Raw genomic sequence first — 57,671 nt, 5'->3', positions numbered from 1 at the left:
CGTGCGGCGCGGCCGGATCGGCTGGGTCCGGCCGGGCCGGGTGGTCAGCGACGACGAGCGCGGGCTGCTGCTCTGGATCGCCCGGGACTCCCCGGTGGCGCACGAGGTCACCGAGGCCGGCCTGGGCATGCGGGCGATGCCCTTCGCCGAGTGGATCTCCTCGTCGTACCGATTGGCGCACGGCCGGTGGAACGGCCCGCCGCTGCTGAAGTTCCTGCCCACCGGGGCGGCCCACTCGGTCTGGTGGTTCTCCGACGCACACGGCCGGTTCGCCAACTGGTACGTCAACCTGGAGGAGCCGGGCGTCCGCTGGGACGACGGCGCCGTCGCCGGGGTGGACGTGGTCGACCAGGACCTCGACGTGGTGGTCTATCCGGACCACAGCTGGCAGTGGAAGGACGAGGACGAGTTCGCCGAGCGGCTCGCCTTCGGAGACGACTACTGGGTGGCCGACGAGGCGGCGGTACGGGCCGAGGGGGAGCGGGTGATCGCCCTGGCCGAGGCGGGCGAGTTCCCGTTCGACGGCACCTGGTGCGACTTCGTCCCGCCAGCGGACTGGGACGTACCGGACGAACTGCCGCCCGGCTGGGACCGGCCACCGGTCCGCTGACCGTGTCGGACGTCACGACCGCGCCTCGTCGGGCGAGGAGTCCGGGTCCGGTGTGAGAGATCGGCGTCGGATCTGGCAGAATGGGTCGCTGGTATCCGGCGCGCGTCCGGCGCCCTCTAACCCGGGCGTGTCGCCAGTCCACCGAGCAGTCTCCGGCCCAACCCCACTGTGCCGGGTGGCGCTCACCCGTGCACCGCCCGTACCGGGTCGGTGAGATCGCAACAGGAGCGAAACAACTGTGGCCGTAAAGATCCGGCTCCTGCGGATGGGCAAGATCCGCAACCCGCAGTACCGCATCGTCATCGCCGACTCGCGCACCAAGCGTGACGGTCGTGCGATCGAGTTCGTCGGCGTGTACCAGCCGAAGGAAGACCCTTCGGTGATCGAGGTCAAGTCGGACCGGGTCCAGTACTGGCTCTCCGTCGGCGCGCAGCCGAGCGAGGCGGTGCAGCGTCTGCTGGAGCTGACCGGTGACTGGCAGAAGTTCAAGGGCCTGCCGGCCCCGCCGCCGCTGAAGGTCGCCGCCGAGCGCGCCGACCGCAAGGCGACGTACGAGGCCGAGGCGAAGGCCGCCGCCGGCCTGGCTCCGGAGACCCCGGCCAAGCCGGCCAAGAAGGCCGCCAAGGCCGAGGCTCCGGCCGCGACCGAGGCGCCGAAGACCGAGGCCCCGGCCGCTGCTGCCGACGCCGGTGAGCAGGCCTGACATGCCGCTGCGTCCCGCGCTGGAGCACCTGGTCAAGGGCATCGTGGACCACCCGGACGACGTGCGCGTCCGGATGGTCGATTCCCGTCGGGGCAAGCGGCTGGAAGTCCGCGTGCACCCCGAGGACCTCGGCACGGTGATCGGGCGGTCCGGTCGGACCGCCAAGGCACTGCGCCAGGTGATCGGCTCCATCGGTGGACGCGGAGTACGCGTCGACATCGTCGATTCGTACTGATGCTGCTCATCGTCGGCAGGATCGGTAAACCGCACGGCATCCGCGGTGAGGTCACCGTGGAGGTGCGGACCGACGAGCCCGAAGCGCGTTTCGCCCCTGGTTCGGTGCTGCGCACCGAGCCGGGGGCGACCCCGCCCGCCAACGCCGCGCCCGGCCCGGGCGTGCCGTTCCGGGTCCCGGCGGAGCTGACCATCGAGGCGGCCCGCTGGCACCAGGGCCGGATGCTGGTCGCCTTCGAGGGCATCCTCGACCGCGAGGTCGCCGAGGCGCTGCGCGGCACCCTGCTCGGCGTGGACAGCGCCGACGTCGCCCCGCCGGAGGACCCGGAGGAGTTCCACGACCACCAGCTCGTCGGCCTCGCCGTGGTCACCCCGAGCGGCGAGCGGCTGGGCGAGGTGGACCGGATCGACCACGCCCCGGCCTCGGACCTGCTCGTCCTGCGCCGTCCCGAGGGGCGTACCGCGCTGATCCCCTTCGTCAAGGCGATCGTCCCCGAGGTCGACCTCGCCGGTGGTCGCGTCGTGGTCGACCCGCCGGCCGGTCTGCTCGACCTCTAGACCGGAAGCCACCCCCATGCGCGTCGACATCGTGTCGATCTTCCCGGAGTACTTCGCCCCGCTGGACCTGTCGCTGATCGGCCGCGCCCGGGAGAACGGGACGCTGCGGCTGGCCGTACACGATCTGCGGAGCTGGACCCACGACGTGCACCGCACGGTCGACGACACGCCCTACGGCGGCGGCCCGGGCATGGTCATGCGTCCGGAGCCGTGGGGCGAGGCGCTCGACGCCCTCGCCCCCGACGAGCTCAGCCCCGACGGGCACACCCTGCCCCGGCTGCTGGTGCCCTCGCCGGCCGGCGTCCCCTTCACCCAGGCCATGGCCCACGAGCTGGCCGCCGAGTCGCACCTGCTCTTCGCCTGCGGCCGGTACGAGGGCATCGACCAGCGGGTGCTGGACCACGCCGCGACCCGGATGCGGGTCACCGAGGTCTCCCTCGGCGACTACGTGCTCTTCGGCGGCGAGGTGGCCGTGCTGGTGATCCTGGAGGCGGTCACCCGGCTGCTGCCCGGGGTGCTCGGCAACGCGGGCTCGCTCGACGAGGAGTCGCACGCGCACGGGCTGCTGGAGGCCCCGATGTACACCAAGCCGGCGGCCTGGCGCGGGCACGAGGTGCCGGAGGTGCTCCGCTCCGGCGACCACGGGCGGATCGCCCGCTGGCGGCGCGATGAGGCGCTGGCCCGCACCGCCGCCCGGCGGCCGGACATGATGGCCGCGCTGCCCCGGGAGAGCCTGGACAAACGGGACGTCGCCGCGTTGGACCGGGCCGGATTTCAGCTGCCGCCGGGGGATGTGGCAAAGTAGGGGGGTTGCCGCATCCACCCGCGCCCGCGGGCGGTTGCGAGGATCCTCGACCGGGGTCGGCCAGCCGACCACCACCCGGGGATCAGAATCACCCATCCGCGCACCGAGTGACGGTGCGCCGTGAGCCTCACGAGGACGCAGCGATGAACATCCTGGACGCCCTTGACGCCCAGTCGAAGCGGACCGACCTCCCCGACTTCCGTGCCGGTGACACCGTCAAGGTGCACGCGCGGGTCGTCGAGGGCAACCGGTCCCGTGTCCAGATCTTCCAGGGCGTCGTCATCCGCCGCCAGGGTGACGGTCTGCGCGAGACCTTCTCGGTCCGCAAGGTCAGCTTCGGTGTCGGCGTGGAGCGGACCTACCCGCTCAACGGCCCGGGCATCGACCGGATCGAGGTCGTGACCCGCGGTGACGTGCGTCGCGCCAAGCTCTACTACCTGCGTGAGCTGCGCGGCAAGAAGGCCAAGATCAAGGAGAAGCGGGAGAAGCAGCCCAGCTGACTTCCCGCTCGCCACGCTGCCTGAGCTGCGCGGATGTCGTATCGACCAGATCGCATTACCCTGGTCGTACGGGCGCAGCGGGGCGGCGCCGCCGCGACACTGGTCACGGCGTGCGAATGTCCACTACCGCCCGTGGGGTCTCGACGAGGCCCCCGGGCGGTAGTGTCGTTTCCGCGGACCGGGGAGTGACGTGGTGCAGGTGCTTGACGAGGACGGCACAGTCGATCCGTGGCGCCGGCGAACCCGGCGCACCCGCCGGCAGATGCCGCTCTGGCAGGAGCTCCCGCTGCTGCTGATCGTCGCCTTCTGCCTCGCCGTGCTGATCCGCACCTTCCTGCTCCAGGCCTTCTTCATCCCCTCCGGCTCGATGGAGGACACCCTCCTCATCGGCGACCGGGTGCTGGTCAACAAGGTCGTCTACGACGTCCGCGATCCGGTGCGCGGCGAGGTGGTGGTCTTCCGTGGCACCGACCGGTGGGTCGCGCAGGAGGTCCAGGGGCCCGAGCCCGGCTTCGCCGGCAAGGTCGGGCGTACGTTCGGCGACCTCGTCGGCGTCAGCCGCCCGGGCGAGAAGGACTTCATCAAGCGGGTCATCGGCGTTCCCGGCGACCGGGTGAAGTGCTGTGACGACCAGGGGCGCGTGCTGGTCAACGGCATCCCGCTCGACGAGCCGTACGTGATCCGCAACTCGCCGCTGGACGTACCGCCCAACCCCCGCGAGTGCCGGTCCCGGCGCTTCGAGGAGGTGGTCGTCCCACCCGGGCAGATCTTCGTGATGGGGGACCACCGGCTGGTCTCCCAGGACGCCCGTTGCCAGGGCCCGGTGCCGATCGACAACGTGGTGGGCCGGGCGTTCATGGTGGTCTGGCCGTCCCAGCGGTGGACGTCGTTGCCGGTGCCGGCGACCTTCGACCGGCTCTCCCGGCCGGCCGCCGCCCCGGCCGCCCCGCCCGCGCCGGTCGAACCGACCCCGGTGGGTGGCGTCGCGCTCGTCCTCCCGATGGCGACCATGATGTCCGTTCTCGCGCGTTCCGGACGATCAGCCCGTGCCCGGGGACGTAGGCTCCACCCGTGATTGACGAGCAGACCGAGCAGCCCCGCAGTTCCTTCTGGAAGGAACTGCCGATTCTCCTGGGCGTGGCGATCCTGGTGGCGGTCCTGGTCCGGTACTTCGTGCTGCAGACCTTCTTCATCCCGTCCCCGTCCATGGAGAACACCCTCCAGATCGACGATCGGGTGCTGGTCAACAAGCTGGTCTACGACTTCCGCTCGCCGCACCGCGGCGAGGTGGTCGTGTTCAAGGCGCCGACCGAGTGGAGCGGCAACCCGGACGGCGAGGACTTCATCAAGCGGGTGATCGGCGTCGGTGGTGACCACGTGGTCTGCTGCGACGCCGACCGGCTGGTGATCAACGGCAAGCCGCTCGAAGAGCCGTACCTCTTCTCCGCCAACGGCGAGCGGGACAAGCCGGCCGACCAGGAGTTCGACATCACCGTCCCGCCGGGGCGGCTCTGGGTGATGGGCGACCACCGCTCCGCCTCCGGCGACTCGCTGGAGCACTGGCAGCAGTCCGGTCGGAACATCGACAGCGCCACCATCCCCGAGGAGCAGGTCGTCGGGCGGGCGTTCACCGTCTTCTGGCCGGTGGACCGGGCCACCTGGCTCACCGTCCCGGAGCAGTTCGACGCCATCCCCAACCCGTAGCGGCCGCCCGGCCCGCCCCGGGCGTGGCCGATGGTCGGTGGCGTCTGGCAGGCTGGGGCGGTGACCGTCTACACCCCTCGCCGCGCGGCCCGGGTGCTGCTCGTCGACGCGGGCGGCCGGGTGCTGCTCTTCAGCGGCTGGGACCCGTCCCGCCCCGACCACCGGTACTGGTTCACCCCCGGCGGCGGGCTCGACCCGGGAGAGACGGCGGCCCAGGCCGCCGCCCGCGAGCTGGCCGAGGAGACCGGGCTGCGGTTGGACCCCGCCGCGCTGGGCGCGCCGGTCTGGTCCGAGACGGTCGAGTTTCCGTTCGACGGCGTCTGGTACCGGCAGGAGCAGGAGTTCTTCCTGGTCCGGGTGCCGGCCTGGGAGGTGGACACCACGGGCTTCACCGACGTGGAGCGGGCCAGCGTCTCCGGGCACCGCTGGTGGTCGGTCGACGAGTTGGCGGCCAGCGGCCACCGGTACTACCCGGAGGACCTGCCCGCCGTGCTGACCCGAGCCCTGACCGGCGTGGGCGGGAGCGCGCCGTGCTGACGCCCCCGCGCACGGTGGTGCGCCGCGAGGGCGGGCTCTACGCGCTGGAACGGGCCCTGCAACGGCGGGGCTTCCGGCACGTGGCCGGCGCCGACGAGGCCGGCCGGGGCGCCTGCGCCGGGCCGCTGGTCGCCGCCGCCGCCGTGCTGCCCGAGGGGCGGCGCGGGGAGATCGAGGGGCTGGCCGACTCCAAGCTGCTCACCCCGGCCAGTCGGGAGCGGGTGTACGAGGAGGTCGTCGCCCGGGCCCTGGCGTACGCGGTGGTGATCATCCCGGCCGAGGAGGTCGACGCCCGGGGCCTGCACGTGTGCAACCTGGCCGCGATGCGCCGGGCCCTGGCGTCGCTGACCACCCGCCCGGAGTACGTGCTGACCGACGGCTTCGGCGTGGACGGGCTGGACGTGCCGGGGCTGGCGGTCTGGAAGGGCGACCGGGTGGCCGCCTGCGTAGCGGCGGCGAGCGTGCTGGCCAAGGTCACCCGGGACCGGATCATGGTGGAGCTGGACGGGCAGTACCCGGCCTACGGCTTCGCCGAGCACAAGGGGTACATCACGGCCGAGCACACCGAGGCGCTGCGCGAGCACGGCCCCTGCGTGGAGCATCGGTTCTCGTACGTCAACGTGGCCACCGTGTCCGGCCGGGCGGGTCGCCCGCCCCGGTCCCGGCGCCCCGTCGGCGGGCCCGCGTCCGAGCCGATGGAGCGCTTCGACGCGTCAGGGGGTACCGTCGGCGTGGCGTTGGGCGAGCAGCCTCGGCCCCCGGCGCCGGTGGGGGAAGATGTGGTCATGGAAGGCGGAGTGCGATGAGCGCGGAAGATCTCGAGAAGTACGAGACCGAGATGGAGCTGCAGCTCTACCGGGAGTACCGCGACATTGTCCGCCAGTTCTCCTACGTGGTGGAGACGGAACGCCGCTTCTACCTCGCCAACCAGGTCGACTTGCACGTCCGCAACTCCGACGGCGAGGTCTACTTCGAGGTCGAGATGCACGACGCCTGGGTGTGGGACATGTACCGCCCTGCCCGGTTCGTGAAGAACGTCCGGGTGATGACCTTCAAGGACGTCAACGTCGAGGAGCTGGAGAAGCCCGACATCTCCCTCCCCGCCGACTCCGGCTTCGGCGGCTGACCACCGGGCCTCCCGCTGTCACCGGCGTCCCCCACCCGCCGGCCCCGTGACCCCCTTTTTTTAGCGCCTCCGACGTGGCCTGCGGATCGCCGCTGTGCCGGTCGCGGGGTCAGTCGGCGAGGACCACGACCTCGACCCGCTGCACCAGGTTGTTGGCGAATCCGCCCCGGTTCCACGGCTGCTCCAGCGGCTGGGTCCGCCCCGACGCGTCGGTGGCCCGGGCACCCAGGGTGTACCGGCCCGGCCGCGGCGACCACTCGTACCGCCAGCGCCGCCAGGACCAGTCCCCGCCGCGCGGCGGGTCCATGGTGGCCGGTGCCCAGGTCGCACCGCCGTCGGTGGTCACCTCCACCGAGGTGACCGGCGCGTGCCCGGACCAGGCCCGACCGTCCACGGTGCACGGCCCGGGGCGCAGCACCCGGGTGCGGGTCATGAAGTCCGGGAACCCCGGCGGACGGACCAGGGCGCGCGGCTCGATCCGGGTCACCGGTTCGCCCGGGTCGTCCGCGTCCCGGCGCAGCCGGTAGGCCACCGCGTTCTGGTAGCCGTCGAACTGCTCGGTCAGCACGGTGATGCTCCGCAGCCACTTCACGTGCGCCATGCCGTACCAGCCGGGCACGATCAGCCGCAGCGGCGCGCCGTGCTGCGGCAGCAGGGGAGCGCCGTTCATCTCGTACGCCAGCAGCACCTCCTCGCGCAGCGCGTCGGCGACCGGCAGGGCGCGCTGGTAGTCCTGCTCGACACCGCGCTCGACGCCGTGGTCGGCCCCGGTGAAGACGACGTCCACCGCCTCGGGGGCGATGCCCGCCTCGCGCAGCAGCGGCGCCAGCGGGGTGCCGGTCCACTCGGCGTTGCCGACGGCCTCCACCAGCCAGGGCTGGCTCACCGGGCGTGGGTGCAGCAGCGCCCGGCCGTTGCCGGCGCACTCCAGCGTCACCTGGCGGGTCACCCGGGGGCGCGAGCGCAGCTCGTCCAGCCCGAGGATCAGCGGCAGCCGGACCGCGCCGTCGACGGTCAGCGCGTGGGTGGCCGGATCGACGTCCGGGATGTCGTAGTGGATCAGCAGATAGTGCAGGCCGGCCGGGGTGACGTCGTAGCGCAACGCCTCCAGCGGGATGCCGTGGTTACGGGCGGCCAGCTGCAGCTCCTCGGCGCTGATCGCCTCGTCCGGCCCGGCCACCCGCGAGGGCCGGCTCACATCGTCCACCCTGGCCACGGCGCCCTCCCCGAGCTCTGCCCCCGACACCTGCCCCCACCCTAGTCGCCTCCCCGCTCCCCGCCCCTTCCCTCCAGGTGCCCACACCTTCCGAGAACCAGGCCCCATTCCCGGCGGAACAGGCCCGCCTTCCCAGAAAGTGCGTGGGGGCGGGCGGGGGTGCGTAGCACGTCGGGGTGGGGTTTTGGGGGTTGTCCACAGGGCGGATGGTTGTCCACAGCGGACGGGATGTGCGGGTCGGTGGCCGACTGGTCCGGGCATGCTGCGAGGTATGTGGAGAGCGCTGCGGGCGGTGACGGCGTGGTGGGCGGTCCTGCTGCTCCTGGGACCGCCCGGCGGTGCCGTCGCGGGAGCGGAAGCCGTCCCGGGAGCGGGAGCGGGGCCGGTGGAGCGACCTCGGCTCGGCGTGCCCGGCGCGCTGGTCGGCGGGCCGGTGGCGGGTGCGGACGCCCACGGTGCCGGGGGGTCGCTCCGCGCGGTGTCCGGGGAGGCGATCGGGCGCCGATGGCCGGCGGTCGACGCCTCCGCCCGTCGCGGCGCGCCGGTCGGTGGCCGGGCCTTCCGGTGGCCGCTGGACGGCACCCCGCGCCCGGTGCGGCGCTTCGACCCGCCGCCACAACCGTGGCTGCCCGGGCACCGTGGGGTCGACCTCGCCGCCGCTCCGGGCGCCGCCGTCCGGGCGGCCGGAGCCGGGACGGTGCTCTTCGCGGGGATGGTCGCCGGCCGGCCGGTGGTCACCGTGGGGCACTCGGCGGGCCTGCGGACCACCTACGAGCCGGTCCGACCCGACGTACGTCCCGGCGACCCGGTCCGGCCCGGCGCGCCGCTCGGCGTCCTGCTGGCCGGGCACCCCGGCTGCCCCGACCCGGCCTGCCTGCACTGGGGGCTGCGACGGGGGGCCGACTATCTCGACCCGCTGGCCCTGCTCGGGCTCGGGCCGGTCCGGCTGCTTCCGGTGCGCGAACCGGGCGGCCCGCTCGCGGAGCAGACGGCGAGCGACGGGCTCGCGGAGCAGACGGCGAGCGGCCCGCTCGCCGAGCGGACGGCGAGGGCCGCCTGCCGGTGTGGTCGGCGCGGACCGGGGTCAGGGCCGGGCGAGCAGCGGGGGCAGCCGGACCGCCAACCGCTCGTACTCGTCGGCCGTGTTGTAGACCTGCGCGCAGAGCCGTAGCCAGCCCCGACCGTCCCAGGCCATCACCGCCACCTCGGTGGCGAGCCGCTCGGCGATCCGGCCGGCCAGAGCCCGGGCGGTGTCGATGGTGGTGGCCACGCCCGGCGGCAGCGGCACGATCCGCATGGCGACCGCCGGTCCGCCCGGGTCCGGCAGGTCGGCCGGCGCCACCCCGAGGGCGTCCCCGACCACCCGTTGCCCGTACGCGGCCAGCGCCGCGTTGTGCGCCCGCACCCGGTCCAGGCCGAGGCTGCGCAGCGCGTACAGGCCCGCCGGGGCGCTCAGCCAGCCCGTGTAGTCCAGCGTCGCCTGCCACTCGACGTTGCCGGGGAAGCCGGTGCCCTGCTCCCAGGAGACCACCAGCGGCTCGATCCGCTCCCGCCACGGCGGGGCGACCACCAGCACGGCGGTGCCCCTCGGGGCGAACGCCCACTTGTGCAGGTTGCCCACCCAGAAGTCCGCGCCGACGGCGCCGACGTCGACCGGCAGCATGCCGGGCACGTGCGCCGCGTCCACCAGCACCGGTACGCCCCGCTCCCGGGCCACCTGCGCCACGGCGGCGACCGGGAAGAGCCGGGCGGTGGGGGAGGTGAGCTGATCGACCACGAGCAGCCGGGTCCGCCCGGGCCGCAGACCGGCGCGAACGATCTCGACGACCTCCTCGTCGGTGGCGCTCAACGGCACCCGCAGCGCACGGGTCTCCGCCCCGGTACGGCGGCACTCCCGCTCGATGCTGAAGCCGACCGCGCCGTACCCGTGGTCGGTGGTGAGCACCTCGTCGCCGGCGCGCAGGCCGAGGGACTGGAGGACCACCGCGACGCCGGTGGTGGCGTTGCCGACCAGCGCCGTACCGTCCGGATCGGCGCCGAGGAAGGTGGCCAGGTGCCGCCGGGTGTGACCGATCCGGTCGGCCAGCCCTTGGACGAAGAAGCGCAGCGGGTTGGACTCCATCTCGTCGCGCAGCCGCTGCTGCGCCCGCTGCACGCTGACCGGCACCGCACCGAACGCGCCGTGGTTGAGGTAGCTGACCGCCGGGTCCAGCGAGAAGAGCAGTCGGGCCCCGGGGATCGGCTCGGGCGGCCGGGCGACGGTCACGCTGTGATCATATCCGTCGACGGATCAACCGTCGTCGGTTCGCTCTCCTCCGGCGACGACGCGGGTCACGGGCGGCCCGCAATGCTCCCGGCCGTCCGACCGGCGAGGCGTGCGTCACGCCAAGGAGCAGAAGGGGCGGGTGCCGGTCACGAGGAGACCGAGCAAGGCTCGGCGTGCGGGTGCCGGCCGGGCGCCGATCGGGTCGGGGTCAGGCGCGGGGGTGTGCCTGCCGGTACGCGGCCCGCAGCCGCTCCACCGAGACGTGGGTGTAGATCTGCGTGCTGCCGAGCGAGGAGTGGCCCAGCAGCTCCTGCACGGCGCGCAGGTCCGCGCCGCCCTCCAGCAGGTGGGTCGCCGCCGAGTGCCGCAGCCCGTGCGGGCTGACCCGGGGCAGCCCGAGCGACTCGGCGTACCCGGCGACGATCCGGCGCGCCGTCGTCGGGTTCAGCCGCCCGCCGCGTGCGCCGAGCAGCAGCGCGTCCCCGGAGCCCGGCACCGCCACCGCCGGCCGACCCGACCGCAGCCAGTCGTCGATCGCCCGCTGCGCCGGCACCCCGTACGGCACCGAGCGCTCGCGGCCGCCCTTGCCGAGGACGCGGACCACCCGACGGCCGTGGTCGACGTCGGCGACGTCCAACCCGCACGCCTCGCTGACCCGGACCCCGGTGCCGTAGAGCAGTTCCAGCAGCACCCGGTCGCGCAGCCGTACCGGATCGGGGTCTTCCGGGGCGACGGTCGTGGGGACCGCGTCTTCCCGGGCCCCGGCGGTGGACCCGGTCGGATCGGCCGGCCGGACGGGGGCTGGGGGATGGCCGGCGGCCTCGACCAGGGCGGCGGCCTGGTCGGCCCGGAGCACGGTGGGCAGGTCGCGGTGCGCCCGAGGGCTGGACAACGGAGCGGCCACGTCGGTGGGGAGCACGCCGGTGCGGTGCGCCCAGGCGCTGAAGGTCCGTGCCGCCGCCGCCCGCCGGGCCAGCGACGTGCGGGCGGCGCCGACGGTGCGCTGCCGGGCCAACCAGCTGCGCAGCACCGTCAGGTCCAGCTCGGACGGCTCGGAGCAGCCCATCCGGACCGCATGGTCGAGCAGCGACACCAGGTCGCCGACGTACGCCCGGACGGTGTGCGCGGAGCGGTTGCGCACCCGGGCCAGGTGGTCGGCGAAGTCGTCCACGGCTTCCCGCATGGCCGGCGGCAGGGCCTCGTGCGTGGCCCGGGTGGTTCGTGCACCGCCCGTCATCGCCCCGCCCGCCTCATGGTGGGGCGGCCCGGTGCGGGCAGGTCCGGCACCGCATGACGTTCGCCTGGCACGGGCTCAGCGTAGGCGCGCGCCGGGCGGTCGGCACCCCGTCACCGCCGATCGGTGTGGCGCGGACGGGTGGAACCCCGACGTCGCGCGACGGCACGCCACCGTCGCTGTCCAGCCACGGTGGACGGATGCCGTGGTCGCGGCACAGGTGCTCACTGCTGGGCGGACCGGCTCGGGCGGACCGCGCCGATGTCGTGTGGCGGCGCGCTGTCGGTGCTGGCCGGTGGTGGCGTGGACGGGGAGACTGGAGGCAGGGACGGCGCGTGCGCCGTCACCCGGTTGCCTCGGCGGGGGACGCCGACGGGAGGAGGGGACCGCTCATGGGCCTGGACGTCGTCCTCTACCGCCTGGTCCGTGGCGGCCCGGGCCGGCGGCCGTCCCCGGTCGCCGCGCAGATGGTGCTCGACCCCGACGACCTGCTGCTCGACCTGTTGAGGCGGGGTCGGGGTGGCGGACGCACGCCGACGCTGGACCGGGTCGACCCGCTCGGTGAGCTGGTGATCGGGGCGGAGCGGGCCCCGCAGCTCCTGGCCGAACTGGACTGCCTGGTCGAGGCGGCCCGCACCCCGGCCGAGACCGCGCAGGTGCACCGGGTCGCGTTGCTGGTCCGCCGATGCGTACGCGAGCGCGACCTGGAGATCCGTTTCGAGGGGGACTGACCCGGTCACCGCGCGACGCCCCGGGCCGGGCCGGCGGGGGCGCGCGCCGACGTGGCGGGCCGGACCAGGGCGTACCCGCCGTCCCGGCGGAGCACCATGGACAGCTCCTCCAGCAGGGAGAGCTTCCGCATCGCCGTACGCACGTCGACGCCGGCCCGCGCGGCGAGCGCGTCGAGCCCGAGCACACCGCGCCGGGGCAGCGACTCCAGCACCAGGGTCGCCTCGTCGTCGAGCAGGTCGGCGGGGCGCTCCGGCCCGCGGGCGGGCGGGGCCAGGTCGGCGCCGATCCGGCCAACCTCCTCCAGCACGTGCGCCACCCCGGTCACCAGCCGAGCGCTCGGCTCGTCCCGCAGCACCTCGTGCGCCCCCACCGACATCGCGGAGGTGACCGGGCCCGGCACCACCATCGCCCGCCGGCCCATCGCGATCGCCCGGTTCACCGTCTGCGTCGCGCCGCTGCGGGCCGCCGCCTCCACCAGCACCGTCCCCCGGGTGGCGGCGGCGATCACCCGGTTGCGGATCAGGAACCTCGGCCGCAGCGGGTCCGCGCCCGGCATCCACTCGCTCACCAGCAGCCCGGTCTCGGCGATCCGGTCGAACAGCGCGGCGTTGCCCATCGGATAGGGCCGATCCACGCCGCAGGCGAGCACGGCCACCGTCAGCCCGCCCGCGGTCAACGCGCCCCGGTGCGCCGCCGCGTCGATGCCGAACGCCCCGCCGGAGACCACCGTCCAGTCCCGTTCGGCCAGCCCGTACCCGATCTCGGTGGCGACGTGCAGGCCGTACCCGGTGGCGGCCCGCGCGCCGACCACCGCGACCGAGCGGTCCAGCGCCTCGCCGAGCGGCCAGCCGCCGCGTACCCAGAAGCAGAGCGGCGGGGCCGTCTCCAGGTCGACCCGCCGGCGCGTGCCGGAGAGCACCAGCCCATGCAGGTCGTCGAGGCGGCCGGGCCACTCCTCGTCCTCGGGGGTGAGGATGCGGGCGCCGACCCGCTCGGTGCGGGCCAGCGCGTCGGCGGCCGCCGCGCGGGCGTCCCCGGCCGCCGCGCGCGCCGCCACGGCCGTGCGCAGGCTCGTCTCCGGCGCGCCCCCGTCGAGCAGCAGGTCCAGTGCCGCCACCGGACCGAGCTGCTGGACCAACCGGTGCACCGACCAGGTGCCCGGCTCGGCGAGCCAGGTCAGCGCCACCCGGGCCAGCAGCCGCTCCTCGCTGGTGCTCATGCTCCCTCTCCCGTCCTCAGTTGGATGGCCTCCAGCACGTCCTCGCGCTGCGGCCGGGTTCGGCCGTCCAGGTCGGCGATGGTCCAGGCCAGGCGGATGATCCGGTCGAACCCACGGGCGGAGACGGCGCCGGAGTCCAGCCGGCCGCGCAGCTCGGCGGTGTCCCGGGCGGGCAGCCGCCAGGGCGGCTGCCGCAGGTGGGGGCCGGGGATCTCGGCGTTGAGCCGGCGGCCGACCGGAGCCCAGCGGGCGGCTGCCGCCCGCCGCGCCGTGGCGACCCGGGCCGCCACGGTCGCCGACGACTCGCTGGCGACGGCCGCCTCCATCAGCTCCGCCGCCCGCACCGGCAGCAGCTTCACCTGCACGTCGATCCGGTCCAGCAACGGCCCGGAGAGCCGGCCCAGGTAGCGCCGCCGGGCCAGCGGGCTGCACTCGCAGTACGCGTCGCCGGCCGGCTTCGCGCACGGGCACGGGTTGGCGGCCAGCACCAGCTGGCTGCGGGCCGGGTACTCGGTGCCGCCCCCGCTGCGGGCCAGCTGGATCCGGCCGTGCTCCAGCGGCTGCCGCAGCGCCTCCAGCGCGCCCTTGCTGAACTCGGGCGCCTCGTCGAGGAAGAGCACGCCCCGGTGGGCCAGCGAGACGGCTCCCGGCCGGGCCAGCCCGGACCCGCCCCCGACCAGGGAGGGCACGGTCGCCGTGTGGTGCGGCGCCTGGAACGGCGGACGGCGCAGCAGCCGGCCGCCCGGCGGGAGCAACCCGGCGATCGAGTGCAGCGCGGTGACCTCCAGCGCGGCGGCGTCGTCCAGCTCCGGCAGGATCGAGGGGAGCCGCTCGGCGAGCATGGTCTTGCCCGCGCCGGGCGGCCCCAGCAGGGCGAGGTGGTGCCCGCCCGCGGCGGCCACCTCCAGCGCCCGCCGGCCCAGCGCCTGCCCGGCCACCTCCGACAGGTCCGGGCCGTCGACAGGAGGGGGCGGCGGCGTGACGGGCGGCTCGATCAACGGGGTGCCGTCGCGGACGAAGCAGGCCAGCCGGTGCAGCGTGTCGACCGCCCGGACCCGGACCCCGGGGATGACCGCCGCCTCGGCGGCGTTCTCCACCGGCACGATCACCCGGTCCCGCCCGGCGCGCGCCGCCGCCGCCACCATCGGCAACACCCCGCGTACCGGCCGGACCGTCCCGTCCAGGCCCAGTTCGCCGAGGATCACCACGCCGTCCAGCGGCACCAGGGGCAGCTCTCCCGACCCGCCCAGCACCGCCGCCGCGATGGCCAGGTCGAAGGCGGAGCCGTACTTGGGCATGGTCGCGGGCAGCAGGTTGAGCGTGATACGCCGGTTGGGCCAGCGCTGGCCCGAGTTGACGATGGCGGCCCGCACCCGGTCGCGCGCCTCGTGCAGGGCGCTGTCGGGCAGCCCGGAGATGACCACCGCCGGCAACCCGGGGGCCAGATCGGCCTCCACCTCCACCAGATGGCCGGTGACCCCGACCAGCCCCACGCTGAACACCTTGGCGTAGCTCACGCGGCCACCTCGGGCGGCCGGGACGGCGTACCCATCAGAACGCCCCCTTGAGGTGTTCGACGCGGGCCGCGCCGGCGGTGGGCAGCCGGACCGCCAGCACGTCGAAGCGCACCTCGTCGGCGGTGACCCCGGTCTCGGCCAGCCACCGCGCGGCGAGCCCGCGCAACCGGCGAGCCTTGGCCGGCACCACCGCCTCGGCCGGGGTGCCGTAGTCCTCGGTGCGTCTGGTCTTCACCTCGCAGAAGGCGAGCACCGGGCCGTCCCAGGCGATGATGTCGATCTCCCCGTCCGGGCAGCGCCAGTTGCGGGCGACCGGGCGCAGCCCGGCCCCGATCAGGTGCCGGACGGCGCACCGCTCGCCGTACGCGCCGACCGCCTGGTTCCGCTTCGTCATGCCCGTCAGGGTGGGCGTGCCGGTGACCGCGGCGGGGCCTCCGGGGGCGTGCCTGTGGACGACGAGCCGACCTGTGGACGAGCGGACGATCATGGGTGCCGCGTGCTAAGGGACCGGCGTTCGCGGCGGGCCGCCGCCGAGCGGTCGCGGCGGGTGGCGGAGCCGGAGAGCCGGGGCCGGGGGTGATGGGACCTGCCCGGCGCCGTCCGGGGGAGGACGGAATGGCGTCGCGGGGGTGGGTCGCATACGGTGCCGGACGTGGACGCACGACGGAGCTATCCCGAAGATCAGGAGTCACGCTGGTACCCCGCCGGGCAGGAGCGCGGCTACGGCGAGCCGGACTGGCGCAGCGCGGGCGAGTCCCGCTTCCGGGACGACGAGTTCCCCACCCCGGAGCAGCGCGGCGCGGACGATCCCCGGTTCACCGACCCGGACGGCTCGGGACGGTACGGCCAGGCCGGGCGGTACGGCGGAGCCGACCCGCTCGGCGACTCCCGGGGCGAGTCCGAGGGATACCGGCCGACCCGCTCCCGTCGGGCGGACGACCCGGAGGTCTCCGGCGAGCTGCCGAGCGACCGCCCCGGTCGGCGAGCGGCGCGGGAGAGCGCCGACCGGCTCTCGACCACCGGCGCAGGGCCGTTGACGGGTCTCGACCGGCTCTCCACCACCGGCGCGGGGCCGTTGACGGGCAGCGGTGCCGACCGGCTCTCCACCACCGGTGCCGGCGCGTTGAGCGGCGCCGACCGGCCGAGCGTCGGTGGTGCCGGGTCGGAGGCGGGGGACCGGCCGGACCCGGTGCGCTCCGCTCCGCTGGGCGGGTACCCGATCGTCGAGCCCAGCCGCCCCGCCGAGCCGGCCCACCCGCTGGAGATGCCGACCGGTCCGATGCCCCCGATCGCGCCCCGCCTGGACGGCCCGCTGGGCCCCGAGGCGGCGTACCGTCCGGGTGGCGTGCCCTCCGACGGCGTCTACCGGACCCGCCGGCCGGCGCTGGCGGTGCTGCTCGTCGCGCTGGTGCTGGTCTTCGAGCTTCCCGCGCTGCGGGTGCTGCTGCACGGCCTGACCGGCGACCCAGTCTCCGCCTCCCACGTCGTCGTCGGCACCTTCCTGGTCACCGGGCTGCCGATCTTCGCCGCCGGCCTGTACGGGCTGCGCACCGGCGGCCTGGCGATGGCCGACGGGGCGCGGGGCTGGCTGCGCCCGCCGACCGCCTACCTGACCGTCGGCCTGGTGCTCTTCCTCGCCGCCGCAGTCGCCGTCGGCTGACCCGGGCGCTCACGGCCGGCCGGTCCGGGCGCTCACCGGCAGGCGGGCGGCGCGACCGGCGGCACCCGTCGGCCGACAAGGGCGCTCCGGCTCATCCGACGCGCTGACCGTCGGCGCACCCGCCGGGGCGTCGTCCGCGCCAGCACACCCCGGCGCGCCGGGGACGGGGCTCCGGATGCGCCGATCGGCGGCTTGTGTCCGAATTCGGCGACCGGGGGCATCGAACAGCGGTGGTACGGGCCCGGCCACCCGCTGTCACGGACGGGTTCTCGCACCCGGCAGCTAGGCGGCGGGACAGGCGCGTACACTGGTCGACTGGCGACCGCCTCGCGCGGTCGACCTCGCGCGCCCTCTCCACGGTTAGTCGTGGGGCGCCGGCCTCCCTGGTCCCGATCTTGGTCGGGCCCGTCATGGCCGACGACCGGGCGCCAGGCGTCCGGCCGCCGGCCGGACGGAACAACCAGGGACAATAGGAGTACCCACCATGGCCGTCGTGACCATGCGTCAGCTGCTGGAGAGCGGTGTCCACTTCGGGCACCAGACCCGGCGCTGGAACCCGAAGATGAAGCGCTTCATCTTCACCGAGCGCAACGGTATCTACATCATCGACCTGCGCCAGACCCTCGACTACATCGAGAAGGCCTACGAGTTCGTGCGCGGGACCGTCGCCGAGGGTGGCAGCATCCTCTTCGTCGGCACCAAGAAGCAGGCCCAGGAGGCCATCGCCGAGCAGGCGACCCGGGTCGGTCAGCCGTACGTCAACCACCGCTGGCTCGGTGGCATGCTGACCAACTTCCAGACGGTGTACAAGCGTCTGCAGCGGATGAAGGAGCTGGAGGCCCTGGGTGACCTGACCGGCACCGCCGCGGGTTACACCAAGAAGGAGACCCTGCAGCTCTTCCGCGAGAAGACCAAGCTCACCAAGACCCTCGGTGGTCTGCGGGACATGCAGAAGCTCCCGGCCGCGATCTGGGTGGTCGACACCAAGAAGGAGCACATCGCCGTCGACGAGGCCCGCAAGCTGGGCATCCCGGTGATCGCGGTGCTCGACACCAACTGCGACCCGGACGAGGTCGACTTCCCGATCCCGGGCAACGACGACGCGATCCGCTCGGCCGAGCTGCTGACCAAGGTCGTCGCCGCCGCCGTCGCCGACGGTCTGATCGCTCGCTCCGGCCGTCGCCGGGGCACCGACGAGAAGCCCGAGCCGGGCCAGGTCGGCGCGGACGAGCCGCTGGCCGAGTGGGAGCGCGAGCTGCTCGAGGAGCCGAAGAAGGCCGACGAGCAGCCGGCGCAGCAGGCGGAGCAGCCGGCCCAGCAGCCGGCCGCCGTCGCCGCGGAGTGATCGCACCGTCGCTTCCCCACCGTCCGTTCTTTCGGACGGTGGGGAGCGGCGGGTACGCCGGGCACATTCGGCCCGGATCCGGGTAACCGGCACCCAGACCATCCCACCCGCAGTTCCGACATCGAAGAGAGAGTCATGTCCAACTTCACCGCCGCGGACGTCAAGAAGCTCCGCGACCTCACCGGCGCCGGCATGATGGACTGCAAGAAGGCGCTGACCGAGGCCGAGGGCGACTTCGACAAGGCCGTCGAGATCCTGCGCGTCAAGGGCGCCAAGGACGTCGGCAAGCGGGCCGGGCGCACCGCCGCCAACGGCCTCATCGCCCACTCCGGCAAGGCCCTGCTGGAGCTCAACTGCGAGACCGACTTCGTCGCCAAGACCGAGGCGTTCGTCGCCCTGGCCCAGCAGCTGGTCGAGCACGGCGAGCGCAGCGGCGTCAGCAACGCCGAGGAGCTGCTCGCCTCGGAGCTGGACGGCAAGTCCGTCGCCGACCTGGTCCAGGAGCAGTCCGCCAAGATCGGCGAGAAGCTGGTGCTCAACCGCTTCGCCAAGCTCGACGGCAACGTCGCGGTCTACCTGCACCGCAAGAGCCAGGACCTGCCGCCGGCCGTCGGCGTGCTGGTGGAGTACTCCGGCAAGACCGACGAGGCCGGTGACGCCGACGCGCGCGGCGCCGCCATGCAGATCGCCGCGATGCGGCCGAAGTACCTCACCCGGGACGAGGTTCCGGCCGAGGTCGTCGAGTCCGAGCGGCGCATCGCCGAGCAGACCGCCCGCGAGGAGAACAAGCCCGAGGCGGCGCTGCCGAAGATCGTCGAGGGTCGGGTCAACGCCTTCTTCAAGGACTACGTCCTGGTCGAGCAGGCGTCGGTCGCCGACAACAAGAAGACCGTGAAGCAGGTGCTGGCCGAGGCCGGCATCGAGGTGACCCGCTTCCTGCGGTTCGAGGTCGGCCAGGCCTGAGCCGCCGGATCGGGCGCGTGACGCGCCCGTGGGCAGGGAACGTCGACGAGGAGGCCGCCGGTGTACGTGACAGGCACCGCGGCCTCCTCGTCACATAGGGTCGGCAACGGCAGTAGCGCGGTACGCGGCGTGCAGGACGTGCGCGCGGGGAGGGGCGGGGCGGATGACGCAGGTTGTGAGTGACCGGAGCCTGGGAGCGGACGACCCGACGGCGCCGCCGCCCGGGCGGGCTCGTCGGGTGGTGCTGAAGCTCTCCGGCGAGGTCTTCGGCGGCGGGGCGATCGGCGTCGACCCGGACGTCGTACAGGCCATCGCGCGGCAGATCGCCACCGTGGTCCGCCGCGGCGTGCAGGTCTCCGTGGTGGTCGGCGGCGGCAACTTCTTCCGCGGCGCCGAGCTGCAGAAGCGCGGCATGGACCGGGCCCGGGCCGACTACATGGGCATGCTCGGCACCGTGATGAACTGCCTCGCCCTCCAGGACTTCCTGGAGAAGGAGGGCATCGAGACCCGCGTGCAGAGCGCGATCACGATGGCCCAGGTCGCCGAGCCGTACATCCCGCTGCGCGCCATCCGGCACCTGGAGAAGGGCCGCGTGGTGATCTTCGGCGCGGGCGCCGGCATGCCGTACTTCTCCACCGACACCGTGGCCGCCCAGCGCGCGCTGGAGATCCGCGCCGACGTGGTGCTGATGAGCAAGAACGGCGTGGACGGCGTCTACACCGCCGACCCCCGGATCGACCCCTCCGCCAGCAAGTTCGACTCGATCACCTTCTCCGAGGTGCTGCGCCGCAACCTGCGGGTGGCCGACGCCGCTGCGTTCAGCCTCTGCATGGAGAACGGCCTGCCGATGCTGGTCTTCGGCGCCCAGGGCGACGACACGATCATTCGCGCCGTCGGCGGCGACAAGATCGGTACCCTGATCACCGCCTGAACTTCCCCGGCCGACCGCTGCGGCGGTCCTCCGACAGACAGCAGCAGAGCCCATCACGAGTAACAGAAGGAGGCGAGGAGACCGGTGATCGACGACACCCTCCTCGAGGCCGAGGAGAAGATGGAGCGTGCCATCGAGCACGCCAAGGAAGAGTTCGGCGCCATCCGCACCGGCCGCGCGAACGCCGCCATGTTCTCCAAGGTCGTCATCGACTACTACGGCACCCCCACCCCGCTGCCCCAGATGGCCTCCATCGGGGTTCCGGAGCCGCGCATGGTGATCATCAAGCCGTACGACAACTCGCAGATCAACGCCATGGAAAAGGCGATCCGCGACTCCGACCTCGGCGTCAACCCGAACAACGAGGGCAACCAGCTGCGCATCCTGCTCCCGCAGATGACCGAGGAGCGCCGCCGCGAGATGATCAAGGTGGCCCGGCACAAGGGTGAGGAGGCCAAGGTGGCCATCCGCAACATCCGCCGGAAGGGCAAGGAGGAGCTGGACCGCCTCGTCAAGGACGGCGAGGTCGGCGAGGACGACGGCCGCCGCGCCGAGAAGGAACTCGACGACCTCACCCAGCGCTACGTCGCCAGCGTCGACGAGCTGGTCAAGCACAAGGAAACCGAGCTGCTCGAGGTGTAGTCGCCCGGACGGGACGCCCCGTCCGGCACAGCGCGAGGCCCGTCCCGGAAACCCGGGAGCGGGCCTCGCGGCGTCTCGACCGCCCGGGCCCCGGTCAGCCCGGGCGGTCGTGGCGGGCATCCGGGGACCCTCGCCCTCAGGGTTCGGGTCGACAGCGGTGGGACGACGAGTAGGGCAGCCGACGGACCCACCCGGACGGGCGGCGGAGGCCGCCGGAGGCCTCGTCCGCCGCCCCCGGCAGCCGGGTGCAGTAGGCTCGGCAGGATTCCCGGCCACCGCGCGGTGAACGGCGGGAATCGGCCGGCCGTCGGGCCGGTCAACCGGACGGAACAGACACGCGTGTAGGGGATGGCCTTGGTCTTGCGTCATGTGGTGGAACTCGTCCCGCTCCCGCTCGGTGCGTGATGTCCCACCCCGACCCCTACGGCGGCCCCGAGCCTCGCGGCTGGGACCGGCCGGAACGCCCGCCGGCGCTGCCCTGGCCCGAGCGTGACGTCGAGCCCACCGGCCCGTGGAGCCGGCAGTCCGGCGCCGACCTGTACGCCGGTCCGCAGGCCCGCCCCCGCCCGCCCGCCCGTGGCTACGACGAGGCCGCCGTCGACCCGTACGACGGGACCGGCGACCCGTACCGCGACGACCGTTACGGCGCGGCCCGCGACGACGGCTACGACCGGCGTGCGCCCGGGCGCCCGGTGCGCGACGACGACGTGCCCACCTCGTCGCTCCCGCCGGTCCGTGACGACGACCTGCCGACCTCCCAGTTCCCCCCGGTGCGGGACGAGCCCGGGCCGGAGCACGAGCCGCAGCGGCCACCGGGCCGGCGGCAGCGCGGCCGACGCCGGGCCAGCGCGGACCGGCCGGCGACCGGGCAGCAGGCACCCAGCCGGGCCGGCCGCAACCTGCCGGCCGCGATCGGGGTGGGCCTCGGGCTCGGCGCGCTGATCCTGGTCCCGCTCTTCTTCTACCTGCCGGCGTTCCTCGCCGTGGTGGCCGCCGCGATCGGCGTGGGCATCTGGGAGATGGCCCGGGCGGTACGCCGCAGCGGCGCGCACCCGCCGCTGGTGCCGCTGATCGCCGGCGGGGTGCTGATGATCGGCCTGGCCTGGTACGCCGGGCCGGACGCGCTCAGCCTGGGCCTGCTGGTCACCGTGCTCGGCACGATGATCTGGCGGCTCGGCGACGGTCCGGGGGGCTTCCAGCGCGACCTTACGGCGGCCACCCTGATCGCGGTCTACGTGCCGTTCCTGGGCGGCTTCGCGGCGCTGCTCGCCGCGGCCCCCGACGACGGGCACCTGCGGGTGCTGGCGACCCTGGTCGCCGTGGTGCTCTCCGACACCGGCGGGTACGCGGCCGGGGTCACCTTCGGCAAGCACCCGATGGCGCCCTCGATCAGCCCGAAGAAGTCCTGGGAGGGCTTCGCCGGGTCGGTCTCGGCGGCGGCGCTCGGCAGCGCCCTGCTGCTCTGGGCGCTCTTCGATCTGGCGCCGTGGTGGGGCGCGCTCTTCGGGATCGCGGTCTCCGTCTCGGCGGTCCTCGGCGACCTCGGCGAGTCCATGATCAAGCGTGACCTGGGCGTGAAGGACATGAGCAACCTGCTGCCCGGGCACGGCGGCCTGATGGACCGGCTCGACTCGATCCTCTTCGCCGTTCCCACCGCGTACCTGCTGCTGGCGGTCTTCGTGCCGGTGGTGGGCTGAGGCATGAATCACGTCCGGCAGACCGTGCCGCCCGCCCGGTGGGGGTCGATTCGGCACCTCCGGAGGGGTGTGTTCCGCGGCCGGCGTGACAGACTGGACCGGCCATGACGAGCCTGCCTGTGATCCCCGTAGACCCCGACGCCCCCGGGCGCCGGCCCGCGATGCCTCCCCGCCACCTCGCCGACCTGGACCTGCCGGGCCGGCAGTCGCTGGTGACCGAGCTGGGCGAGCCGGCCTTCCGGGCCAAGCAGGTCTCCAACCACTACTTCGGCCGGCTGGTACGCGACCCGGAGCTGATGACCGACCTGCCGGCGGCGAGCCGGGAACGGCTGGCCGGCGCGCTGCTGCCGACCCTGCTCAACCCGGTCCGCGAGATGGCCTGCGACGACGGCGCCACCCGCAAGGCGCTCTGGCGGCTGCACGACGGCTCGCTGGTGGAGAGCGTGCTGATGGGCTACCCGGACCGGGTGACCGTCTGCATCTCCAGCCAGGCCGGCTGCGGCATGGCGTGCCCGTTCTGCGCCACCGGTCAGGCCGGGCTGACCCGCAACCTGTCCACGGCCGAGATCGTCGACCAGGCGGTGTACCTCGCCGGTGTGGCGGCCTCCGGCGCGGTGGCGGGGTCGCCGCCGCGGCTGTCGCACGTCGTCTTCATGGGCATGGGCGAGCCGCTGGCGAACTACAACCGGGTGGTCGCGGCGATCCGTCGGCTGGTCGCGCCGGCCCCCGAGGGGCTGGGCCTGTCGCAGCGGCACATCACCGTTTCCACGGTCGGCCTGGTTCCGGCCATCCGCCGACTGGCCAGCGAAGACCTCTCAGTGACCCTTGCGCTGTCGCTGCATGCGCCCGATGATGATCTGCGCGACGAACTCGTGCCGGTCAACCAGCGCTGGAAGGTAGCCGAGGTGCTGGACGCAGCGTGGGACTACGCGGCCCGGACGGGGCGCCGCGTGTCGATCGAGTACGCGATGATCAAGGACGTGAACGACCAGCCGTGGCGGGCGGACCTGCTCGGGCGGCTGCTGGCCGGCAAGTTGGCCCACGTGAACCTCATCCCGCTCAACCCGACACCCGGCAGCCGCTGGGACGCGAGCTCGAAGCCGGTCGAGCGGGAGTTCGTCCGGCGACTCCGCGAGGCCGGGGTGTCCACGACCGTGCGGGACACCCGGGGGCGCGAGATCGACGGCGCGTGCGGGCAGTTGGCTGCCGCCGAGGACAGGGACACCGACGCGCCGCGCGGGCGTGACCGGGCGTAGCGACGAGACCAGGAGACATAGTGGCGAGTCAGGGTCAGCGTTTCCGGCGTAAGGCGCTCCGCCGGGGATACAAGGTCGACGAGGTGGACGCCTTCCTGGACCGGGTCGAGGCGACACTCGCCGGCCAGCCGGTCGGCGCGCCCGTGGCCTCCCAGGAGGTCCACGACGTCGTCTTCCGGGTCCGCTTCAACGGCTACGACGAGTGGCAGGTCGATCTGCACCTGGACCGGGTCGAGCGGCAGCTGGCCGAGCTGGAGGAGCGCGGCGGCCTGGCCGGCCGCGGTGCCGACCCGCGGGGCGCCGACCGCCTCGGCCCGCCGATGCGTGACGACCCCCGCGGCCTGTCGCCGGTGCCGCAGCCGCTCCCGCCGCGCGCCATGCCGGCCCAGGCGGGCCCGCAGGGCTACGGCAACCGGTACGACGAGCCCACCGGCGCCTTCGCCGGCGGCTACGACGCCCCCCGGGGCGGGTACGACGCGCCGCGCGGCCCGGCCGGTCCGGGCCCGGGTGCGCCGATGGGTCCGGGCGGCCAGATGGGGCACGGCGGCCCGCCGCAGCGCGGCCTGCCCGCCGGCCCGGGCGGCTACGGCGCGCCGGAGGGCGCTCTCGGTGGCTACGGTGCGCCGGAGGAGCCGCGGTTCGACGGTTTCGAGGCGGGCCGGCACGGCCGCACCGACATGACCGCCGAGATCCGGATGCCGGAGCGGGAGATGCGCGGGCGTGGCCCGGCCGGCCCGCCGCCCATGCAGCAGCCGGCGCTGGGTGGCCCGCCGATGGGTGGTCCGCCGCCGATGGCCGGTCCGCCGGTGGGTGGCCCGCCGATGGTGGGCCCGCCGATGGCCGGCCCGCCCGGCAGCGACCTCTACCGGGTGGACCAGATCCGGCGCAGCTTCCAGGTGCGTCGCTTCGGCAGTGGGTACGACCCGGACCAGGTGGACCGGTTCTTCGAGACGCTGCTCGGCGGCATGCAGGGGCGCAACCCGATGCCGGTGAACCCGAAGGACCTGGACACCCTGCGCTTCGGGCTGGTGCCGGGCGGCTACTTCGAGGCCGAGGTCGACGCCGCCCTCAAGGACGTGCAGGACATCCTCTTCGGCCGCTGATCGGCCCGACGAGGACCGATGTGACGAAGGGCCCACCCCCGACGGGGGTGGGCCCTTCGTCCGTGTCCGGTCCGGCGCGTCGTTCGGGTCAGGAGCGCAGGCCGTTGCGGCGCAGCACGACGTCGCCGATGACGATCGCCAGCAGCACCGCGGCCAGGCCGACCAGCCAGATGTCCTCGACCCTGCCCTCGTGGTTGCCGCACAGCATCGCCAGCAGCGCCAACGCGGAGACCACCGCGCCGATCCGTCCGGCCTTGCGGTGCCCGGGCTTGTGCTGATCTGGCGCGGTTACCGGCTCGCTTCCTGCCACTGTCGGTCCTTCCCTCGCGATCGGATCTCCGGTTAGTCTGGCACGCCCCGTGCGGGGCCCGGCGAAGGGTCCGGCCTGATGGGGGTACGCGGGCGGGGACACCGCCGGGCGGCCTGGGCCGATGGACCCGATCAGGGGCGGGCGCAACGGCTCTACCGGCGTCGCGGGTCGGCGACCAGACTGCCTCCGGTAGCGTTCTGACGTACACCTTGTTTGTCGTTTTGAGGGGGACTGCGGTGCGAGTGACCGGTACGGGACATGCCAGCATGCGGATCGACACGGCCGCGGGCAGCATCCTGTGCGACCCGTGGGTCAATCCCGCCTACTTCGCCTCGTGGTTCCCCTTCCCGGACAACTCCCAGCTCGACTGGGAGGCGCTCGGTGACGTCGACTACCTGTACGTCTCGCACCTGCACCGGGACCACTTCGACGCCGCCCACCTCAAGCGGTACGTCTCCAAGGACGCCACCGTGCTGCTCCCCGAGTTCCCCACCTCGGAGATGGAGGACGAGCTGCGGGCGCTGGGCTTCACGAAGTTCCTGAAGGCCCCGAACGAGCAGGTCGTGGAGCTCGACGGCGGCCTGAAGATCATGATCCAGGCGCTGACCAGCCCGACCGACGGCCCGATCGGCGACTCCTCGCTCTGGGTGGAGTACGACGGCGTCCGGCTGCTCAACCAGAACGATGCCCGCCCGACCGACCTGAGCGTCTTCGCCGAGCTGGGCCACGTGCACGCGCACCTGCTCCAGTTCTCCGGCGCGATCTGGTACCCGATGGTCTACGAGCTGCCGCAGGCGGCGAAGACCGCGTTCGGCAAGCAGAAGCGGGACCGGCAGTTCGACCGCACCTGGCGCTACATCGACGACCTGAAGGCCGACCACGTCTTCCCGATCGCCGGCCCGCCGTGCTTCCTCGACGACGCGCTGTGGCAGTTCAACGACATCCACGGCGACGAGGGCAACATCTTCCCCGACCAGTCCGTCTTCCTGGCGGAGTACGCCAAGGTCGGCGGCACCAACGGCATCGTGCTGCTGCCGGGCAGCGTCGCCGAGGTGACCACGCAGGGCGCGAGCACCACCCACCCGGTGCCGGTGGAGGAGTTCTTCGCGAACAAGGTCGCGCACCTGGAGGAGATGCGGGAGCGCAAGCGCCCGATCATCGAGGCGGAGAAGGCGTCCTGGCGGCACCCCGAGGTGGACGTGCTCGGCGAGATGAAGCGCCGCATCGAGCCGCTGCTGGACGAGTCGATCTACCTGGCCAAGGGCGTCGGCGGCCCGGTCCGCTTCGACCTCGTCGGCACTGACGACTCAGGCGGGGAGACCGTTGAATCCATCGTGGTGGACTTCCCGGGCAAGGAGGTCCGCCCGTACGCCGACGAGAAGGTGCGCTACCGCTTCCGTACCGACCGGGCGCTGATCGAGCACCTGCTGCACATCGGCGAGGTGGACTGGGTCAACTCCCTCTTCCTCTCCTGCCGCTTCTCGGCGGCCCGGATCGGCCAGTACAACGAGTTCGTCTACGCCTTCTTCAAGTGCCTCTCCGAGGAGCGCCTCCAGTACGCCGAGGGCTGGTACGACGAGCACGAGCGGGCCGTCGACGCGGAGGACATCACCATCGGCGACTGGGTGGTGCAGCGCCGCTGCCCGCACCTGAAGGCGGACCTGAGCCGGTTCGGCATCGTCGACGGCGACCAGCTCACCTGCCAGCTGCACGGCTGGAAGTTCGACCTGCCCAGCGGGCGCTGCCTGACCAGCGTCGGCCACAAGGTCCGCGCGCACCGCGCCGACGAGCAGACCCCCGCGCCTGCCGGCGAGGCGCTCAGCTAGCGGTTTCCCCGCGCCCGCCGCCCCCGTCAGGTGACCATCAGGTCGAGAAGGGGGCGGCGGCGTGACCGACGGCGCGGGCAGGAGCGGATACCGGTTCAGGCGTGATCGGGAGATGGCCCGGGACGCCTCCCGGGTGGAGACGTTCAGCGACGGCGTCTTCGCGGTCGTGCTGACGGTGATGGCCGTCGAACTGCTCCAGTACGGGCCGGCCAGGGCCGGCGGGAAGGAGCTTCCCGACGCCCTCGCTCACGCCTGGCCGTCCTACCTGGCGTACGTGATCACCTTCGGGATCGCCGGTCAGATCTGGCTCGGCCATCACAACATGTGGCGGTACGTGGTCCGGGTCGACCAGCTGCTGCTGGTGTTCAACCTGCTCGTGTTGCTCTTCGTGGCCGCCATCCCGTTCACCGCGGACCTGCTGTCGGACAACCTCCGCGGCAGTGCGACCGAGCAGCGGCTGACCGCCGGCCTCTACCTCGGCACCGTGCTTGGCGAGTCGCTCTTCTTCAACCTGAGCTGGTGGTGGGCTCGGCGGCGGCGGCTGCTCCACCCCGACCTGGATCCCCAGCTGGCCCGGGCGGTCTCGCGGCGATTGCTGGTGCGCCCACTGCTCTATCTGATCGCCTTCGCCTTCGTCTTCGTCGACCCGATCCTCAGCCTCGTCCTCTATCTGCTGCTCGTCGGCCCCTCCCTCATCCGCCCCCCCGGCGATCTGCCCCCCCCCCCCCCCCCCCCCCCGCCGAGGCCGGCGGTGAGGTCAGCGACCGAGGTCGCTGAGGATGCGGCGGGCGGCGTTGTGGCCGGCGGCCCCGATGACGCTGCCGGCCGGGTGGCAGCCGGCGCTGCCCGCATAGACGCCGTCGACGCCGGTGGCGTACGGCATCCGGTCGGTGAACGAGACGGTGTTGTCGACGTGGTGGATGTGGCCCCCGGTGATGCCGAAGTGCGCCTCGATGCCGGGCGGGGGCAGCGGCACCGCGTCGGCGATCAGGTCGGCGGTGCCGGGGGCGTACCGCTCGCAGATAGCGATCAGCTTCTCGACGTACCCGGGCAGGGCCTCGTCCCAGGTGGTGCCGGCCAGCTCGTAGGGCACGGACTGGACGAAGAGCGCCGACGAGTGGTGGCCGGCCTCGTCGGAGAGCGACGGGTCGACGGTGGTGTGCAGGTACCACTCGATGGTCGGCTCCTCGGGCAGCCGGCCGGCCTGCACGTCCGCCCACATCGCGCGCAGCGCGGCCATCGGCGCCTCGCCGCCCCCGCCGACCAGCGAGGCCGAGCCGGGCAGCAGGTGGATGGTGGAGCCGAACGGGCTGGTCGCGCCCTCGGGCAGGCAACCGAAGCGGGGCAGCCCGGTCAGCGCCAGGTTCAGCTTCAGAGTGGTGCCGGGGCGGCGGACGGCCGTCATCCGCTGGTGCAGCGGCGCCGGGAGCGCGCCGTCGGGCAGCAGCTCCATCAGCCGGTACGGGTCGCAGGCGCCGAGCACCACCGGGGCGGCGACGTGCCGGCCGTCGGCGAGCGTCACCCCGCTGGCCGCGCCGCCGGCGTCCAGGGTCACCCCGGTCACCGGCGTACCCGTTTCGATGGTGGCCCCGGCGGCGCGGGCGGCCTCGGCGAAGGTCCGGGAGACGGTGCCCATGCCGCCCTGGGCGATCATCCAGGTGCCGTCGGCTCCGGGCAGCCGGCACATGTTGTGCACCAGGAAGTTGTGCCCGGTGCCGGGGTCGTCCGGGCCGGCGTTGAGGCCGGAGAGGCCGTCGGTGACCGCGTACATGCTGACCAGCAGCTCGGAGCGGAAGTCGAAGCGGGCCAGGTGGTCGGCGACCGAGCCGCGGACCAGGTCCACGAAGACCTGCCGCAAGGCCGGGCGGACGTACCGCTCGGCGGTCTCCTCCACCGGCAGCGGCTCGGCCAGCCAGGCCGGCGCCAGGTCCTCGCGCAGCTGGGCCAGTTCGGCCTGCAACGCGTCGTCGGCGGCCGCGTCGGCGGGGGAGAAGAACTCGGCGAGCTGCTTGCGGGTCCCCGCGGTGTCGCTGCCGAAGAGCAGGTACGGCGAGCCGACGCCGCCGGGGGTGGGCAGGAAGTAGTGCGGGTCGCGGCGCAGCACCGGAATCCGCACGTCGAGCGTGGCGAGCAGCTCCGGCGGCATCAGCCCGAGCAGGTAGGACCCGGTGGAGTGGCGCAGCCCGGGGACCTTGGGGAACGGGTTCTCGGTGCGGGTGGCCCCGCCGATCACCTCCGCCGCCTCCAGCACCAGCACGTCCAGCCCGGCGCGGGCCAGCAGGATGGCCGAGACCAGCCCGTTGTGCCCGGATCCGACGATCACGACGTCGGCGCGGGCCGGCAGCTCACTCGCTTCGCTCATGCCCGGGCAGCCTAGTGCGGCCGGGCCCCGGGCGGGAGGGCTTCAGCGGTGGGTGGCTCGGCGGCGGGTGGCTTCAGTGGCGGGTGGCTCCAGCGGCGCGGATGCCGCGCCAGCGGCTCAGCGCCAGGGTGGCGGAGTAGCCGGCCAGCACGATCACGTGGAAGAGGTAGAGCCAGAGCAGCACCGCCACGCCGCCGCCGACCTCGTCGAAGCCGCCGAAGGGCGCCCCCAGGTCGATCGGGAGCGAGGCGAACAGCACGAAACCGTGCAGGAAGCCGGCGAGGTTCGCCGCGGTGAACGAGCCGACGGCGAGGGTGGAGAGCCAGTCCGGGGAGGCCGGTCCGACCACCCGGAACACCCACATCACCACCGGCGTGAGCACCAGCCACACCCCCAGGAACGACAGCACCACGCCGAGCGCGCCGACCCAGCCGCCCTGCCGGACCAGGCGGGTGGTGGTGGGCAGGGCGATCAGGATCGACAGCAGCAGCGCCGGGGCGGGGGCGAGCAGCGGCAGCAGCAGCAGCCGACCGCGCCAGCCGACCAGCGACTCGTCCGGGTTGGGCGGGGTGGCGACGGAGACGAACGCGCGGCGCAGCCCCTCGCCGTAGAGCGACGCCGGCAGCAGGGAGGCCAGCGCGAGCAGCGGGGTCAGCTCCACCCCGGCCGCGACCAGCGCCTCCACCGCCCGGGGCGCCCCGATCGCGTCGGGCAGCGTGTTCACCGCGTACGAGGTGAGCCGGCGTACCCGGTCGCCGCCGGCCAGCAGCGAGGTGAGCCAGATCGCCAACAGGGCCACCGGCACCACGGCGATCGCCCCGTAGAAGGTGATCGCGGCGGCGTGCAGCGAGAGGTCCCGGCCGCGTACCGGCCGGAATGCGGCGCTGGTGATCCGCTTCGTGCGCTGCCATGCGTCGCCCATCGCGATCTCCTTCCCCCTCCCGGGGCCGCGCACGCATTACGATCCCGCGGCATGACGGTGCTCACGACGGAACGCCTGGTGCTGCGGGACTGGACGGACACCCCGGCGGACCTGGATCGGATCTTCGACATCTACTCCCGTATCGAGATCACCCGCTGGCTGGCCGCCTCCGGCCTCCCGCTGACCGACCCCGCCCAGGCCCGGGACCGGCTGGCCATCTGGCGGAAACGGCACGCCGGCCAGGGCGGCCGGTACGGCACCTGGGCGATCGAGGTCCGCGACACCGGCCGGGTCGCCGGCACCCTGATCCTCAAGCCGCTGCCCGGCGCGGACGGCGTGACGGAGACCGACGACATCGAGGTCGGCTGGCACCTGCACCCGGACTCCTGGGGGCACGGGTACGCCACCGAGGCGGCCCACGCGGTGCTGGCCCGCGAGTTCGCCGCCGGCACCCCACAGGTGTACGCGGTGATCCCGCCCGGCAACGACCCGTCGATGGCCGTCGCCCGCCGGCTGGGCATGACCCACGTCGGGCAGCGCACCGACTGGTACGGCGGCGAGGTGCTGGAGACCTTCGTCCGCCGGGCCGACGCCTGACGCCCACCGGGACAGCGGGGGGCGCCGCGGGCCGTATCGTCTTCCGCTGTGATGATCAGCTTCGAGACGCAGCCGGACCGGCGGCGGCTCACCGACGCCCTGCGCAGCGCCTACCGGCGCACGTTGCTGCTGTACTGGCTCTGCCCGGTGCTGTTGCTCCTACCGGCGCTGACGACGGTGCTCACCGGTGACGCGCTGCGGGCTGTCCCGTGGATCGCGGCCGCGGTGGTCGCGGCGCTGCTCTCCCCGCTGGTCCTGCGGACGCTGGTCCGGGCCAGCTGGAAGATGTACGGCATCCCGATCACGTGGACGATCTCCGACGAGGGCGTCCGCTACGCCAACGCGCTCTCCGACGGCACCGTGCGCTGGGCGGCGCTGACCGGCGTGGAGCCCATCCCCGGCCAGTTGCTGTTCCGGCTCAGCCGGTACCAGGTCTTCCCGATGCCGATCGACGGCCTGGACGCGGAGCAGCAGGCCGAGCTGTACTCCTACCTGCGCGGCCGGAAACTGCTCACCGTCGATCCGGTCGAGCCGGGGCCGCCGGCCGTCCGGCGGTAGGTTGCCCCCGCCGGATACGTCACGGAGGGTGGTGCCCGCCCCCCGGACATGCCGGTGAGTGAGATACCTGAGAGTCATATTTATGCCTCTGAGGTATATCGCTCACCAGGCATACGTCGTCCTCCGCGCGGCACGCGGGAGGCAGGCGAGAACACGTACCCAGGCGTATCCGCTGGTGCCGGAGCCGCCACGAGCGGAATCTCATCCGGCTCGGACTGATCGGCTTCCACGCCGGCTGTCCGGTTCACGCGCCGGGCCGATCCTCGGACTCGGACTCCCGCCGGAGCTGAGCTGTAGCGCGTCGGCGATCGCGTCGTGCATGAGCAGGCACAGGTAGATGGCCATTGCCGGGCGGTCGTGGGCGAACTCCCGGCGCAGGTGGAGCTTGGCCGGCCGACCGGCTGCACCGACACCAGCGGCCTCCGGTCCGGCCGCGTCACCCCTGGCCCGGCGCCGGCCGCTTCACCGATCGTGCTTGACTCCAAGATCAAACAGGTCCTGGAGCGACTCCGCGGCGACAACGCGAGCATGACGTGCGTGCAGGTGACCGTCTCTCGGGAAAGGCGGCCTGGCAGGTAGCACTCGTTCGAACTGGTACCGAGCCTTTTCCGCGACCCGACAGGATGCGTGGTTGTCCACCTGATGGAGCAGCTCGAGACGATCCAGGCACTCGGCGGCGAAGGCGTCGAATGCCCAGAGGGTGAGAGCTTCGAGGGCCCGCGTGGCTACCCCTCGACCTCGAGCATGGGCTGCGGTCCAGTAGCCGACCTCAGCGGATCGACCTGAGGGTTCGTTTCTCTTGAGGACCACGTTGCCCAACAGCCTGCGCTCACCGGCATCCCGTTGATTCTCGAGAATCGCGAAGCTGAGTCGGGTGCGGCTCTCCCAGCCGTCTTTCTGAACCTCCAGCCACCGCTGTGCGTCCTCCGTGCTGTCCATGGAGAGGCTTGTCCACCGACGCAATGCCGGGTCGCGATACACCTCGATGAGCGGTTCGATGTCCTCGTCACCCCACGGCCGCAGGAGAAGAGCGGGACCGCCCGGTACCGCGTCCACTCGCAGATCGACTGTCATTCGGATGACCCTGCATGGCTCATGTCGTTACCTCCCGTAGATCAAGTGCCCGAGATTCCTGCCCCGTCGCGCCACCCTGGTGTTCGGGCGCGCAGGGCCCGGATGGACCAGTCGATCACGGACGCCAGGCTCTCGGTCGCTGGCCAGCCGTTGATCACAGAGAGCAGCTGCAGGTAACTCTCCCTGCGCGGGTCGTTCGCGGACTCCAGGCGGACCAACAGCCAGCGTCGAAGCTCGACGTCGTCGTTGCGACCGCTGAGGTGTGCGTACTGACCCATGACCGCCGCGACGACAGGGTCGGCCTGTGGTGAGACTGGGTCGATGCCAGCTACCAGCGCTGGCCCGACCTGGTCGCGAACCAACGCCACAGCATCGCGCTGAACACGCACGCCGTCATCGTGGGCGCGGTCGGCCGCATGCTGCTCAACGATCCGCCGCATGCTGGCGCGAAAATCCGGGTCCTGGGACAGTTCGGCCAACTCCACCCACGCCTCCACCTGCTCGGCCTCGGGGTTGTCGGGCAGCTCAGGGGTCATCGAGCGCATGATCCCCACGAACTCAGGGTTGGCGTCCACCAGGCCGCCGAAGACGGTGTCGAGGAATTCGCCGATCAGGCGCCGCCGTTCGTCCTCGGACAGCATGGTCAGCTTGTGCATGAGATCCATCTCCTCAGGGGTGGACCCGCGCCTGGCGACCGCCGTCAACACCGCGCGCCGCAGGCGCAGCATCCTGATCTGCACCGCGAGCGCTTCTGCGTGCGCTGCGGCGACCTCGGGAAGCGAGATTTCCCGGTCCACGACCATGCGGATCGTGGACAGGTCCAGTCCCAGGTCGCGCAGCGCCCGCACCAGGTCCAAGCGCGCGACGACGTCGATCCCGTAGAGGCGGTATCCGGTCGGGCTGCGGTCAGTCGGCGGCACGATCCCGCGGTCGGAGTAGAACCGGATGGTCTTGACCGTCAGCCCGGTCCGCCGGGCCAGATCGCCGATCGTGTAGAGCGTTTCGCCGTGCATACCCTCACCCTTGCGTCTCCCCCTGCTGGAGGTTCAAGCCGTTCAGCCGTCAGTTGGCACTCGACCTCCTGCCCGCCAACAACGGCTGAACTCCTCGGCGAGGAGGCGCCGGCCGAGGACCCGGACGGCGAGGGCTGAGGCTCCCAGCGGGCGCACAGTGACGCCGGGGCAGAATGGCGGCGTGACGACACCCCGCGACCTCGTTCTGCTCGGCTCCACCGGTTCGATCGGCACCCAGGCCATCGACATCGTGCGGCGCAACCCGGACCGGTTCCGGGTGGTGGCGCTCGGGGCCGGTGGCGGCAATGTCGAACTGCTCGCCGCGCAGGCCCTGGAGCTGGGCGTGGACGCGGTCGGGGTGGCGAAGTCCTCCGCCGCACAGGACCTCCAGCTCGCCTTCTACGCCGAGGCGAGCCGGCGTGGCTGGGCCACCGGGGACTTCAAGCTGCCGAAGATCATCGCCGGCCCGGACGCGATGACCGAGCTGGCGCAGTGGCCCTGCGACGTCGTACTCAACGGGGTCGTGGGGTCCCTCGGGCTGGCGCCGACCCTCGCGGCGCTGCGCGCCGGTCGTACCCTCGCCCTGGCCAACAAGGAGTCGCTGGTGGCCGGCGGCCCGCTGGTGAAGGCCGCGGTGATGCGGCCGGGGCAGATCGTGCCGGTGGACTCGGAGCACTCGGCGCTGGCCCAGTGCCTGCGCGGCGGCACCCGGGGCGAGGTGCGTCGGCTGGTGGTCACCGCCAGCGGCGGCCCCTTCCGGGGTAAGCGGCGCGACGAACTGACGCAGGTCACGCCCGAGCAGGCGCTCGCGCACCCCACCTGGAACATGGGCCCGGTCGTCACGATCAACTCCGCCACCATGGTCAACAAGGCGCTGGAGGTGATCGAGGCGCATGAGCTCTTCGACGTGCCCTACGCCGACATCACCGTGATGGTCCACCCGCAGTCGGTGATCCACTCGATGGTCGAGTTCGTCGACGGCTCCACCCTCGCCCAGGCCAGCCCGCCGGACATGCGGCTGCCGATCGCGCTCGGCCTCGGCTGGCCGGACCGGGTGGCCGACGCCGCTGCCGCGGTCGACTGGACCACCGCGCACACCTGGGAGTTCGCCCCCCTCGACGACGAGGCGTTCCCGGCGGTCGCCCTGGCCAAGGCCGCCGGCGAGACCGGCCGCTGCCGCCCGGCGATCTACAACGCGGCGAACGAGGAGTGCGTCGCGGCGTTCGTCGCCGGCCGGCTGCCCTTCCTCGGCATCGTCGACACCCTCCGCCGGGTGTTGGAGGAGGCTCCCGATTTCGGCGAACCAGGTACCGTCGAGGACGTGCTCACGGCGGAGTCGTGGGCACGCGCGCATGCGCAGGAGATCATCTTGGGGTCGGGGAAGGAAGCCTGATGCTCTATCTGCTCGGGGTGGTCGTGATCGCCCTGGGGATTCTCATCTCGGTGAGCCTGCACGAGGCGGGCCACATGCTGACCGCCAAGGCGTTCGGGATGAAGGTCACCCGCTACTTCGTCGGCTTCGGCCCGACCCTCTGGTCATTCAAGCGCGGTGAGACCGAGTACGGACTGAAGGCCATCCCGCTCGGTGGCTTCTGCAAGATCGTCGGGATGACGCCGCAGGACGACGACGTCGAGCCGGGCGACGAGCACCGGGCCATGTGGCGCTACCCGGTCTGGAAGCGGACGATCGTGATGTCCGCCGGTTCGGTGACCCACTTCGCCCTCGCGGTGATCGCCATCTGGCTCGTCGCGATGTTCGTGGGGATGCCGAACAAGGACCTGCCCAACCCGCTGCCGGCGCACGTCAAGGTGGTGGACTGCGTCATCCCCACCGAAGCGGTGCGTGAGTGCGCCCCCGGTGACCCGGTCAGCCCCGCCAAGCAGGCCGGGCTGCGCGACGACGACAAGATCCTCGCGGTGAACGGCACCTCGGTCGCCGACTACACCGCCCTGGTCAAGACCGTCCGCGACCTGCCCCCGGGCAAGGCCACCATCGCGTACGAGCGGGACGGCGTGCGCGGCGAGGTCCAGGCCGACCTGGCCGCCGTGCAGCGCAAGCCGCTGGACGACCCGGACGGCGCCCTGAAGACCGTCTCCGCCCTCGGCGTCGCCGGCCCCGCCCTGCCGCCGGGCGTCCCGGCCACCGTCACGTACGGCCCGGTCGAGGCGATCCCGGCCACCGCCGGTTACACCAAGGACCTCGCCATCGGCACGTACGAGGCGATGAAGCGGATCCCGGAGAAGGTGCCCGCCCTCTGGACCGCGGTCACCGGCGGCGAGCGGGACAAGGACACCCCGATCAGCGTCGTCGGCGCCAGCCGGCTCGGCGGCGAGGCGCTGGCGAACGGCTTCTGGCAGATGCTGCCTCTGCTGTTCATCTCGCTGAACTTCTTCGTCGGTGTGTTCAACCTGCTGCCGCTGCTGCCCCTCGACGGCGGGCACATCGCCATCGCCTGGTTCGAGCGCGCCCGCTCCTGGCTGTACGCCAAGATCGGCCGCCGCGACCCCGGTCGGGTGGACTACATGAAGCTCATGCCGCTCACGTACGCGGTGATCCTGGTCGGTGGCGCGTTCACGCTGCTCACCGCCACTGCGGACATCATCAACCCCATCACGCTCTTCTCAAGGTGAGTGCCTGAAGTGACCGCTGTCAGTCTCGGTATGCCCGCCGTACCGCCCCCGCCGCTCGCCCCCCGTCGGGCCAGCCGCCAGATCATGGTCGGCTCGGTGCCGGTCGGTGGGGGTGCGCCGGTCTCGGTGCAGTCGATGACCACCACCCTCACCTCCGACGTCAACGCCACCCTCCAGCAGATCGCCGAGCTGACCGCGTCCGGGTGCCAGATCGTCCGGGTCGCCGTGCCCAGCCAGGACGACGTCGAGGCGCTGCCGGCGATCGCGCGCAAGTCGCAGATCCCGGTGATCGCCGACATCCACTTCCAGCCGAAGTACGTCTTCGCCGCGATCGACGCCGGCTGCGCCGCGGTACGGGTCAACCCGGGCAACATCCGGCAGTTCGACGACAAGGTCAAGGAGATCGCCAAGGCGGCCGGTGCCGCCGGCGTGCCGATCCGGATCGGCGTGAACGCCGGCTCGCTGGACAAGCGGCTGCTCGCCAAGTACGGCAAGGCCACCGCCGAGGCGCTGGTCGAGTCGGCGCTCTGGGAGTGCTCGCTCTTCGAGGAGCACGGCTTCCGGGACATCAAGATCTCGGTCAAGCACAACGACCCGGTGGTCATGATCCGGGCGTACCGGCAGCTCGCCGCGCAGTGCGACTACCCGCTGCACCTGGGCGTCACCGAGGCCGGCCCGGCGTTCCAGGGCACCATCAAGTCGGCGGTCGCCTTCGGCGCGCTGCTGGCCGAGGGGATCGGCGACACCATCCGGGTCTCCCTCTCCGCCCCGCCGGTCGAGGAGATCAAGGTCGGCAACCAGATCCTGGAGTCGCTGGGCCTGCGCGAGCGGGGCCTGGAGATCGTCTCCTGCCCGTCCTGCGGGCGGGCCCAGGTCGACGTCTACAAGCTGGCCGAGGAGGTCAGCGCCGGCCTGGAGGGGCTGCCGGTGCCGCTGCGCGTCGCCGTCATGGGCTGCGTGGTGAACGGTCCGGGTGAGGCCCGCGAGGCCGACCTCGGCGTCGCCTCCGGCAACGGCAAGGGCCAGATCTTCGTCAAGGGCCAGGTCATCAAGACCGTGCCCGAGGGCCAGATCGTGGAGACGCTGATCGAGGAGGCGCTGCGCCTCGCCGACGAGATGGGCGCCGAGATCCCCGAGGAACTGCGCGACCTGGTCCCCGGCGCCACCGTCACCGTCCACTGACCCACCCCGCCCCCGGGGCGCTCGCGCCGCGAGCGCACTTACCGAGAAAGAGTGGCTGTTCCGGAAGGAACAGCCACTCTTTCTTTGTATCTGCCGCCCCACGCGTTCATACAGGGAAGAAAACCGTACGTACGTCTTGTTAAGGTGGCGGCGTGCGCCTGCTCCCCGAACCGGGCCCGGCCCGGACCCTCGCCCTCTCCACCCTGGTGAACACCGTCGGCCGGGGCACCTGGCTGACCGTCAGCGCGCTCTTCCTCACCCGCTCGGTCGGCCTGTCGGTCGCCCAGGTCGGCGTCGGCCTCACCGTCACCGCACTGGTCAGCCTGGTCGCCAGCACACCGATGGGCTACCTGGCCGACCGACACGGCCCGCGCGGCATCCAGCTCGCCGCGCTGGTCGCCTCCGGCGTCTTCACCGCCGCCCTGGTGGCGGTTCGGTCGTTCCCGACGTTCCTGCTGGTCGGCGTGCTGATGGCGGTCGCCGACGCCGCCAGCCGGGGTGCCCGGGGCGCGCTGATCGCCGGAGCCGTCCCCGCCGACCAGCGGGTCCGCACCCGGGCCTGGCTGCGGGCCGTCACCAACGTCGGGATCTCGGTCGGGGCCGTGGTCGCCGGCGTCGGGCTCGCCGCCGACACCCGCACCGCGTACGTGGCGCTGATCCTGCTCGACTGCGTCACCTACCTGCTGGCGGCGGCGGTCCTGCTCCGGCTGGCGCCGGTCCCACCGGTCCCGGCACCGGCGCACGGGCCCCGGCTGATCGCCCTGCGGGACCGCCCCTTCCTGGCCTTCACCGTGCTCGACGGGCTGATGTCGATGCACTTCGGGCTGCTCAACATCGCCCTGCCGCTCTGGATCGCCGACCACACCACGGCCCCGCACTGGCTCATCTCGGCCTGCATGCTGGTCAACACGGTGACGGTGGTGCTCTTCCAGGTGCGCGCCTCCCGGGGCACCGAGGAGCTGCCCGGGGCCGCCCGGGCCGCCCGGCGGGCCGGGGTGGTCATCGCCGTGGCCTGCGCGCTCTTCGCCGCGAGTGCCGGCGTACCGACCGCGGCGGCCGTGGCGCTGCTGCTGGCCGGGGCGCTGGTGCACGTGGTCGGCGAGTTGTGGCACGCGGCGGCGGGCTGGGGCATCTCCTTCGGTCTCGCCCCGGCCCGGGCGCAGGGTCAGTACCAGGGCGCGTACGGGATGGGCATGCAGCTCGGCGGGATGGTGGCCCCGGTGGTGGTGACCAGCCTCGCGGTGGGTTGGGGCGCGCCCGGCTGGCTGCTGCTCGGCGGGATGTTCGTGCTGCTGGGCGCGCTGGTGCCGCCGGTCGTGCGGTGGGCGGCGCGGACCCGGCCGGCCGAGCCGGTGGCCGAGCCGGCCACCGTCTGACCCCGTCGGCCAGCGCGCGGCCGCCCACGTCTGGCAGGCTGGTAGCCGTGCTGACGATGCCGGTACGCCAACTGGGGGAGTCGGAGCGCCGCGCGGTCGAGCGGCTGCTCGACCTCGACCCGTTCGCGGGCGCGCAGGTCGCCGAGCGGGTCGCCGCCCGCGGCCTGGCCTGGTGGCGGGCCGAGGGGCGGATCCTGGGGTACGGGGGCCGGCGCAACCTGGAGTCGATCTGCTGGCTGGGCGGCAACCTCACCCCGGTGCTCGCCTCGGAGCCGGCCGTCGCCGCCTTCGCCCACCAGCTCGCCGCCGAGGAGCGGCTCTGCTCCTCCATCGTCGGGCGGGCCGACGCGGTGCTCGGCCTCTGGGACCGGCTCTCCGACCACTGGGGCCCGGCCCGGGACGTCCGCCCCAACCAGCCGCTGCTGGCCACCGACGCGCTGCCCCCGGTCGCCGGCGACCCGCAGGTACGCCGGGTGCGCGGCAACGAGATCGACCGGCTCTTCCCGGCGGCGGTGGCCATGTACACCGAGGAGGTCGGCGTCTCGCCGCTGGCCGAGGACGGCGGGCGGGCCTACCGGCGGCGGGTGACCGACCTGGTGCGGGCCGGCCGGGCGTACGCGCGCTTCGTCGACGGCCGGGTGGTCTTCAAGGCGGAGCTGGCCGTGGTGACCCGGCGTACCGCCCAGGTCCAGGGGGTCTGGGTGGCGCCCGAGTGGCGGGGGCGGGGGATCGCCACCGCGGCGATGGCGGCGGTGGTGCGCGACGCGCTGCTGCGGGTGGCGCCGACCGTGAGCCTCTACGTCAACGACTTCAACCTGCCCGCCCGCCGGGTCTACGAGCGCTGCGGCTTCCGGCCGGTCGGCACCCTCGCCACCGTGCTGTTCTGACCCGCTCCCCGCCGGCCATGGCGGGGATCACGCCCGTCGCGATCCGAGAACCGGACGTTCGGCGTCTAGGCTGGGCATGTTTTTAGACTGACCAGTCAGTACAAGGATGTCGGATGAAGATCGTCGAGGCGCGCGGGCTGGGCCTGCGTACCCGCCGGGGCTGGGTGTACCGGGACGTCGACCTGACGGCCGAGGCGGGCGAGCTGCACGCCGTCACCGGGCCGCCCGGCAGCGGGCGTACCTCCCTGCTGCTCGCCCTGGCCGGTCGCTTCCCGCACAACGAGGGGACCCTGCGCACCCGCGGACCGGCCGCGCTCGGCCAGGTCGCCGGGGTGCACGAGCCCGACCCCGCGCTCACCGTCGCCGAGCACATCCAGGAGCGGCTGCTGCTGCTCGGGCCCGTACCGCGCCGCCGTCGGCAGCTGGTGCCGGTGGCCGCCGTCCGGGCTCGGCGGGCGTACCGGCGGGACGCCTTCGCCGCCGCGATCTCCGGGGCGGGCTTCACCGACGTACCCCTCGATCCGGACGTGCGCGGCCGCGACCTCACCCCGCAGCAGCGGCAGGTCCTCGGCCTGGTCCTGGCCACCCTGAGCGGCCCGAGCCTGATCGTCGCCGACGACGTGGACGCCGGCTCGGACGCCCCGGAGCGGGCCTGGCTCTGGGCCGCCCTGGCCCGCCTCGCCGACCAGGGGTACGCGGTGGTGGCCAGCGCCCGCGCGGTCGAGCCCGGCGCCCGGGCCGTCGTGCACCGGCTCGGTGACCCGTCGCTGCCGGTCCGCCCCGACCTGACCCTTCCGGCCGCCGCCGCTGCGGTCCCCGCGCGCACCGTCGCCGTCCCGGCGCAGGTCGTCCCCGCGACCGCCGACCCGCAGGCCGCAGCCGATGCCGGCCCCGAGCCCGCCGCGGCCGCCGGCTGGCCCGCCGACCCCGACACCGAGGTGAACCGATGAGCGTCTTCCGCCTCGCCCGCTTCGAGCTGCGCCGGCTGACCCGGGGCCGGCTGCCCCGCGCCGCGCTCGCCGTGCTGACCGTGATCCCGCTGCTCTACGGTGCCCTCTACCTCTACGCCTTCTGGGACCCGTACGCGCACCTGGACCGGATCCCGGTGGCGCTGGTCAACGCCGACCGGCCCGCCACCGCCGGCGACGGCAGGGTGGTGCACGCCGGACAGGACCTCACCGACGAGCTGCTCGACCGCAAGGTCTTCGGCTGGACGGTCACCGACGCCGACGACGCCGCCGCCGGACTGCGCAGCGGCCGCTACCACCTGGTCTTCTCCATTCCGGCGGACTTCTCCGCCACCCTGGTCGCCAGCCCGGAGCCCGACCAGCCGGCGCGGCGCGGCGAGCTGAGGGTGGTCAACGACGACGCCACCAACTACCTCTCCGGCCTGCTGGGCCGCTCCGCGTTCACCGAGATCCGCGCCGCCGCCGCGGAGAGCACCGCCAGCGGCTACTTCGACAAGATGCTGGTCGGTTTCACCGACCTGAAGGCCGAGACCGGCCGGGCCGCCGACGGCGCCGGACAGCTCGCCGACGGGCTCGGCACCTCGCAGGACGGCGCCGGGCAGCTCGTCGACGGGCTGAACCGGTCGGAGGCGGGCGCGGGACAGCTCGCCGACGGGCTGGACCGCAGCGCCCAGGGCGTGGACCAGCTCTCCTCCGGCCTCGACAAGCTCCGCACCGGGGCGACCCAGCTCGCCGACGGCAGCGCCCAGGCGGCCACCGCCACCCGGGCCGCTGCCGACAAGGTGGACGCCCTCGCCGACCGGGCCGAGCCGTTCCTGCGCGACAACGCCGACGAGATCGGCACCGCCGCCACCGTCATCGCCGAGGGCGCCGCCGCGCTGGCCGACGGGCTGGACACGCTGCCGGAGCAGGCCGACGACGTGCTGGCCCAGGCGCGCAAGGTCGCCGACCGGCTCGACGCGCTCGTCGCCGCGCACCCCGAACTCGCCGACGACCCAGCCGTCACCGCCGCCCGCGCCGCCGCCGGCAAGGCCGTCGCCGGAGCCGAGGAGCTGGCCGCCACCATCGACCGGACCGACCTGGCCGCGCTGCAGAAGCAGATGCGGGAGGTCGCCGCCGCCGCCCGCGAGGTGGCCGCCGCCGCGCCGCACCTCGCCGACGACGTGGCCGGCGCCACCGCCAAGGTGCACCGGCTCGCGGACGCCATCGACACGATCGCGAAGGGCAACGCCGAGCTGCGGGACGGGCTGGGCGAAGCCGCCGGCGGGGCCCGCGAGCTGCGGGGCGGGCTGTTCCGGCTCGCCACCGGGGCACGTGACCTCGACGGCGGGCTCGCCCGGCTCAGCGGCGGCGGGGACCGCCTCGCCGCCGGCCTGACCAAGCTGGAGGGCGGCGCCGGCCAGCTCGCCGACGGGCTGGCCGCGGGGGAGAAGAAGATCCCCGGGTACGACGACGCGGCCGACCGGGCCGCCATCCTCGGTGACCCGGTCTCGCTGGACCGCAAGTCGGAGCACCCCGCCGGCTCGTACGGCGTCGGCTTCGCCCCGTACTTCCTCGGGCTGGCCCTCTGGGTCGGCGCGATGATCACGTACATGCTGCTGCGGCCGGTGAACCGGCGGCACGTGATGTCCGACGCGCCCGCCTGGCGGGTCGCGCTCGCCGGCTGGCTGCCCGCCGCGGCGATCGGGCTGGCCCAGGCCGGGGTGCTCTTCACCGTGGTCACCCTGGTGCTCGGCCTCGACCCGGCGCACCCGGCGGCGACGCTCGGGCTGCTCGCCCTGACCTCGCTGGCCTTCACCGCGATCATGCAGTGGCTCGGCGCGCAGCTCGGCCCGGCCGGTCGGCTCGCCTCGCTGGCGCTGCTGATGCTCCAGCTCACCTCCTCCGGCGGCACCTACCCGGTGCAGACCTCGCCCGGCTTCTTCCAGGCGATCCACCCCTGGCTGCCGATGACGTACGTGGTGCAGGGGCTGCGGCACACCATCAACGGCGGGTCGTCGGCGACCGTGCTCACCGGCGCGCTGGTCGTCGCCGCCTTCGGCGCGGGGGCGCTGCTGCTCACCGTCGGCGCGGCGCGCCGGTCCCGGCGCCTGACCCCGGCCAGGCTGCACCCCGAACTGACCATGTGAGGATGCTGATGGGCCGGACGGCGGTACGACAGCCGGCCACCCCCGGCCCGCACCGGTCCGGCACGGGCCGGTCGGGCGGACGGGGAGGGCGAGTGACGGACGGACGGTCGCGGCGGCGGGAGGACACCCGGCAGCGCCTCTTCGTGGCGGCGGTGGAACTCATCGCCGAGCAGGGCTTCTCCGCCACCACCGTGGACGACATCGCGGCCCGCGCCGGGGTGGCCAAGGGCACCGTCTACTACAACTTCGAGTCCAAGACCGTCCTCTTCGAGGAGCTGCTGCGGCACGGCATCGGCCTGCTGACCGCCGACTTCCGGGCCGCGGTGGCCGGCCTGCCGCCGCGCGAGGCGCTCGCCGCCCTGGTTCGGGCCGAGCTGGAGTACATCCGGCGCTACCGGGCCTTCGCGCAGCTGCTGCTGTCGGAGATGTGGCGGACCAACCGCGAGTGGCAGCAGACGCTGCGACTGCTGCGGGGCGAGGCGATCGAGGTGATCGCCGACACGGTCCGGGCCGGGGTGGCCAGCGGTGACCTCCCCGCCGACCTGGACGTGCGGACCGCCTCCTCGGCGCTGTTCGGCGTCGGCCTGGTGGTGGCCGTGGACTGGCTGGTCTTCCAGCCCGACCGGCCGATCGAGGACGTACAGGAGGCGCTGCTCGGCATCGTCCGGCGGGTCGCCCAGACCTGACCTTCGACACATCCGGGCAGGTCGGAGGCGGCGGGGGCACGGTAAATGCGTTGAATGGTCGCGGCCCGAGGACCAGGCTGGGCCTACCGCCACCACCCACCCGAGTCCGGAGGGACCCTCCCATGCGCCTGCTCCGTGATCTCTGGGCCACCGCACCACGCCGGATGGCGGTGGTGGCCGTACTGATCGTGCTCGGGGCCGCCGGGCAGGCCGCCGCCTCGGCCCTGGCCGGCCCGGTCCTGGTGCACCGGTCCGCCGGCTTCTTCGCCCTGCTGGTGCTGGCGCTGGTCGCCGCCGTGCTCAGCGACCTCGTCATCGGCCTGCTGATGGCCGGGCTCACCGCCGACTGGTCCGCCGACGTCCGCCGGCGGCTGTGCCGGGTGGCGCTCGGCCAGGACCTGACCGCCCTGGAGACCACCCCGGTCGGCGAGCTGCTCGACCGCATCGACAACGACGTCTACCAGGTCGCCTCCGAGCTGCGGAACACCGGCGTCCGGCTCGTCCAGGGGCTGGCGGTCTGCCTGCTGGCCACGGTGAGCGCCCTCTTCGTCTGGTGGCCGGCCGGGGTGGGCATGGTCCTGCTCACCGCGCTGCTCGGCGTCTCGCTGCGCCGCCCCACCGCGCGCATCGCCCCGGCCCGGATGGCCGAGGAGGAGGCCTGGTCGGACCTCGCCGCCGTGATGGAGGAGGCGGTCCACGGCCAGGACGACGTGCGGACCAGCCTGGCCCGCCCGTACGTGCTGCGCCTCTACGCCCGGCGCGCCGCCGAGGTGCTGGCCCGGTGCCGGCGGGTGTTCCTGATGTCCGCCCGGGTCACCACGATCGCCGCCGGTGCGGTCCGCGCCGGCATCGCCGCCGTCGTCCTCGGCGGGGCCTGGGCGCTGGCCACCGGCCGCATCGACGGCGCCCGGCTGACCGCGATCTGGCTGCTGGCCATCGCCTTCGGGGCCACCGTCGAGCACCTCGCCCGCTGGGTGCCCCACCTGCAGTACGCGCTCGGCGCGTGGGCCCGGGTGCAACTGCTCTCCGACGCCCGCCAGGAACCCGTCGGCGGGGCGGCCCCGGCGGACGGTGACCTGACCGTGCGCGGGCTCACCTTCCACTACCCGGCCAGCGGTGACGGCGAGCGGGGGCCGGCGCTGCGCGACATCCGGCTCACCTTCGCCCGCGGCCGGTCGTACGCGCTGGTCGGGCGGACCGGATCGGGCAAGTCGACGCTGGCCAAGGTGCTCACCCGCGCGGTCGACGTGCCGCGCGGCACCGTCTTCCTCGGCGACACCGACCTGGTCGACCTGGACGTCGAGCAACTGCGCCGCTGGGTCGCCGTGGTCCCGCAGCGCACCGAGATCCTGGCCGGGACGCTCGCCGAGAACGTCGCGCTCTTCGACCCCGACCTGCTCGACGACGCCACCCGGGCGCTGGAGGAGCTGGGGCTGGCCGGCTGGATCGCGGAGCTGCCCGACGGCGTCCGGACCCGGCTGGGCGAGGGCGGGCACGTGCTGTCGGCGGGGCAGGAACAGCTGGTGGCGTTCGCCCGGATCCTGGTCCGCGACCCGCACGTGGTGATCCTCGACGAGGCGACCGCCCGGCTGGACCCGGTCACCGAGACCCGGGTACGCCAGGCCACCGAGCGGCTGCTCACCGACCGGATCGGCATCGTCATCGCCCACCGCCTCTCCTCGGTGCGCCGCTGCGACGAGGTGGTGGTGATGGCCGACGGGGCGGTGCTGGAGGCCGGCCCGCTGCGCGAGTCGGAACGCTTCGCCGAGCTGCTGGCCAGCAGCCACGCCGCCGCGTACGCCCCGGCCGGCGCGGGTCGGGGCGGGGTGGACCTGCTGCCCGGGCCGCGCGACCCGTGGGAGGTCGAGGCCCCGGCGTCCGCGCCGGCGGAGGTCACGCGGCCGGCCACCGTGGCCGTGCCGAAGACCGACCCGCCGCCGCTGCCCGCCCCGCCGCCCGCGCGCACCATGCGGGAGATCCTCCGGCTGGGCACCAACGACCCGAGGCACGGCCTGGTCTCGGTCGCCATGTTCGTCGCCATGACGCTGCTCGGCCTGGACGGGGCGGTGCTGCCCTGGCTCTGGGCCGACGTGGTCGACGGCGGCAGTCCGTGGCTGCCCGCGCTCGGCATCGCCGCCGCGCTGCTGGTCGTCCTGCCGCTGCCCTTCTTCACGAACCTGTGGTTCCCGCAGTGGTGGGTACGCCAGATGCTGCGGATCAGCCTGCGCCTGGTGCACGGGCAGACCGGGGCGCGCCGGGTCAGCGGGCACACCCCGGCGGAGGTGGTCGCCCAGGGCGGCGACACCGAGCGGGTGGTGCAGCTCGCCGACAACCTGATGGACCAGTTCATCGCCCTGGCGATCGTGGTCACCATGACCGCGGTGACGGGCAGCTTCGTACCGGCGCTCTTCTTCGTCGGGACGATGGTGGTCTCCGGGCTGGCGGCGACGCTGTTCGGGCCCCGGCTGGAGCGGTCCGCGCGCGGCACCGTGGCGGCGCGGGCGGCCTTCGCCACCGCGCTGGTCTCCGCGCTCTCCTCGGCGCGCACGGTGAAGCTCGCCGGCGCGACCCGGCCGGTGCTGACCCACCTGGCGGCGCTGGACACCGTGCGCAGCGACCGGCAGCGCCGGGAGATCTCCGCGCAGGTGTGGGCGCGGTCCACGCCGTCGCTGGTCAGCGGCCTGCTGCCGATCGGCGCGTGGGCCCTCTACCTGGCCGGCGGGCTCTCCGCCGGGGCGACGCTGGTGGCGGTCTCCACCCTCGGCGCGGCCCGCTGGTTCGCCTGGACCACCGCGTCGCTGGTCTCGCACTACCCGTCGGCCCGGGTGTGGACCCGGCGGACGACGGCGATGTGCGGGGTCGGGACGTACTCGGCGGCGGTGCCCGGGGTGGACCTGGCCGCCGGCACCGCGCCCGCGCCCGTGCCGCCGGCCCGGCGTCCGCTGCGCCGGCTGGAACTGGCCGGCTTCGGGGCGCTGCACTCCGACGGCACCCTGGCGGTGCGGGACGTCGACCTGACCGTCGACCGTGGTCAGCTGGTGCTCGTCGTCGGGCCGGTCGGCTCCGGCAAGTCCTCGCTGCTGCGCGCCCTGGCCGGGATCGTGCACCACACCGGCAGCCTGCGGTGGAACGGCGAACCGGTGACCGAGCCGGAGCTGTTCCTGCGCCCGCAGCAGGTCGGGTACGTCGGGCAGCTGCCCCGGGTGCTCTCCGGCACGGTCGCCGACAACATCGCGCTCGGCCACGAGGTCGACGCGGCCGGGGCGGTGGCCACCGCGCAGCTCGACCACGACCTGGCCGCGGCCGGGGGCGGGCTCGGCCTGCTCATCGGGCACAAGGGGACCCGGCTCTCCGGCGGGCAGTTGCAGCGGTTGGCGCTGGCCCGGGCGCTGGCGCCGCGGACCGAGCTGCTGGTCGCCGACGACGTCTCGTCGGCGTTGGACGTCACCACCGAGCTGGCGCTCTGGGCGGCGCTGCGCGAGCACGGGGTGACCGTGGTCGGCTCGACGTCGAAACGGGCGGCCCTGGTGCGGGCCGACCACGTGGTGGTGCTGCAGGACGGGGCGGTCGCGGCCCAGGGCCCCTGGCGGGACCTCGAGGACGACTGGAGCCACCTGGCCGGCTGACCGGCGGGTGGTCGACCCTCGACCCCGTTTGCGGCGTGTCGGGGTGTCCCGTGGCGCGGACACCCCGACACGCCGTAAACCGTGCGCCAACGGGGCGGTCGGGTCAGAAGGCGCGGGCGTACTGGTCGGGCCAGGCGGGGTGGGCGCCGAGCTTGGCGGCGGCACGGCGGGGCCAGTACGGGTCCCGGAGCAGTTCCCGGCCGAGCAGCACCAGGTCCGCCTCGCCGCCGGCGACGATCTGCTCGGCCTGCTCCGGCTCGACGATCAGGCCGACCGCGCCGGTGAGCACCCCGGCGTCGCGCCGGATGCGGGCGGCGAGCGGCACCTGGTAGCCGGGGCCGACCGGGATGCTCGCCCGGGCGGCCGCGCCACCGGAGGAGGCGTCGACCAGGTCCACCCCGGCGGCGGCGAGTTCACCGGCGAGCACGACGCTGTCGTCGACGGTCCAGCCGCCCTCGACCCAGTCGGTGGCGGAGATCCGGGTCAGCACCGGCACCCGCTCGCCGACGGTGGCGCGGACCGCGCGGGCCACTTCCAGGGTGAGCCGCATCCGGGCGCTCCGGTCGCCGCCGTAGCCGTCGGTGAGGTGGTTGGTCAGCGGGGACAGGAACTCGTGCAGCAGGTAGCCGTGGGCCGCGTGGATCTCCACCGCGCCGAAGCCGGCGTCCACGGCCCGGCCGGCGGCGGTGGCGAACGCGGACACCACGCGGGCGATTCCGGCCTCGTCGAGCGCGGCCGGCTCGCGGTAGTCGGGGAGGAACGGCTCGGCGCCGGGGCCGACCGGGGTCCAGCCGCCCTCGGCGTCCGGCACGCCGCCGCGCCGTTCGGCCCATGGCCGGTACGTCGAGGCCTTGAACCCGGCGTGCGCGAGCTGCACCGCCGGCACCGCGCCCTGCGCGGCGACGAACCCGGTGATTGGCCGCCAGGCGTCGACGTGGGCGTCGGACCAGAGACCGGTGTCCTGCGGGCTGATCCGCCCCTCGGGGACGACCGCGGTGGCCTCGGTGAGGATCAGGCCGGCACCGCCGACGGCGCGGGAGCCGAGGTGGATCCGGTGCCAGTCGGTGGGCAGGCCGTCCGGGCCGGCGCTGTACTGGCACATCGGGGCGAGGGCGACCCGGTTGGGCAGGGTGACCGCGCGCAGGGTCAGCGGGGTGAACAGGGCACTCATGTCGGTGATCCTCCGTCAGAGCGATCGAGGAGGGCCCCGTGGGGCGGGACCCTCCTCGATCAGCGTCCGTAGCGAGCCGGCGGGGTCAGGCGGGGACCGGGGCCAGCCCGTCCTGCCGGGTCGGCCGCTCGGTCTCCTCGGCGTCGATCAGCTCACGACGGCCGGCCGAGTCGTACGCGGCGCGGTCCAGGGTGCCCTCCCGGGCGGCGACGATGGTCGGCACCAGCGCCTGCCCGGCCACGTTGGTGGCGGTGCGGATCATGTCCAGGATCGGGTCGATCGCCAGCAGCAGGCCGGCGCCGGCCAGCGGCAGGCCCAGCGTGCTGAGGGTCAGGGTGAGCATCACGATCGCGCCGGTCAGGCCGGCGGTGGCCGCCGAGCCGACCACCGAGACGAAGGCGATCAGCAGATAGTCGGTGACGCCCAGGTCCACCCCGAAGACCTGCGCGACGAAGATCGCCGCCAGGGCCGGGTAGATCGCCGCGCAGCCGTCCATCTTCGTGGTGGCACCGAAGGGCACCGCGAACGAGGCGTACTCGCGGGGGACGCCGAGGCGCTCGACGGAACGCTGGGTCACCGGCATGGTGCCCACCGAGGAGCGGGAGACGAAGGCCAGTTCGATCGCCGGCCAGGCGCCGGCGAAGAAGCGCAGCGGGTTGAGCCGGCCGGCGACCACCAGCACCAGCGGGTAGACCACGAACAGCACGATCGCGCAGCCGACGTAGACGGCGGTGGTGAACTTGGCCAGCGGGGCGATCAGGTCCCAGCCGTACGAGGCGACGGCGTTGCCGATCAGGCCGAGGGTGCCGATCGGGGCGAGCCGGATGACCCACCAGAGCGCCTTCTGCACGATCTCCAGCAGCGAGCGGTTGAGCGCCACGAACGGTTCGGCGGCCTCGCCGACCAGCAGCGCGGCGGCGCCCACCACCAGGGCGAGGAAGACGATCTGGAGCACGTTGCCCTCGACGAACGCGCCGACCGGGTTGGTCGGCACGATGCCGGTGAGGAAGTCGGTCCAGGAGCCGGTCTTCTTCGGCGCGGTGGCGCCGGCCACGTCGAGGGTGACCCCTCGGCCCGGGTCGGTCAGCAGGCCGAGGCCGATGCCGACGGCGACCGCGATCAGGGCGGTGGCGCCGAACCAGAGCAGCGTCTTGAGGGCCAGCCGGGCGGCGTTGGCCACCCCGCGCAGGCTGACCACGCTGACCACGATGGCGGTGAAGACCAGCGGCGGGACGGCCAGCTTGAGCAGCTGGACGAAGAGGCCGCCGACGGTGTCGAGGGTGCTGGCCAGCCAGCTCAGGTCGTTGGCGCGGGCGAGGAAACCGAGCGCCACGCCGAGAACGAGGCCGAGCAGGATCTGCACGGAAAAGGGGATCTTGCGCAGGGCGGAAGGCATGAAGACGTGTCCAAGGCTGGAGAGGGTCGGAACGGGGCAGCGTCAGGAGAGCGGCTGCGCCGGACAGACGCCGCTGGCCTGCAGTCGGAGATCGACGTACAGGCGCACGGTGAGGTGCCAGACATTGGTCATCGCTCGCCGAGGCTACTCCCGGCCGACGCGCAGCTGGAAGGAGCGCAGGGCGTGAGGCTCCTTACAGGGAGCGTTTCCGGTCCGTTGACCGCTTCGTCACGGTCGGCTCCCGACGCAGGCCCAGTACGGTCGCCGCCGCCAGGCCCCAGCCGACGGTCACCGCCAGCAGCACCCGCTCCAGGCCACCCACCAGCCCGCCCCGCCCGACCACCAGCATGGCCAGCGCGATCGCGCCGGCCAGCGGCATGGCCAGCGCCCCGCCCAGGGCCGAGACCCGCCGCAACGCGGGTGGCGCCGCCCGGGACCAGGCCAGCGCGAGCATCGCGAAGACCACCGCCGCCACCGCCGCGATGCTCGACCCGCCGTGCACCAGGTCGGCCACCGTCGCCGCCTCGAACGGCGGCAGCGGACAGCCGGCGCTGCACCGCACCACCCCGGAGAGCAGGGTGAACACGCTGCCCGCGCCGAGCAGCGCCGCGGCGACCCGCAGCGGCGCCGGGAGCGCGGCGGCGAGCAGCAGCAGCGCCGCGGCCAGCGCGAAGACCCCGATCCGGTACGTCGCGGCGTACCGGCTGGCGGTGACGCCGGCCTCGCTGACGTACCCGGTCAGGCCCGGACCGGGACCGGCGACCACGGCGACGGTCACCGCGACCGTGCCGGCCAGCAGGCAGCCGGCGGCGGCGGACGCGGCGGCGACCCGGGCGGGGCGGACGGCCCGGTCCGGCTCAGCCACGCCCGTGCGGCGTGGTCCAGCCGTGCAGGTCGGGGCCGAGCGGCACGATGCGGGTCGGGTTGATCATCTCGTGGGTGGCGTAGTAGTGCCGCTTGATGTGGTCGAAGTCGACCGTCTCCCCGAACCCGGGCGTCTGGAACAGGTCCCGGGCGTACGCCCAGAGCACCGGCATCTCGGTCAGCTTCTGCCGGTTGCACTTGAAGTGCCCGTGGTACGCCAGGTCGAAGCGGACCAGCGTGGTGAAGAGCCGCACGTCCGCCTCGCTGATCTGCTCGCCCATCAGGTAGCGGCGCCCGGCCAGCCGCTCCGACAGCGCGTCCAGCCGGGCGAAGAGCGCGGTGTACGCCTCGTCGTACGCCTCCTGCGAGGTGGCGAAGCCGCACCGGTAGACCCCGTTGTTGACGTCGGCGTGGATCTCGGCCATCAGCGCGTCCATCTCCGGACGTAGCTGGACCGGGTAGAGATCCGGCGCGTCCGGGGCGTGGAAGCGCCGCCACTCGGTGGAGAAGTCCAGCGTGAGCTGCGGGTAGTCGTTGGTGACCACTCGCCCGGTGAGCGTGTCGACCAGCGCCGGCACGGTCACCCGCCCGGTGTAGTCCGGGTCGGTGGCCAGGTACGCGTCGGAGAGGAAGCCGATGCCCAGCACCGGGTCGAAGCCGTCCGGGTCGAGGCTGAACCGCCAGCCCCGCTCGTCCCGGATCGGGTCGACCGTGCCCAGCGAGATGACGTCCGCCAGGCCGAGCAGGTTGCGCACGATCCTCGCCCGGTGCGCCCACGGGCAGGCCCGGCACCAGATCAGCCGGTACCGGCCCGCCTCCAGCGGCCAGCGGTCCTGCTCGTCCGGCCCACCCCCGGGCGGGGAGGTCGAGTGCGGGGTGACCCGTCCGGTGAACCGGTTGGGCTGGCGGACGAAGGCGCCACCGCCGGCGGTCTCTGCGCTGAACTGGGCCCGGGCCATGCCGTCAACCTATCCGGTCGGCGCGCGGATATCCTGGCCCTCGGGCGTCCCCGCGACCCGGGCCGACGCGCCGCCGCCGAGCCCCTTCCACCCCCGAAGGACAGCGCCGATGACCGTGGCATACCTCGTGGCCGGAGTCCGCACCCCGATCGGCCGGTACGCCGGCGCCCTCGCCGGGGTACGCCCCGACGACCTGGCCGCGCACGTGATCCGCGAGCTGGTCGCCCGCCACCCCTCGGTGGACTGGGCCCGCACCGACGACGTGGTGCTCGGCTGCGCCAACCAGGCCGGCGAGGACAACCGCAACGTCGCCCGGATGGCGGCGCTGCTCGGCGGGCTGCCCGAGGAGGTCCCCGGCAGCACCGTCAACCGGCTGTGCGGCTCCGGCCTGGACGCGCTGGCCATTGCCGCCCGGTCCATCGTGGCCGGCGAGGCCGACCTGGTGGTGGCCGGTGGCGTGGAGAGCATGAGCCGCGCGCCCTTCGTCATGCCGAAGGCGGCGACGCCGTTCGCCCGCACCGCCGAGGTGTACGACACCACCATCGGCTGGCGGCTGGTGAACCCGCTGATGAAGGCCGGCTGGGGCATCGACTCGATGCCGGAGACGGCGGAGAACGTGGCCGCCGAGTTCGGCGTGGACCGGGCCGCGCAGGACGAGTTCGCGCTCCGTTCCCAGCAGCGGGCCGCCAAGGCGCAGGCCGACGGCCGGTTCGCCGAGGAGATCGTGCCGGTGACCGTGCCGGCCGGGCGGCGCGAGACGAAGCTGGTCGAGGTCGACGAGCACCCCCGGGATACCTCGCTGGAGAAGCTCGCCGCGCTGCCCACCCCGTTCCGGGAGGGCGGCACGGTGACCGCCGGCAACTCCTCCGGCGTCAACGACGGCGCGGTGGCGCTGCTGGTGGCCTCCGAGGCGGCGGTCGCCCGGTACGGGCTGACCCCGCTGGCGCGGATCGGCGGAGCCGCCGCGGCCGGCGTACCGCCGCGGATCATGGGCATCGGCCCGGTGCCGGCCACCCGCAAGCTGCTGGACCGCCTCGGCCTGGGCCTGGGCGAGGTCGACGTGGTGGAGCTGAACGAGGCGTTCGCCGCGCAGGGGGTGGCCGTACTGCGCGAGCTGGGCCTGCCGGAGGACGCCGAGCACGTCAACCCCAACGGCGGCGCCATCGCGCTCGGCCACCCGCTCGGCGCCAGCGGTGCCCGGCTGGCGCTGACCGCCGCGCTGGAGCTGCGTCGCCGGGGCGGCCGGCGGGCGCTGGCCACCATGTGCATCGGGGTGGGGCAGGGCATCGCGCTGATGCTGGAGTCCGCCGCCTGATCCGTCGCGCCGTGCACGGCGCAGGCACGACCGGCCCGCCGCGGACACCGGGGCGCCGCAGGTCCCGGCCGCTGCGGGCGGGCGCGGGAGTTCGCGCCCGAAAAGTGGATCTCCCGTGCTTGCGCGGACGCGCATAGAGTGGTCAGCACCACACGATCCGCGGGTCGGCCGGTGTCGCCTCCGCGTGTCCGCGCGTCCGGACACCGGTGCCCTCCCGCGCTGCGGCGACGAACTGGGGCGAAGCGATGCAGATGCCGGACGGACTTCCCGCCGAGATAGACCTGAGCCGGCCGAGCGCGGCCCGCGTCTACGACTACTTCCTCGGCGGCGCGCACAACTTCGAGATCGACCGGCAGCTCGCCGAGCAGATCGCCAGCATGACCCCGAACCTGGCGGCCACCATGCGCTCCGGGCGGGAGTTCCTGCGCCGGGCCGTCCGCGTGCTGCTCGACGCGGGCATCGACCAGTTCCTCGACATCGGCTCGGGCATCCCGACCGTCGGCAACGTGCACGAGGTGGCGCAGGCCGCCAACCCGCAGGCCCGGATCGTCTACGTCGACATCGACCCGGTGGCGGTGGCGCACAGCCTGGAACTGCTGGCCGGCAACGACCGGGCCACCGCGATCCACGCCGACCTGCGGGAGCCGAAGCTGATCCTGGACGAGGCCCGGGCCAGCGGCCTGATCGACTTCAGCCGCCCGGTCGGCATCCTGCTCGCCGGGGTGGTCCACTTCATCCCGGACGCCGACCGCCCGGGCGACATTCTCGCCGCCCTGCGCGCCGCCGCCGTGCCGGGCAGCTTCCTGGTCCTCTCCCACTCCACCTTCGAGGACCAGCCGCGGGAGATGCTCGACGCGCAGCGCCTCTCGGCGCGTACCGCCACCGAGATCACGCTGCGCTCCCGGGCCCAGGTCACCGCCTTCTTCGGCGACTGGACGATCCTGGAGCCGGGCGTGGTGCACATGCCGCTGTGGCGGCCCGACTCACCCTCCGACGTGGACGAGCACCCCGAGCGGTTCGGCGCGTTCGGCGGCGTCGCCCGGTACGACCGCACCGCCGGCTGAGCCCGACATGGCCGGCGTCCCGGATCTCGACGGGGACGACCTGCACCGCCCCGGCGCTCAGCGGTACGCCGCCGAGTGGGCCCGGGCGGTGCGTCGGCTCGGTTTCGTGCCGCTGAGCGCGGCCGAGACCGAGCGGCTGCTGCTCGTCCACACCGTACGGCTGGGCCAGGCCGTGCTGGCCCGGCAGTTCTCCGCCAGCCCGGCGGAGGACGTGGGCCGGGCGCTGGTGGAGGCGCACCTCACCGAGCCGCGGGTGCTGGACTGGTCGGTGCACGCCCTCGGTCACGGGTTCCTGGCGCAGGTGCTGCCGGACCGGGTCCACCCCGCCGACGTCGCCGACCGGGTGGCGGCGTTGCAGGGCGCGCTCGCGGCCGGGTTCGCCCGCGCCCTGCGCAACCGGACCTTCGCCCAGCAGGAACGCATCGCCCGCTCGGCCTGGCAGGCCCGGGACGCGGTGGAGCGGGCGCTGCGCGACAGCGAGGCGCGCTTCCGCGCGGTCTTCACCGGCGCGGCGATCGGCATCGGCATCGCCGGCATCGACGGGCAGGTCATCGAGGTCAACCAGTCCTTCGCCGACATGCTCGGCTACACCACCGACGAGCTGCGGCAGCTCAACGTGGCGTCGCTGTTCCACGCCGACGACGCCGCCGGCATGTGGGAGCTGTACCAGGAGCTGATCGAGGGCAAGCACGACCACGCCCGGGTGGAGAAGCGCTACCACCGCAAGGACGGCACCGTCGTCTGGACCGACCTGGCGGTCTCGCTGATCCGGCACGACGACGGTCGCCCCCGGTTCACCGTGGCGATGATCGAGGACATCACCGAGCGGTACCAACTCCAGCAGCGACTGCGGTTCCAGGCCCTGCACGACCCGCTGACCGGGCTGCCCAACCGGACGCTGTTCTTCGAGACGCTCGGGCGGTGCTTCGAACGGGCCGGTCCGGAGCAGCGCATCGGCGTCTGCTTCCTGGACCTGGACGGCTTCAAGGCGGTCAACGACAGCTTCGGCCACGACCTCGGCGACCGGCTGCTGATCACCATCGCCCGCCGGCTGGCCGACTGCGTGGCCGGGCAGGGCCACCTGGTCGCCCGAATGGGCGGCGACGAGTTCGTCATCCTGGTCGACGGCGGCGAGGGGCTCGACGACGCAGTCGGGGTGGCCGAGCTGGCCCTGGCCGCCGTCTCCGCCCCGGTGCTGGTCGGCGACCAGCAGTTGGCCATCTCGGCCAGCGTCGGCGTGGTGGAGTGCCCGGCGGCGGAGACCAGCGTCTCCGAGCTGATGAAGGCCGCCGACACCACCCTGTACTGGGCGAAGGCGGAGGGCCGGGGCCGCTGGGCGGTGTACGACCCGGAGCGCAGCGCCGCCGACATCGCCCGCTCGGCGCTCGCCGCCGGGCTGCCGGCCGCCCTGGACCGGGACGAGTTCGTGGTCCACTACCAGCCGATCGTGTCGCTGCTGGACGGGGCGATGCTGGCGGTGGAGGCGCTGGTCCGCTGGCGGCACCCGGAGCTGGGGCTGGTCGGGCCGGACCGGTTCATCGGGCTGGCCGAGGAGACGGGCCTGATCGTGCGTCTCGGCGAGTGGGTGCTGGGGCAGGCCTGCCGGGACGCCCGGGCCTGGCACCGCGAGTTCCCGGCGCAGCGGCTGGTGGTCAGCGTCAACCTGGCCGCCCGGCAGGCCGACGACCCGGCCATCGTCGACACCGTGGCGAGCGTGTTGAGCCGGACGGGCCTGCCGGCGGAGCTGTTGCAGCTGGAGCTGACCGAGAGCGCGGTGATGGGCACCGCCGGGGAGCCGCTGCGGTCGCTGCGCCGGCTCGCCGGGCTGGGTGTCCGGCTGGCCATCGACGACTTCGGCACCGGGTACTCCAACCTGGCGTACCTGCGGCGGCTGCCGATCCACTGCCTGAAGCTGGCCGGACCCTTCGTCGAGGGGATCCGGGCCGACGAGCCGGACGCTACGGCCGACCACCGCGACGAGCGCATCGTGGACGCCCTGGTCCGGCTGGCGCACGCGCTGGAGCTGTCGGTGACCGCCGAGGCGGTGGAGACCGGGGCGCAGGCCGAACGGCTGCGGGCGCTGCGGTGCGACACCGGCCAGGGGCGCTGGTTCGGCCCGCCGATGCCGGCGGAGGAGATCACCGCCCGGTTGCGCGGCGGGGAGGCAGCGGCGTGAGCGACGCCGGGCAGGTCAGGCAGGTCGGGCAGGTCGGACGGGCGGAGGCGGCGTGGGGCTGACGGACGCGCAGGCGGCGGTGTCGGTGGTGGCCGCGCTGGCCATCCTGGCCGGGCTGGCCGGCGTGGTGGTGCCGGGGCTGCCGGCGCTGCCGCTGTGCTGGGGCGGCGTGCTGGTCTGGGCGATCTTCGGCGGCGCGGGCCCGGGCCGCTGGGCGGTGCTCGCGGCGGCCACCGTGGTCGCCGCCGGGGCGACCGTGGTCAAGTACGCCTGGCCGGGACGGAACCTGAAACGGACCGGCGTACCCACCTCCTCGCTGCTCGCCGGCGGGCTGCTCGGTCTGGTCGGGTTCTTCGTGATCCCGGTGGTGGGGCTGGTGCTCGGCTTCGTCGGTGGGGTGTTCGGCGCCGAGCGGCTGCGGTTGGGCAGCAATCAGCTCGCCTGGCCGGCGACGGTGCAGGCGCTCAAGGCGGCCGGGCTGTCGATGCTGGTGGAGTTCCTGGCTGGGCTGGTCGTCGCCGCCCTCTGGGTCGCCGGCCTGTTGTTCGCCTGAGCGCGGTGCGAGGGCGGCGGCGCGGGGGTGCCCGTCGGGTACGGCGGATGGCCGTACGAGTGAGAGAGAGGTGAGCGCCCCGCGCCGCCGCGGACCGGGCGTTGCCGAGCGCCCGGGGTAGGCCCGTCGCGATCGGGCCTGGTCACGGGCTCAAGCATGCCGCCAGGCCGCCCCGGTCGGCAACGCAATATGCGAGTTCCGGCCCCGCGACGTATTGACCGCCGTGATCCACGGGACGAGACTCGGGCGCACTCGTACCGGGGATCACCTCAGGGAGGTGCGCAGTGGCCACGACGCCCTCGCCGACCGCCGAGCAACCGATGGACGACGACGCCCGACGGCTCGCCGAACTCGGTTACCAGCAGGAGCTGCGCCGCAAGTGGAGCGGCTTCTCCAACTTCGCCATCTCGTTCTCGATCATCTCGATCCTGGCCGGCTGCTTCACCACCTTCGGCCAGGCGTGGAACAACGGCGGTCCGGTCGCCATCTCCTGGGGCTGGCCGCTGATCTCGCTGTTCATCCTGATCATCGGCTTCTGCCTGGCCGAGCTGGTCTCGGCGTACCCGACGGCGGGCGGCATCTACTGGTGGGCGGCGAAGATGGGCCGCCCGGTGCACGGCTGGTTCACCGGCTGGCTCAACCTGATCGGGCTGGTCGCGGTCACCGCCTCGGTGGACTACGGCTGCGCGACCTTCCTCAACCTGACCCTGTCGGCGCTCTTCGACGGCTGGGCCGGGACGCTGCGCCAGGCGTTCCTGCTCTTCGTGATCATCCTGGTGCTGCACGGGCTGATCAACATCTTCGGGCACCGGATCATCGACGTGCTGCAGAACGTCTCGGTCTGGTGGCACGTGGCCGGCGCGGCGGCCGTGGTGGCGATCCTGCTGCTGGTGCCGGACGACCACCAGAGCTTCCGGTTCGTCTTCACCGAGCGGTTCAACAACTCCGGCTTCGGCGACGGTGACACCGGCGGGCTGACTTTCTGGTTCTACGTGCTGCCGCTGGGCTTCCTGCTCACCCAGTACACGATCACCGGCTTCGACGCCTGCGCGCACGTCTCGGAGGAGACTCGGGGCGCGTCCCAGGCCGCCGCCAAGGGGCTCTGGCGGTCGATCTTCTACTCCGCAATCGGCGGCTGGATCCTGCTGCTGGCCTTCCTCTTCGCCGCCACCGACGTGGACGCGATCAACGAGGCCGGCGGATTCTCCGGGGCGATCTTCGAGACCGCGCTGACGCCGTTCTTCTTCAAGACCGTCATCATCATCTCCACCATCGGCCAGTTCTTCTGCGGGATGAGCTGCGTGACCTCGATGAGCCGGATGGCGTACGCGTTCAGCCGGGACCGCGCGGTGCCCGGCTGGCGGCTCTGGTCGAAGGTGGACCGCAACGGCACTCCCGCCAACGCGATCATCGGCGCCACCCTGGCCGGGCTGCTGCTCACCCTGCCCGCCCTCTACGAGAGCCCGTC

At 73.7% G+C, this 57,671-nt stretch carries 51 protein-coding genes and 3 pseudogenes (2 of these 54 cut by a window edge); 39 read left to right on the top strand and 15 right to left on the bottom strand.

Annotated elements, in window-relative coordinates:
• From V6U88_RS06650 to V6U88_RS06600, 11 genes are all read left to right on the top strand, one after another.
• On the top strand, positions 1-610 hold the 3' portion of the coding sequence (locus V6U88_RS06650) for a DUF402 domain-containing protein (protein ID WP_334450834.1). 11 nt of this gene lie to the left of the window's left edge; the window shows 610 of its 621 coding nt (coding positions 12-621); its start codon lies beyond the left edge, outside the window; the stop codon is at positions 608-610.
• A 238-nt stretch (positions 611-848) separates the two neighbouring features.
• Complete coding sequence (gene rpsP, locus V6U88_RS06645) at positions 849-1,313, top strand: 30S ribosomal protein S16 (protein WP_334450831.1); 465 nt, start codon at positions 849-851, stop codon at positions 1,311-1,313.
• The gene (locus tag V6U88_RS06640) at positions 1,288-1,548 is read left to right on the top strand and encodes an RNA-binding protein (RefSeq protein WP_172862164.1); all 261 of its coding nucleotides are present in this window, start codon (positions 1,288-1,290) and stop codon (positions 1,546-1,548) included. Before rpsP ends, V6U88_RS06640 begins: the two co-directional genes overlap by 26 nt.
• Positions 1,549-1,550: 2 nt before the next feature.
• Entirely contained in the window at positions 1,551-2,105 is a 555-nt protein-coding gene (rimM, locus tag V6U88_RS06635; protein WP_334451246.1) for a ribosome maturation factor RimM, read from the top strand.
• 16 nt (positions 2,106-2,121) lie between these two features.
• On the top strand, positions 2,122-2,910 hold the full coding sequence (gene trmD / locus V6U88_RS06630; protein ID WP_334450829.1) for a tRNA (guanosine(37)-N1)-methyltransferase TrmD: 789 nt from the start codon (positions 2,122-2,124) through the stop codon (positions 2,908-2,910).
• 143 nt (positions 2,911-3,053) lie between these two features.
• Positions 3,054-3,410 (top strand): 50S ribosomal protein L19, encoded by a 357-nt coding sequence (gene rplS, locus V6U88_RS06625; RefSeq protein ID WP_030335223.1) that lies wholly within the window; start codon positions 3,054-3,056, stop codon positions 3,408-3,410.
• A 190-nt stretch (positions 3,411-3,600) separates the two neighbouring features.
• Complete coding sequence (lepB, locus tag V6U88_RS06620; protein ID WP_334450827.1) at positions 3,601-4,485, top strand: signal peptidase I; 885 nt, start codon at positions 3,601-3,603, stop codon at positions 4,483-4,485.
• Positions 4,482-5,114, top strand: coding sequence for a signal peptidase I (lepB, locus tag V6U88_RS06615; RefSeq protein WP_334450826.1), 633 nt, complete (start codon positions 4,482-4,484; stop codon positions 5,112-5,114). Before lepB (V6U88_RS06620) ends, lepB (V6U88_RS06615) begins: the two co-directional genes overlap by 4 nt.
• 60 nt (positions 5,115-5,174) lie before the next feature.
• Complete coding sequence (locus V6U88_RS06610) at positions 5,175-5,651, top strand: NUDIX hydrolase (RefSeq protein WP_334450825.1); 477 nt, start codon at positions 5,175-5,177, stop codon at positions 5,649-5,651.
• Positions 5,645-6,457 (top strand): ribonuclease HII, encoded by an 813-nt coding sequence (locus V6U88_RS06605; protein ID WP_334450823.1) that lies wholly within the window; start codon positions 5,645-5,647, stop codon positions 6,455-6,457. Before V6U88_RS06610 ends, V6U88_RS06605 begins: the two co-directional genes overlap by 7 nt.
• Entirely contained in the window at positions 6,454-6,777 is a 324-nt protein-coding gene (locus V6U88_RS06600) for a DUF2469 domain-containing protein (protein ID WP_007075222.1), read from the top strand. Before V6U88_RS06605 ends, V6U88_RS06600 begins: the two co-directional genes overlap by 4 nt.
• 109 nt (positions 6,778-6,886) lie before the next feature.
• On the opposite strand, the gene V6U88_RS06595 is transcribed toward V6U88_RS06600, so the two are convergent.
• Positions 6,887-8,023, bottom strand: a complete 1,137-nt coding sequence (locus V6U88_RS06595) for a sulfite oxidase (protein ID WP_334450766.1) — start codon at positions 8,021-8,023, stop codon at positions 6,887-6,889.
• Between the two features lie 241 nt (positions 8,024-8,264).
• Here V6U88_RS06595 and V6U88_RS06590 point away from each other — a divergent pair.
• Positions 8,265-8,951: pseudogene (locus tag V6U88_RS06590) on the top strand (peptidoglycan DD-metalloendopeptidase family protein); the annotation flags it as partial.
• Between the two features lie 126 nt (positions 8,952-9,077).
• On the opposite strand, the gene V6U88_RS06585 reads toward V6U88_RS06590, so the two are convergent.
• Both V6U88_RS06585 and V6U88_RS06580 read right to left on the bottom strand, forming a co-directional pair.
• Complete coding sequence (locus V6U88_RS06585) at positions 9,078-10,259, bottom strand: aminotransferase class V-fold PLP-dependent enzyme (protein ID WP_334450764.1); 1,182 nt, start codon at positions 10,257-10,259, stop codon at positions 9,078-9,080.
• 208 nt (positions 10,260-10,467) lie between these two features.
• The gene (locus V6U88_RS06580) at positions 10,468-11,496 is read right to left on the bottom strand and encodes a tyrosine recombinase XerC (protein WP_334450761.1); all 1,029 of its coding nucleotides are present in this window, start codon (positions 11,494-11,496) and stop codon (positions 10,468-10,470) included.
• A gap of 389 nt (positions 11,497-11,885) precedes the next feature.
• Between V6U88_RS06580 and V6U88_RS06575 the strand changes: the two genes are divergently transcribed.
• On the top strand, positions 11,886-12,224 hold the full coding sequence (locus V6U88_RS06575; RefSeq protein ID WP_334450759.1) for a hypothetical protein: 339 nt from the start codon (positions 11,886-11,888) through the stop codon (positions 12,222-12,224).
• A 5-nt stretch (positions 12,225-12,229) separates the two neighbouring features.
• Here the strand turns inward: V6U88_RS06575 and V6U88_RS06570 are convergent, their stop codons facing one another.
• The 3 genes from V6U88_RS06570 to V6U88_RS06560 are packed head-to-tail and all read right to left on the bottom strand — an operon-like array spanning position 12,230 to position 15,355.
• Entirely contained in the window at positions 12,230-13,444 is a 1,215-nt protein-coding gene (locus V6U88_RS06570; RefSeq protein WP_334450757.1) for a DNA-processing protein DprA, read from the bottom strand.
• On the bottom strand, positions 13,441-14,961 hold the full coding sequence (locus V6U88_RS06565) for a YifB family Mg chelatase-like AAA ATPase (RefSeq protein WP_334450756.1): 1,521 nt from the start codon (positions 14,959-14,961) through the stop codon (positions 13,441-13,443). Before V6U88_RS06565 ends, V6U88_RS06570 begins: the two co-directional genes overlap by 4 nt.
• Before the next feature lie 34 nt (positions 14,962-14,995).
• Positions 14,996-15,355 carry a YraN family protein gene (locus V6U88_RS06560; protein WP_334450755.1) on the bottom strand — a complete coding sequence of 120 codons (360 nt, stop codon included), beginning with the start codon at positions 15,353-15,355 and terminating at the stop codon, positions 14,996-14,998.
• 258 nt (positions 15,356-15,613) lie between these two features.
• On the opposite strand from V6U88_RS06560, the gene V6U88_RS06555 reads away from it, so the two are divergent.
• The 8 genes from V6U88_RS06555 (at position 15,614) to V6U88_RS06520 (ending at position 24,558) form a co-directional block, all read left to right on the top strand.
• A complete protein-coding gene (locus tag V6U88_RS06555) occupies positions 15,614-16,621 on the top strand; it encodes a hypothetical protein (protein ID WP_442934577.1) in 1,008 nt (335 codons plus the stop codon).
• A 484-nt stretch (positions 16,622-17,105) separates the two neighbouring features.
• Positions 17,106-17,966 carry a 30S ribosomal protein S2 gene (gene rpsB / locus V6U88_RS06550; protein WP_334450753.1) on the top strand — a complete coding sequence of 287 codons (861 nt, stop codon included), beginning with the start codon at positions 17,106-17,108 and terminating at the stop codon, positions 17,964-17,966.
• Positions 17,967-18,101: 135 nt separating this feature from the next.
• On the top strand, positions 18,102-18,929 hold the full coding sequence (gene tsf / locus V6U88_RS06545) for a translation elongation factor Ts (protein WP_334450752.1): 828 nt from the start codon (positions 18,102-18,104) through the stop codon (positions 18,927-18,929).
• A 163-nt stretch (positions 18,930-19,092) separates the two neighbouring features.
• Positions 19,093-19,860, top strand: coding sequence for a UMP kinase (gene pyrH / locus V6U88_RS06540; protein WP_088963482.1), 768 nt, complete (start codon positions 19,093-19,095; stop codon positions 19,858-19,860).
• An 84-nt stretch (positions 19,861-19,944) separates the two neighbouring features.
• Positions 19,945-20,502, top strand: coding sequence for a ribosome recycling factor (frr, locus tag V6U88_RS06535; RefSeq protein ID WP_334450748.1), 558 nt, complete (start codon positions 19,945-19,947; stop codon positions 20,500-20,502).
• A gap of 404 nt (positions 20,503-20,906) precedes the next feature.
• Positions 20,907-22,199 (top strand): phosphatidate cytidylyltransferase, encoded by a 1,293-nt coding sequence (locus V6U88_RS06530; protein WP_334450746.1) that lies wholly within the window; start codon positions 20,907-20,909, stop codon positions 22,197-22,199.
• 104 nt (positions 22,200-22,303) lie between these two features.
• Positions 22,304-23,455, top strand: coding sequence for a 23S rRNA (adenine(2503)-C(2))-methyltransferase RlmN (gene rlmN, locus V6U88_RS06525; protein ID WP_334450744.1), 1,152 nt, complete (start codon positions 22,304-22,306; stop codon positions 23,453-23,455).
• A gap of 20 nt (positions 23,456-23,475) precedes the next feature.
• Positions 23,476-24,558: a DivIVA domain-containing protein gene (locus V6U88_RS06520; RefSeq protein ID WP_334450742.1), complete on the top strand. Its 1,083-nt coding sequence runs from the start codon at positions 23,476-23,478 to the stop codon at positions 24,556-24,558.
• Positions 24,559-24,646: 88 nt separating this feature from the next.
• Here the strand turns inward: V6U88_RS06520 and V6U88_RS06515 are convergent, their stop codons facing one another.
• The gene (locus V6U88_RS06515) at positions 24,647-24,868 is read right to left on the bottom strand and encodes a DUF2631 domain-containing protein (protein WP_334450740.1); all 222 of its coding nucleotides are present in this window, start codon (positions 24,866-24,868) and stop codon (positions 24,647-24,649) included.
• A 236-nt stretch (positions 24,869-25,104) separates the two neighbouring features.
• On the opposite strand from V6U88_RS06515, the gene V6U88_RS06510 reads away from it, so the two are divergent.
• Together V6U88_RS06510 and V6U88_RS06505 are read left to right on the top strand one after the other, a co-directional pair.
• Positions 25,105-26,694 carry a Rieske 2Fe-2S domain-containing protein gene (locus tag V6U88_RS06510; RefSeq protein ID WP_334450738.1) on the top strand — a complete coding sequence of 530 codons (1,590 nt, stop codon included), beginning with the start codon at positions 25,105-25,107 and terminating at the stop codon, positions 26,692-26,694.
• A 112-nt stretch (positions 26,695-26,806) separates the two neighbouring features.
• Positions 26,807-27,415: pseudogene (locus V6U88_RS06505) on the top strand (TMEM175 family protein); the annotation flags it as partial.
• A gap of 36 nt (positions 27,416-27,451) precedes the next feature.
• Here the strand turns inward: V6U88_RS06505 and V6U88_RS06500 are convergent.
• Entirely contained in the window at positions 27,452-29,056 is a 1,605-nt protein-coding gene (locus V6U88_RS06500; RefSeq protein WP_334450736.1) for a phytoene desaturase family protein, read from the bottom strand.
• 73 nt (positions 29,057-29,129) lie between these two features.
• Complete coding sequence (locus V6U88_RS06495) at positions 29,130-29,978, bottom strand: YhjD/YihY/BrkB family envelope integrity protein (RefSeq protein ID WP_334450734.1); 849 nt, start codon at positions 29,976-29,978, stop codon at positions 29,130-29,132.
• Positions 29,979-30,029: 51 nt separating this feature from the next.
• Here V6U88_RS06495 and V6U88_RS06490 point away from each other — a divergent pair, with 51 nt between their 5' ends.
• Entirely contained in the window at positions 30,030-30,575 is a 546-nt protein-coding gene (locus V6U88_RS06490) for a GNAT family N-acetyltransferase (RefSeq protein ID WP_334450732.1), read from the top strand.
• Positions 30,576-30,623: 48 nt separating this feature from the next.
• Positions 30,624-31,133, top strand: a complete 510-nt coding sequence (locus V6U88_RS06485; protein WP_442934576.1) for a YcxB family protein — start codon at positions 30,624-30,626, stop codon at positions 31,131-31,133.
• Positions 31,134-31,595: 462 nt separating this feature from the next.
• Here V6U88_RS06485 and V6U88_RS06480 read toward each other — a convergent pair whose 3' ends face one another.
• Both V6U88_RS06480 and V6U88_RS06475 read right to left on the bottom strand, forming a co-directional pair.
• Positions 31,596-32,207 carry a GNAT family N-acetyltransferase gene (locus V6U88_RS06480; protein ID WP_334450730.1) on the bottom strand — a complete coding sequence of 204 codons (612 nt, stop codon included), beginning with the start codon at positions 32,205-32,207 and terminating at the stop codon, positions 31,596-31,598.
• A gap of 41 nt (positions 32,208-32,248) precedes the next feature.
• Entirely contained in the window at positions 32,249-33,220 is a 972-nt protein-coding gene (locus V6U88_RS06475) for a MerR family transcriptional regulator (RefSeq protein WP_334450728.1), read from the bottom strand.
• A gap of 181 nt (positions 33,221-33,401) precedes the next feature.
• On the opposite strand from V6U88_RS06475, the gene dxr reads away from it, so the two are divergent.
• The 9 genes from dxr (at position 33,402) to V6U88_RS06430 (ending at position 46,705) form a co-directional block, all read left to right on the top strand.
• The gene (gene dxr / locus V6U88_RS06470; RefSeq protein WP_334450726.1) at positions 33,402-34,613 is read left to right on the top strand and encodes a 1-deoxy-D-xylulose-5-phosphate reductoisomerase; all 1,212 of its coding nucleotides are present in this window, start codon (positions 33,402-33,404) and stop codon (positions 34,611-34,613) included.
• The gene (locus V6U88_RS06465; protein ID WP_334450724.1) at positions 34,613-35,851 is read left to right on the top strand and encodes a M50 family metallopeptidase; all 1,239 of its coding nucleotides are present in this window, start codon (positions 34,613-34,615) and stop codon (positions 35,849-35,851) included. The genes dxr and V6U88_RS06465 overlap by 1 nt, the downstream gene beginning before the upstream one ends.
• Before the next feature lie 9 nt (positions 35,852-35,860).
• Positions 35,861-37,033, top strand: coding sequence for a flavodoxin-dependent (E)-4-hydroxy-3-methylbut-2-enyl-diphosphate synthase (gene ispG / locus V6U88_RS06460; protein WP_334450722.1), 1,173 nt, complete (start codon positions 35,861-35,863; stop codon positions 37,031-37,033).
• Positions 37,034-37,185: 152 nt separating this feature from the next.
• On the top strand, positions 37,186-38,409 hold the full coding sequence (locus V6U88_RS06455; RefSeq protein WP_334450720.1) for an MFS transporter: 1,224 nt from the start codon (positions 37,186-37,188) through the stop codon (positions 38,407-38,409).
• 47 nt (positions 38,410-38,456) lie between these two features.
• Complete coding sequence (locus V6U88_RS06450) at positions 38,457-39,296, top strand: GNAT family N-acetyltransferase (RefSeq protein ID WP_334450718.1); 840 nt, start codon at positions 38,457-38,459, stop codon at positions 39,294-39,296.
• Between the two features lie 113 nt (positions 39,297-39,409).
• Positions 39,410-40,246, top strand: coding sequence for an ABC transporter ATP-binding protein (locus tag V6U88_RS06445; protein WP_334450716.1), 837 nt, complete (start codon positions 39,410-39,412; stop codon positions 40,244-40,246).
• The gene (locus V6U88_RS06440) at positions 40,243-42,393 is read left to right on the top strand and encodes a YhgE/Pip domain-containing protein (RefSeq protein ID WP_334450714.1); all 2,151 of its coding nucleotides are present in this window, start codon (positions 40,243-40,245) and stop codon (positions 42,391-42,393) included. The genes V6U88_RS06445 and V6U88_RS06440 overlap by 4 nt, the downstream gene beginning before the upstream one ends.
• Positions 42,394-42,485: 92 nt before the next feature.
• Entirely contained in the window at positions 42,486-43,079 is a 594-nt protein-coding gene (locus V6U88_RS06435; protein WP_179803608.1) for a TetR/AcrR family transcriptional regulator, read from the top strand.
• Positions 43,080-43,201: 122 nt separating this feature from the next.
• On the top strand, positions 43,202-46,705 hold the full coding sequence (locus V6U88_RS06430; RefSeq protein ID WP_334450711.1) for an ABC transporter ATP-binding protein: 3,504 nt from the start codon (positions 43,202-43,204) through the stop codon (positions 46,703-46,705).
• Between the two features lie 103 nt (positions 46,706-46,808).
• Here the strand turns inward: V6U88_RS06430 and V6U88_RS06425 are convergent, their stop codons facing one another.
• From V6U88_RS06425 to V6U88_RS06410, 4 genes and pseudogenes are all read right to left on the bottom strand, one after another.
• The gene (locus V6U88_RS06425) at positions 46,809-47,876 is read right to left on the bottom strand and encodes an NADH:flavin oxidoreductase/NADH oxidase (RefSeq protein ID WP_334450709.1); all 1,068 of its coding nucleotides are present in this window, start codon (positions 47,874-47,876) and stop codon (positions 46,809-46,811) included.
• A gap of 85 nt (positions 47,877-47,961) precedes the next feature.
• Complete coding sequence (locus V6U88_RS06420; protein WP_334451243.1) at positions 47,962-49,260, bottom strand: dicarboxylate/amino acid:cation symporter; 1,299 nt, start codon at positions 49,258-49,260, stop codon at positions 47,962-47,964.
• 205 nt (positions 49,261-49,465) lie between these two features.
• Positions 49,466-50,068, bottom strand: coding sequence for a DUF998 domain-containing protein (locus tag V6U88_RS06415; RefSeq protein WP_442934585.1), 603 nt, complete (start codon positions 50,066-50,068; stop codon positions 49,466-49,468).
• Positions 50,047-51,095: pseudogene (locus V6U88_RS06410) on the bottom strand (glutathione S-transferase family protein). The gene V6U88_RS06415 and the pseudogene V6U88_RS06410 overlap by 22 nt, the downstream one beginning before the upstream one ends.
• A 109-nt stretch (positions 51,096-51,204) precedes the next feature.
• On the opposite strand from V6U88_RS06410, the gene pcaF reads away from it, so the two are divergent.
• The 5 genes from pcaF to V6U88_RS06385 form a co-directional block, all read left to right on the top strand.
• Complete coding sequence (gene pcaF, locus V6U88_RS06405; protein ID WP_334450703.1) at positions 51,205-52,410, top strand: 3-oxoadipyl-CoA thiolase; 1,206 nt, start codon at positions 51,205-51,207, stop codon at positions 52,408-52,410.
• Between the two features lie 245 nt (positions 52,411-52,655).
• On the top strand, positions 52,656-53,474 hold the full coding sequence (locus V6U88_RS06400; protein ID WP_334450701.1) for an SAM-dependent methyltransferase: 819 nt from the start codon (positions 52,656-52,658) through the stop codon (positions 53,472-53,474).
• A gap of 7 nt (positions 53,475-53,481) precedes the next feature.
• Entirely contained in the window at positions 53,482-55,650 is a 2,169-nt protein-coding gene (locus V6U88_RS06395) for a putative bifunctional diguanylate cyclase/phosphodiesterase (protein WP_334450699.1), read from the top strand.
• Positions 55,651-55,702: 52 nt separating this feature from the next.
• Positions 55,703-56,203 carry a DUF456 domain-containing protein gene (locus V6U88_RS06390; RefSeq protein ID WP_334450698.1) on the top strand — a complete coding sequence of 167 codons (501 nt, stop codon included), beginning with the start codon at positions 55,703-55,705 and terminating at the stop codon, positions 56,201-56,203.
• 284 nt (positions 56,204-56,487) lie between these two features.
• On the top strand, positions 56,488-57,671 hold the 5' portion of the coding sequence (locus V6U88_RS06385; RefSeq protein WP_334450697.1) for an amino acid permease. 403 nt of this gene lie beyond the right edge of the window; the window shows 1,184 of its 1,587 coding nt (coding positions 1-1,184); it begins with the start codon at positions 56,488-56,490; the stop codon falls past the right edge of the window.

The sequence above is a fragment of the Micromonospora sp. CPCC 205739 genome (assembly GCF_036906795.1).
Taxonomy (GTDB): Bacteria; Actinomycetota; Actinomycetes; order Mycobacteriales; family Micromonosporaceae; genus Micromonospora.
Note: the sequence above shows the minus strand (reverse complement) of the source record. Positions and strands in the feature narration are given on the sequence as shown.

Excerpts from the sequence above, each read along its gene's own strand:
- V6U88_RS06465 (WP_334450724.1), top strand. The coding sequence starts at position 34,613 with ATGCTCTATCTGCTCGGGGTGGTCGTGATCGCCCTGGGGATTCTCATC.
- V6U88_RS06600 (WP_007075222.1), top strand. The coding sequence starts at position 6,454 with ATGAGCGCGGAAGATCTCGAGAAGTACGAGACCGAGATGGAGCTGCAG.
- V6U88_RS06475 (WP_334450728.1), bottom strand. The coding sequence starts at position 33,220 with ATGCACGGCGAAACGCTCTACACGATCGGCGATCTGGCCCGGCGGACC.
- V6U88_RS06575 (WP_334450759.1), top strand. The coding sequence starts at position 11,886 with ATGGGCCTGGACGTCGTCCTCTACCGCCTGGTCCGTGGCGGCCCGGGC.
- pcaF (WP_334450703.1), top strand. The coding sequence starts at position 51,205 with ATGACCGTGGCATACCTCGTGGCCGGAGTCCGCACCCCGATCGGCCGG.
- V6U88_RS06445 (WP_334450716.1), top strand. The coding sequence starts at position 39,410 with ATGAAGATCGTCGAGGCGCGCGGGCTGGGCCTGCGTACCCGCCGGGGC.
- rlmN (WP_334450744.1), top strand. The coding sequence starts at position 22,304 with ATGACGAGCCTGCCTGTGATCCCCGTAGACCCCGACGCCCCCGGGCGC.
- V6U88_RS06500 (WP_334450736.1), bottom strand. The coding sequence starts at position 29,056 with ATGAGCGAAGCGAGTGAGCTGCCGGCCCGCGCCGACGTCGTGATCGTC.
- tsf (WP_334450752.1), top strand. The coding sequence starts at position 18,102 with ATGTCCAACTTCACCGCCGCGGACGTCAAGAAGCTCCGCGACCTCACC.
- V6U88_RS06570 (WP_334450757.1), bottom strand. The coding sequence starts at position 13,444 with ATGAGCACCAGCGAGGAGCGGCTGCTGGCCCGGGTGGCGCTGACCTGG.
- V6U88_RS06425 (WP_334450709.1), bottom strand. The coding sequence starts at position 47,876 with ATGAGTGCCCTGTTCACCCCGCTGACCCTGCGCGCGGTCACCCTGCCC.
- rplS (WP_030335223.1), top strand. The coding sequence starts at position 3,054 with ATGAACATCCTGGACGCCCTTGACGCCCAGTCGAAGCGGACCGACCTC.
- trmD (WP_334450829.1), top strand. The coding sequence starts at position 2,122 with ATGCGCGTCGACATCGTGTCGATCTTCCCGGAGTACTTCGCCCCGCTG.
- V6U88_RS06495 (WP_334450734.1), bottom strand. The coding sequence starts at position 29,978 with ATGGGCGACGCATGGCAGCGCACGAAGCGGATCACCAGCGCCGCATTC.
- V6U88_RS06430 (WP_334450711.1), top strand. The coding sequence starts at position 43,202 with ATGCGCCTGCTCCGTGATCTCTGGGCCACCGCACCACGCCGGATGGCG.
- V6U88_RS06580 (WP_334450761.1), bottom strand. The coding sequence starts at position 11,496 with ATGACGGGCGGTGCACGAACCACCCGGGCCACGCACGAGGCCCTGCCG.
- rpsB (WP_334450753.1), top strand. The coding sequence starts at position 17,106 with ATGGCCGTCGTGACCATGCGTCAGCTGCTGGAGAGCGGTGTCCACTTC.
- V6U88_RS06400 (WP_334450701.1), top strand. The coding sequence starts at position 52,656 with ATGCAGATGCCGGACGGACTTCCCGCCGAGATAGACCTGAGCCGGCCG.
- V6U88_RS06560 (WP_334450755.1), bottom strand. The coding sequence starts at position 15,355 with ATGACGAAGCGGAACCAGGCGGTCGGCGCGTACGGCGAGCGGTGCGCC.
- V6U88_RS06440 (WP_334450714.1), top strand. The coding sequence starts at position 40,243 with ATGAGCGTCTTCCGCCTCGCCCGCTTCGAGCTGCGCCGGCTGACCCGG.
- V6U88_RS06480 (WP_334450730.1), bottom strand. The coding sequence starts at position 32,207 with ATGACAGTCGATCTGCGAGTGGACGCGGTACCGGGCGGTCCCGCTCTT.
- pyrH (WP_088963482.1), top strand. The coding sequence starts at position 19,093 with ATGACGCAGGTTGTGAGTGACCGGAGCCTGGGAGCGGACGACCCGACG.
- V6U88_RS06395 (WP_334450699.1), top strand. The coding sequence starts at position 53,482 with ATGGCCGGCGTCCCGGATCTCGACGGGGACGACCTGCACCGCCCCGGC.
- V6U88_RS06530 (WP_334450746.1), top strand. The coding sequence starts at position 20,907 with ATGTCCCACCCCGACCCCTACGGCGGCCCCGAGCCTCGCGGCTGGGAC.
- V6U88_RS06490 (WP_334450732.1), top strand. The coding sequence starts at position 30,030 with ATGACGGTGCTCACGACGGAACGCCTGGTGCTGCGGGACTGGACGGAC.